Source organism: Chlorobaculum parvum NCIB 8327, from assembly GCF_000020505.1.
Lineage (GTDB): Bacteria > Bacteroidota > Chlorobiia > Chlorobiales > Chlorobiaceae > Chlorobaculum > Chlorobaculum parvum_A.
In genome coordinates this window covers 691,374-749,044 of record NC_011027.1, presented here as the reverse complement: position 1 = coordinate 749,044, position 57,671 = coordinate 691,374, and the positions used below count along the sequence as shown (strand labels likewise).

Here is a 57,671-nt window from a genome sequence, read left to right as displayed (position 1 = left end):
TTCTGATAAGCGGATTGGTGAGCACCTCCCTGAAGTTGAGGCCGATCATGATATTGCGCAGGTAATCGGGGAAATACTCGGGGATCTTGCGCGAAACCGGATAGCTGGAAACCATCGCGGACGAAGGTTCGAGGTTGTTATAACCATACAGGCGTGCGACCTCTTCGATGAGATCGATCTCCTGTTCGATGTCCACCCGGTGCGAGGGCACTGCAAAAGCGATCTGGTCGGCATCGTTCGACACGGCGCCCTGCGAAACCGCCTTGATGCAGATTTTTTCGAGCAGACGCATCATTTCGGAAGCGGTAATCGAGCTGCCGAGCACCGCGTTGGCGCGCTTCGGGCGAAGATTGACGATCTTCTGGGTCGAAGGCATGCTACCCCACGCCTCAGCGGTTTCAACCTTGCCGCCGGCGATTTCAAGAATCATCGCAATGGCGTATTCGGCCACTCGCTTGACGTTGCACGGATCAATACCCCGCTCGTAACGGTATGAGGAGTCGGTAGAGAGCTGGAGGAGCTTGGCGGTCTTCCGGATCGAGGCAGGGTTGAAATAGGCCGCTTCGAGCAGAATATCGGTGGTCTTTTCGGTCACAGCCGAATAAAGGCCGCCCATAACGCCGCCGACGGCCACAGGCTCCCGGGAATCGCAGATAGCCGCCATGCCGGGCTGCAACTTATACTCCTCCTGATTCAGCGCCATGAAGGAGCTTTCAGCATCGCTGCGCACCACGATACGGCTTCCGGCAAGGCGGTGCATATCAAAAGCATGCAGCGGCTGGCCGAACGAGTGGAGAATGTAGTTGGTAATGTCAACAATGTTGTTTTTCGGACGCAGACCAATCTGTTCGAGACGCCGGGCAAGCCAGCGGGGAGAAGGCCCAACGGTCACACCCCGGATAACGGTTGCTGAATAGTAGGGACAGGCGTCCTCGTCCTGCACCTCCACCAGTCCACCGCCACGGGTGAACTCAATCACCGGCGCCTGGGGAAAGACGATCTCGTGGCAATCGGCCAACTCGCGGGCCACACCAAGATGCGACAGAGCATCGGAACGGTTCGGCGTCACGGCTATGTCGAGCACCGTGTCGGTTTCGAGATAGTCGGCAAGCGGCTTACCCACCTCGCACGCCTCGTCAAGCACCATCACGCCGTCGTGGTCGTCCGACAGGCCAAGCTCGTCAGCCGCGCAGATCATGCCGAACGAACGTTCGCCGCGAATCTTTGCCGGTTTGATGGTGAAGCTCTCGTCACCTGATGTCAGCACCGCTCCGATCGTCGCCACCGGAACGACCATTCCCTCTTCGACGTTAGGTGCGCCGCAGACAATCTGCTGAAGCTCGGGCTCTCCGGTATCGACCATGCAGATGCGAAGACGGTCAGCGTTGGGATGCTGCCGCACCTCGGCCACCTTTCCGACAATCACCTTCGGATCGGGCAGCTTCTGCTCGAAAACCTCCTCGACCTCCAGGCCGAGATAGGTCAGTCGATCGACAAGTTCGGAAGTATCGGATGAAAACGAGGGAATGAACTCTTTGAGCCAGTTGACGGAGATTTTCATGGGCCGGTTATTACAGTCAGTGCGTTCATAAACGGGAATCCCTGAACAATCATCGGCAACGGTCTGCGGGCTAAACAGGCGGGACACCAATGATCAGGAATGCCCAAACCTAACAAAAAAAGCTCTGAACCTGCAACAGCACAGAGCTTGGAAACTACGGTATTTGCTGATCGCCCCTCGAACGGTTTGGCTGAATGTTCAGGAACAATATTATGTGACCCCAACGGGATTCGAACCCGTGCTGCCACCTTGAAAGGGTGGTGACCTAACCACTAGTCGATGGGGCCAGAAAAATCTGGCGTTCCGGCAATCCGGAGAAACACTTCGTCAGACTCGGGGTGAATGAGGGGACTCGAACCCCCGACCTCCAGGGCCACAACCTGGCGCTCTAACCAGCTGAGCTACAATCACCATGTACATCTCAAAAAACATCTTCCTCGTATGCCCGACAGGACTCGAACCTGTAACCCTCAGCTTAGAAGGCTGATGCTCTATCCGGTTGAGCTACGGGCACATAGCGCTTTTCAATCAGTCATTGCTCTCCCTGGTCGGGGCACCGAGACTCGAACTCGGGACCTCCTGCTCCCAAAGCAGGCACGCTACCAGCTGCGCCATGCCCCGTCTGAACGGAAGGCTGGTAATATACGACTAATTCCTTCGGATACAAACCTTTTCAATCAGACAAATCTATTTTTTCTCGCTTACGACAAATGGGCTTGTTAGCAACTTACCAATCCTCTCTCCCGCCGCCTTACAACTCTCCAAGCGAGAGCTCTAACTCCAATCTTTTTCTTTCTTTCATTGATCGTTCTCCTCGCCCACCAGGCGGCCGGCGAAACGCTGGAGGCGCTGTTCGAGAATCTTTGCGTCGTAGGCCGCAGAAGCGATGCTTTTTCGGGCGTCGATCAGGTTACGCTGGGCCTCCCTGAAGGTGGTGGTGGTAAGCTGACCGAGCACGAAAAGCTCTTTCGAGCGCCGGAAGTTCAGCTCCGCGCTTTCGAGGTTCTTCTTCTGAAATTCGAGAATATCGAGACTGTTGCGGTACGACTGCCAGGTGTCGGCGACCTGCTTTTCAAGCTCCGCCACCGTTTTCTGTTCGAGCAGCTTTTTGTTCCTCAGTTCGATGCGCGCATTCTGGCTTTTGATGCTCGACTGAAACCCGTTGAAAATATTGTAACTGAGCGTGAGGGCTGCCGCTAAACTTCCTGACGGATCGTTCATTCCTGCGTTGAACCCTTCGAGCGTCTTGCTGTAACCATACGACGCCTCGACTCCAAGCTGCGGGAAAAAGTCTGACCTCGCGATAGCGACGCCATATTCGGCCTGTTTGACCGCTTCGAGCGTGATGAGGTAGGAGGAGTAGGACTTTTTCGCCGCTTCGAGAATCTCATCTTCATTCAGGCTTTTGTCAAACAACACCTCCGTCTCGACATCATATTCGCTCTTGACCGGGCGGTCGAGCAATAAGTTCAGCGAGCGCCGGGCGTTTTCGCGGCCCAGCACCGCCTGCTTCCACGATACGCTGTCGGCGTTGGCATCGACCGAGGCGGAGAGTACTTCGAGTGCGTTGGCCTGGCCGTATTCGGAACGCAGCCGCGCCCGCTTGAGCCGATCATCCGAGATAGCGAGCGACTCTTCGGCAACCGCCACCTGCTCGATGGCGTCGGCCAGATTGTAGTAAGCCTCACTGACCGAGAGGATGATGTTCTCGATCGTGTTCCGCGCCTGAAGCCGCCCTTTCCGCCCCTCGCTCTTGAGCTTTTTGAAGGTATAAATGTTGCCGAAACCATCGAACAGCGTGTAGCTTGCCTGAAGAGAAGCAGCGCTCGACGTGTACTCCGTCAGGCCGTTCTGCGCGGCTTCATCCCTGTCCTGATAGTTCACCGAACCGACAAGATCAACGCGAGGCAGCAGTCCGGCGTTGCCGATGTTGACGTTGTTGCTGCTCTGCCGAGCCTCGCCCCGCGCGATCAGGATGTCCGGATTACGCTCCAGCGCTTCGGAAACCGCCTTGTCGAGGCTCAGCTTTTCCCGACCCCACGACTCGACCGGAACGCCACAAACACCCGTCAGCACAAGCAGGGAAAGCAGAACGACAGCGACTGGATTCCACATTTTTCGCACGTGAGTTTCATTCGTCTTCATTGTCATCGTCTCAAAAATTTGCATTCATCATCATCAAAACGGACGCTCCTCGCGTATCGCCGGTTCCACCGATTCGGGTGACGGTTTCGTGCCGGTGAACAAACCTTGCAGGAACACCTTCGAGCGGTTCAGAAGCACCAGCATTGCGGGCAGCATTACCAGCGTGAGCAGGGTTCCGAACAGCAATCCATAGGCGACCGAAATGGCCATCGGCGTCAGGAACTGCGCCTGGCGGCTCTGCTCGAACATCAGCGGCCCAAGCCCGGCGATGGTGGTGAGCGAGGTCAGCACGATGGGGCGGAAACGGTTGATGCCGACATCGAAGACCGCTTCGGAGAAGGGCGTGCCCTCCTTAAGTTTGCTGTTGAAGGTGTTGACGAACACGAGCGAGTCGTTGATGACGATGCCGATCAGCGCCACGATGCCGAAGAGCGAAAGAATGCTCATGATGTAGCCCTGGATGAAGTGGCCCCAGACCACGCCGACAAGGCTGAACGGAATCATGATGAACACCATCGCTGCTTGCAGGAACGAGCGGAAGGAGAATACGACCACGAGGAACATCAGGCCGAGCAGCATCGGAAAAATCTTTTTCATCGAGCCGGTGGTCTTGCCGCTCTCCCGGCTCTGGCCCTCGAAGTCATAGCTGACGTCGGGATATTGCCCCGTGAGACTGGACAGAACACCCGCTTCGATCCCTTTTAGCAGATCGGGCACCGACTCCTTCGAGTTGGCGATGTCCGCCTCCACCTTCACCACGCGCTGCCCGTCGATGTGGTTGACCGACGAAACGCCGCGCCGGATCGAAATGTCGGCCAGCTCCGTGAGCGGAATGGTCCGTCCGTCGGCGAGCCGGATGCGCATCTGTTCCATATTGCGAATGGACGAGCGGTCGGCCTCGTCGTAGCGAACCCAGATTTTCACCTCGTCGATGCCCCGCAGAATCCGTTGCGCTTCGTAGCCGAAAAAGCCGCTGCGCACCTGGTTCATGACGTCCGAGACGGTGAGGCCGAGGGCCTGCGCTTTCCGGTTGAGCCGGATGCGCACCTCTCGCAGGCCGGGCGGATCATTATCGCTCACGTCCTTCAGTTCTGGCATCTTTTTCAGCTCCTCTTCGAGCGCGGCCTTCGCCCCCCGGAGCTGCTCCAGATTGTCGCTTTTCAGCGCGATGGAGACCGGCATTCCCCACAATCCCAGGCCGCCGACCTGCAACTTTTCGGCGGCGGGAACCTCGCCGATCTTCTCGCGGATGACGTTGGCCACCTTCATACTCGACCATTCGCGCCGCTGGCTCTCGACAAGCGAAACGCGCAGCCCGCCTTCGTAGGCGGTCGGCCCGACGCTCCGCCCGATCGCCTCGATCAGCTCGCCCTCGCCGCCGTGCTGCTTGCGGTACTGTTCGTTCACCTGCCACACTTTCGCCTCCATCCCGGCCAGAATCCCCTCGGTCACGGTCTCGCGCGTACCCGCAGGCATTTCGAGCGTCACCTGCACGTTGTCACGCTCGATGATCGGGAAGAAGGTGGTCTTGACGATGCCTCCCTGCAACGCGCCGATGGTGACGAACATCAGGGCGATGGGCACCACCACCGTAATCACGGGGTTGTCGATGCAGAAACGGAGCACCGGAGCGTAGAGCCGGTCGCGCTGGAAGTGGATGAACGCTTCGGATTTTTTCAGCAGCCAGGTCTTTTTGCCCGGCTCCTCGCGGATGGCGCGCGAATGGGCGATGTGGCCGGGAAGGATGAAAATGCTCTCGATGAGCGAAATCAGCAACGTCGCGATCACCACGAAACCGATGTCCTTGAAGCGCTGCCCGAACGCGCCGTCGAGCGACAGGAAGATCATGAAAAAGACGATAGTGGTCAGCACCGCCGCGAAGACCGACGGCAGAACGGCCATCGTGCCCGTGATGGCGGCGTCTATTGGTTTCGCCCCTTTCTCGTGCTCTTGGTAGATGCTCTCGGCGACCACGATACCGTCATCGACGAGAATACCGACCACGAGAATCATGGCGAGCAGCGAGACGACGTTGATCGTCAGGCCGTACCAGAGACCGAGCAGGAACATGCCCGCGAACGAGAGCGGAATCGAAAGCGCAACCCAGAAGGCCATGCGCGGATTGAGCGAAAAGGAGAGGAAGAGCACCACGAGCACGATGCCGATCACGCCGTTGCCGGTCAGAATTTCCGCGCGTTCACGCACGATGGCCGAGCCGTCGCGCAGCAGACTGATCGAAATATCGTCATGCTTCTCGTCGAACGACTGCATGTACCCGGCGACCGCTTGGGCGATAGTGAACATGTCCTGGTCGGCGGTTTTGGAAATATCGAGAATCACCGAGGGCTTGCCGTTGAAGTAGGTGCGGTTGGGATCCTCCGACCAGCGATCCTTCACTTCGGCCACGTCGCGCAGCCGTACGATTCCGCCGCTCTGGTTGGTGCGCACGACAAGATTTTCGAGGTCGGCGGCGTAGTAGCCCTTGTTGTCGGCGCGGATCAGAAACTCCTCGTCCGCACCCCTAATGGTGCCGCCGGTCACCTTCAGGTTCGCCTTGCTGACCGCCGCAGCCACCTCGGAAAAGGTCAAGCCATAGGAGCGCATGGCGTCCTCGCGCAGACTCACCTCGATCTCTTCTTCGGGAAAACCGCTCAGGGTGATTTTGGAGATGCCGAGCTGGTTGCGCAGATCGCGCTCGATTCGCCGCGCGTAGGTCTTCAGCACGCCGAGATCGACATCGCCGTAAATGGAATAGGCCACCACGAAGTCGGTCATCTCCTGCTTGTAAATCCTCAGCTTTTCAAGCCCGGCGGGAAACGAGCTGATCTGATCGACCGCGTTGGTCACCTCCTGCAAAAGCTCGTTGGCGTCGTAGCCCGGCAGCAGTTCGACGGTGATGAGTGCCGAATTTTCGCTGGAGGTCGAGGTAACACGGTCGATGCCCGTCACCCCCTTCAGCTCGTCCTCGATCTTGAGCGTCACCCCCTCCTCGATCTCTTCGGGCGATGCGCCGGGATAGGCGGCGGCGATAAAAATAGTGTCGGAGGGTACATCGGGGAAAAAGGTGGTCTTCATCCCCTTGAAGGCCAGAAAGCCGAACAGAAAAATCGCGAGGAAAATCGCGTTGCCCAGAACCGGATACCTGACGAAATATCTGATAATTCCTTTCACAGCAGCGCCCTTACTTTCCCGATTCCTGATTGTTCTCACCCGTCACGACGACCTGCGAAGGATCGACCACCATGCCCGCGAACATCCCCTCCACCGGCTCGGCGATGATCTTCGTGCCGTCCTTCAAGCCCCGGAGCACCGCCGTGCGCCCGTCGAGCGCCACGGTTTCGACGGGAACTCCGACGATGACCGAATCGCGCAGAGCGTACAGCTTTTTGTCAGCGCCGAGCAGGTTGCGCGACACCGTGACCGCCTGATCGACCGGAACTTCGAGGTCGCCCGAAAGATACATGCCGTCCTTCAGCCGCGGATCCTCGGCGACGATATAGACCTTGACCGTCTGCGTGCTCTCGTCGATGGCCGTGTTGACCCGCGACACCACGCCCCGCACCGTGCCAGTGAAGTCGTCGGAGTGCAGCTCGATCTGCTCCCCTTTTTTGACGAACGGCGCGTCCTTGACGCCGATGGAGGCTTCGAGTTCGTAGCGACCGCCCGCCGAGAATTCGCCGATCTTCTGCCCCGTCCGCACGAGCATTCCGGGATTGAGATCCGAGACCGTCACCACGCCGTCAAAGGGCGCCGTGATGCGGTATTTGCCGAGCGTCTCCTCCATGCTCCGCACCGAGTAGTAGCGGGTGTAGATGTTGCGGGCGGCGAGATAGTTGCGAATCCGGTCGGTCGCGGGTTTCGGCAGCGGCTTCAACGGCGCGTCGATGCGGAAGTTGCGCACATAGGCTTGCCACGGCGCGACATGGTCGGGAAAATCGATGGTCAGGTCGGGAAGCAGCAGCGTCAGAGCGTTGAGCAAACCGCTGCGTTCAGCCAGCACCGTGCTGCGATAGACTTCGTCATCGATCCTGACGAGCACCTGACCCTTTTTAAAGGCGTTGCCCGCCCTGAACGGATGCGAGGTCTCGACAAAAACCCCTGAAACCTCTGCGTACAATTCGATCTTGCGAACCGCTTCGAGCTTGCCGCTCAGGGCAACCTTCCGGAACACGGTTCCATTTTCGATCACCCGCACCTTGACCGGCCTTGATTCCTTTTTCGCAACCGCCTCTTCCTGGGTATCCTTATGGGTACTGAGCAGCCTGCCAATCAGAAGACCGGCAGCTATGATAAGCACCGCAATGATATAGGGCTGAAATTTTTTTAACTGCATCTGTTACTGTTGTCTCGTCATTAGGGCGCATTAATTTGCTGATAAGAGCCCCTGATTACTACATAATGTCACGAAACATAACAAATAGAGAAGACAGTAGAGCGCCGGGGGCTAAAGCGAAAGGTGGAAAAAGGAAGAAAGGATCTGCGCGAGCTCCTTGTTGCAAACCATGTCGATGGCTTCGGCAGGAGTGACTACGCGGCGTTCGCGAACATGCATCTCCTCCCAGCGTTCGAGTAACGATTCAACTTCGAGTGGATAGACCTTCACCGCAAACATGCCTGACGGGCGTCGGTAGGAATAGGTCCCGATCGGCTCAGGCTCGACCTTGCCGACGATCCCCGCCTCTTCCCAGGCCTCCTTGGCTGCCGACTCGTGGGGCGTCATCCCTTTTTCAACATAGCCCTTGGGAATGATCCAGCGGCCGGAACTACGCGTCGTAATCAGCACGACCATATCGCCGGCAATAGGCAACACACCCGACTGTACTGCGGTTATTTTTCCCGATCCGTTGGCCATGGCGATGCAGAAAAAGAGCTGTTGATTTCGGAAAAACCGGAAAACCAGTCGAACACAGACCGGTCAACCTGTGCAAAAGATAAGCCATTGCAGCTTTTTTCCATGACCAATTCACCATGTTGTCACACGGCAAATCACAACGGAGTCAGACAACCATCATGAGGAGCCCTGAGACACTAAAAAAGCTCCGGAGAAACATGATGTGCGCGGCTTTTCAGCGCACCTGTTCGCGCCTTTGAAACAAGGGTTACCAACGGTCTAAGATTCGACAATTTCAAAAAATTAGAGTACGTTAGAAGCATATATTCTTTAACGCTTCCCTTTCCTTGATATGAAAGCCATCATCCCCGTTGCCGGCATCGGTAGCCGGTTGCGCCCTCATACCTTTTCGCAGCCGAAAGTACTGCTCAATGTGGCTGGCAAACCGATCATCGATCATATCATGGACAAGCTCATCGAGTCAGGCATCGATGAAGCGATTATTATCGTCGGTTATCTCGGCGACAAGATCGAACAGCACCTCAAATCACGTTATTCGATCAAGATGACCTTCGTGGTTCAGTCGAAACAGCTCGGTCTGGCTCATGCCGTCCACCTTTGCAAACCCTATTGCGTCGATGACGAACCGCTGTTCATCATTCTCGGCGATACCATTTTTGATGTCGATCTTGCGCCGGTACTGAAAAGCGACGTATCAACGCTGGGTGTCAAGGAGGTTGAAGACCCCAGACGTTTCGGCGTAGCGATCACCGAAGGCGAACGGATCACCAAACTCGTCGAAAAACCGGAACAGCCAGTCAGCAATCTCGCCCTTGTCGGACTCTATTATCTTCAGAATGCCGGAGCACTGTTCAGCAGCATCGAGCACATCATTGAACACAACATCACGACCAAAAGCGAGTTTCAGCTCACCGATGCTTTGCAGCATCTGATCGACCTTGGCGAGGTTTTTTCGACCTTTCCGGTGCAGGGGTGGTACGATTGCGGAAAACCGGAAACGCTCCTTGAAACCAACGAGGTTTTGCTGAAGAAGAATAACCAGACAAAATCACTACCTGGCTGCATCATCAACCCGCCGGTTTTCATCGCAGAGAGCGCCTCGGTTTCCAACGCCATCATCGGGCCGAACACCACCATCGCCGAGCATGTCGTCGTCAAGGATGCCATCATCATGAACTCGATTATCGGACAGAAATCGCACGTCAGCGACATTATGCTCGACCGTTCGATCATCGGCAATCACGCCATCGTCACGGCCATGGGACACGAGCTGAATATCGGTGATTATTCGGAAATCCGGATGAAATGACCCCGCAGCCGGAAGACACGAACCGGCCGGTCAGCTCATAAAAAGGTAGGGTTTCCAGTCGTCGGAAATCGAGAGGAAATGCTGCCGCATCAGGGCGATGTGGCTCGGTCGGAATGGTTTCTGCAACATGGTCATACCTGCCTCGGTCGGCGTCCGGTTGCCCTTGAGCGTATTGCACGGTTTGCAGGCTGTAATCAGGTTATCCCACCGGTCTTCCCCGCCTCTGGACTTCGGAATGACGTGATCAAGCGTCAACTGAAGGTCATTTCTGCCGCAGTACTGACAGCGGTAGCCGTCCCGCCTGAAGATGTTTTTCCGGCTCAGCACCGCGTGGCGATACTCCACCCGAACGTACACTGTCAGGCGCACGATGCTCGGCAGCGGAAAGCTCTCGCTGACCGTGCGAATACGATGCTCCGGATGGCTTGCCACCACCATGGCCTTGCCGCCAAAAAGCAGCAGCACGGCATTCCTCGCATCGCAGATGCTCAGAGGCTCGTAGCTCGCATTGAGCACCAGGACTTTGGCTTTATGCAGCAACATGATTGCTCATCTCCACCTGATCTTTGCACCGCGCATCGCGGTTGTGGCTATCAGTTTCGGAACTGCTCAGTCAGCGCTTTTGGGCTGACTCGGGGAAAAAACTCTCCATCATCGAGCGTATAACTCCAGCGCTCTTTCAGAACAAAATGGAACGTCGGTGTTCTGCCGGTATCCGGGCGTCCAACGCCTTGCGGATAGGCGGCATCAGACTGCCAGCCACCGTGATCATCGGCGTAGTAGTCGACCGTGACCTTTGGACCGTCAATGGTGACAATATAGTAACCGACCGCAGAAAGCTCCTGCGAAATGGAAATCTCGCGATTTTTCTGACCACGCCATCCGGGATGGGTTGCCGGTTTGGGCGTGTAGAACTTGCTGCTAACCGAAGCTGCGATGAGTTGCTCGACCTGAGATTTGCCGTCGGGACTGTGGATGATCGCGCGCTGGTGGAGATGGTCGTGACCACAGATGAAAAGGCGGATACCATTACTGTGCAGGCTTGAAAAGAAAGCGTTCTGCCAGTCGGGATGCTCGTCGGCACGCCCGCTGAAAAGCGTATCCTGATGGTTCTGGCCGATGAGCGGCTGATGGGAAAAGACAAACGCGTGCGGCGCGCCGCGCTTGCTCCGATCAAGCCGAGCACTGATCCACGGCTGCTGATCGGCGATGGTGTAACCGGATGGGTAATGGGTCGTATTGGGCACGACCCTGCCGGGAACAGGCCAGTTGTCGATGATGACAAAACGCGTCCGTTCCTTGCCTTCGCCGCAGTCGAACGAGTAGCTCAACCCGTCAAGTTCACGGCTCACCTGCACCGGACTGCTGAAGTTCGAGCCGATCACATAGCGCCGCCCGCTTCGCGTCTCGAACGCGCCATCGCGGGTCTGGGGATAACGCTTCCTGAAACCGGGAGCACCGTAACCGTTGTCAGCGCTTCGAGCCTCGTGGTTTCCCCGGAAAGCAAAAAAGCCGATACCGGCATCGATCAGCGGCCGGGCAGCCTCAAGCCGCACCTCTTCGGATACCTCGCGGCCATCATCGCTCAGGTCGCCGACCTGAATGACGAATTTCACCCCAGCTTTCATGAACTGCCGGTTGATCTGCTCGATGATGGAAACCGGAACTGTGGAGGGATTTTCTCCGGCAGGGTCGGCGGTCGTCCACTGCGTATCGCCCATCACGCCGAACTTCCAGGGCTCGGCCCACAGCGTCGCCTGCCCCAGCAGCATGAACAGCACGAACAGTGGCGCAGCTTTTCGGAAGAAACGGGCAAAGGTCATAAGCACAATCACCATTTACTGAACAGAGCCATCACACAAGAAGCTGGCATGCAAAGAGAATACCGGAAAATAGAGCATTGCATCCAACCACTCGGCAACTGTAGTGTTACGTTCATGCTAACACTTTTAAGCTCCGGTTACCAGCTTTTATTATCGCGCCTGTTCTCTTCCTCCTTCTTCTGTCAAAGCTGCAAAACAGCCACAATCTTGTGCCGGGTATCACATTTGGGTTGCATCGCATTTTCTGATTGCGTACATTTTGTGGTTAATTTTTTCGGCATCCCCATTATCTATGGACACGGTGCCAAAAGCTCTTGTGCAGGATTCGTCCCCAGAGCTTGCCGGAAGGCGTCCCGTGTCCAGTCTGTCGTTTCACGACATTCCCCCTCACGAATTCTCCTTTTCGGCAGCCCTGCAGAACGCCTGTTGTTCTTGTCGTTCTCTCAACCATAACCGAAAGGGAAACTATGTCACATTCAAGGTATTTCTTTACCTCAGAATCAGTTTCAGAAGGTCATCCGGACAAGGTATCCGACCAGATCTCCGATGCCGTGCTGGATGAGTTCATCAAACAGGACCCCAACTCTCGCGTTGCCTGCGAAACCTTCGTCACCACCGGTCAGGTGATCGTCGGTGGCGAGGTAACCACCAAAGGTATCGTCGATATCCAGACGATCGCCCGCAAGACCATTACTGAAATCGGCTACACCAAGGGCGAATACATGTTCGATGCCAACTCCTGCGGCGTACTCTCGGCCCTGCACTCGCAGTCGCCCGATATCAACCGCGGCGTTGATCGCAAGGAAGAGATCGAAGACGAGTTCGACCGCGTCGGCGCTGGCGACCAGGGCATGATGTTCGGTTACGCCTGCACTGATACCCCGGAGCTGATGCCTGCGGCCATCCAGTACGCCCAGGAGCTGGTCAGATTGCTTGCCGAAATCCGCAAGGAGGGCAAGATCATGACCTACCTCCGTCCCGACTCCAAGAGCCAGGTGACGCTCGAATACGACGAGAACGACAAGGTGCTCCGCGTTGACGCCGTGGTCGTCTCGACCCAGCACGATCCCGAACCGGCAGGCATGAGCGAGGCCGAGTTCCAGGAGGTCATCAAGAACGACATCATCGAGAACGTCATCCGCAAGGTGATCCCCGCCGAGCTGATCGATGAGAACACCAAGTTCCACATCAACCCGACCGGCCGCTTTGAAATCGGTGGCCCTCACGGTGATACCGGTCTGACCGGCCGCAAGATCATCGTCGACACCTACGGCGGCGCAGCTCCGCACGGCGGCGGCGCATTCAGCGGTAAAGACCCGTCGAAGGTCGACCGCAGCGCAGCCTACGCAGCTCGCCACGTTGCCAAGAACATCGTGGCTGCCGGCCTTGCCGACAAGTGCACCGTGCAGGTCTCTTACGCCATCGGCGTTGCCCGCCCGGTCTCGATCTACATCAACACCCACGGCACCGGCAAGCACGGCTTGAGCGACTCGCAGATCCAGGAGAAAGCCGAGGCGATCTTCGATCTTCGCCCGCTGGCCATCATCCGTCGCTTCAACCTCGACCGTCCGCACGGCTGGTGCTATCGCGACACGGCTGCTTACGGCCACTTCGGTCGCGAACAGTTCCCGTGGGAGAAGACCGAGAAGGTTGCCGAGCTGAAAGCAGCTTTCGGCCTCTGATCCGAAACCCTCTGAAAGCCTCTGTGGATTTGCGTCCCGGAGGCTTTCTTCTATTCCGAAAAAACTGAAAAACACGCTGACATCATGACAACAGAAGCAGCAGTGCTCGACTACAAAGTGGCCGATATTTCGCTTGCCGAATGGGGCCGCAAAGAGATCGAAATCGCTGAAAAAGAGATGCCGGGCCTGATGGCTACGCGCAAGAAATACGAAGGCAAGAAACCGCTCGCAGGTGCTCGCATCGCCGGTTCGCTGCACATGACCATCCAGACCGCCGTCCTGATCGAGACACTCGTCGAACTCGGCGCCGACGTGCGCTGGGCGAGCTGCAACATCTTCTCGACGCAGGACCACGCCGCCGCTGCCATTGCCGCCGCCGGTGTTCCGGTGTTCGCCTGGAAGGGTGAGACCCTCGACGAGTACTGGTGGTGCACCCGCCAGATCCTCGAGTTCGAAGGCGGGCTCGGCCCGAACCTCATCGTCGATGACGGCGGTGACGCCACCCTCATGATCCACCTCGGCTACAAGATCGAGAACGATCCGTCGATGCTCGACAAAACTCCGGGCAACGCCGAAGAGAGGGCGCTCTTCGCCCAGCTCAAAGAGGTCTTCGCAGAAGACAACCAGCGCTGGCACAAGGTCGCCGCAGGTATGAAGGGCGTCTCCGAAGAGACCACCACCGGCGTGCACCGTCTGTACCAGATGATGGAAAAAGGCGAGCTGCTCTTCCCTGCCATCAACGTCAACGACTCGGTCACCAAGTCGAAATTCGACAACCTCTACGGCTGCCGTGAATCGCTGGCCGACGGTATCAAACGCGCCACTGACGTCATGATCGCCGGCAAGGTTGCCGTCGTGCTCGGGTACGGCGACGTCGGCAAAGGTTGCGCCCATTCGATGCGCTCCTACGGCGCCCGCGTGATCGTCACCGAAATCGACCCGATCTGCGCACTGCAGGCCGCCATGGAGGGCTTCCAGGTCACCACGATCGAAGAGGCGCTCGAAGAGGGCAACATCTACGTCACCACCACCGGCAACAAGGATGTGATCACCCTCGAGCACATGAAGAAGATGAAGGACGAAGCGATCGTCTGCAACATCGGCCACTTCGACAACGAAATCCAGGTCGATGCGCTCAACAACTTCAAAGGTGCCACTAGAATCAACATCAAGCCGCAGGTTGACAAGTACGTCTTCGAAGACGGCCGCTGCATCTACCTGCTCGCTGAAGGCCGCCTGGTGAACCTCGGCTGCGCCACCGGCCACCCGTCGTTCGTAATGAGCAACTCCTTCACCAACCAGACCCTCGCCCAGATCGAGCTCTGGAAAAACAACTACGACGTGGACGTCTATCGCCTGCCGAAGCACCTCGACGAAGAGGTCGCCCGCCTGCACCTCGGACAGATCGGCGTCAAGCTGACCACCCTGTCAAAGGAACAGGCCGACTACATCGGCGTACCGGTCGAAGGCCCCTACAAGCCGGAACACTACCGCTACTGATCTGCGGTTTTTCGCCGGATCAACGCAAAAAAGCCGCCCTTTTTCAAGGCGGCTTTTTTTTGTGTTTGAAAAATCAGACAGATCGGTCGGATGCGTCTGATCTGACCGATCTGATTATCTCCCCACCAAGCCTTGGCAGCTTTCGCCAAGCCCGTCGAGCGCCTGCTGCATGACCGTACGCTTCGCCTCACAGAACTCGGCATCATCAATGCCGTCGAGGTTAACCTCGACGTTGGCCCTGGCGCTCAGCATGCCTGCAATCAGCAGGTGGCGACCGACGATCACATCGCTGAGTACGTTGGGATTACCGATCTGTTCAAGGCGATCAGCAAGAGGCCGCAGAGCTTGGCACCGCTTGAAAAGCTCGAACGGCACTTCGGAGCTGGCCTTCAGCGCAGCCTGGATGGCGGCACTGCGAGCCTCGGTCTCTTCGGGCGTCGTTTTCGGCAGCCTGTAAACCTCCATGATCGCGCCGAACACCTCCATGTCTCGGTCGCCGAGAACGAGCATCTGGCGGCGGGCCGTTTCACACGTTTCGAGAATCGATTGAACTTCATCCTCGACGTCGGCGAACCTCTTCTTGCCGAGTGTCAGGTTGCAGACCATCGAGAGCAGAGCGACGCCCTGTGCGGCCGTCACTGCCGCTGCCGCCCCACCACCCGGCGTGGGATCACCGCTGGCGAGCCGACCGAGGTAGGCGGCAATGGTGGTCGATTCAAGCGTACCGTCAGGCTTCATGATGGTAGTTGCGATAGAGTTGCAGGGCGTTGCGCATGCACATGGCCACCGTCATGGGGCCGACCCTCGGAATGTAGAGCCCGGCCGATTCCTTGGCATCCGGCTCGAAATTCTGGATTGAAGAGAAGTTCAGGCAAACTGCGCCCGACTTCAGCTCATCGGCTTTGATCTTGTCGAACACTTTTGAAGGCACGCCGGTAATCACGATGTCCGACTGTCTCAACGCCTCCTCGCGGGTAACTGGCACGCGCTCGTGGCCGGGATCGTTGACATCAACCACGAAGCCGCCGTCGATGTCGAACGAATAGACCCTCGCACCGTCGTTTGAGAGCATGTAGGCGAGCGGCCTGCCGACCACTTCCGAACGGTTGAAAATGGTGATCTGCTGACCGCCGAACGGCAAGCCGTAGGGAATGTAGGCCTCGGTCTCTTCGAGCAGCTTGAGGATGGCCAGCGGTGTGCAGGGCAGAATCGCCTTGAACTTTCGCGCCTCATCGTCGAAACGCTCGTTGGCGTAGAGCTTGCTGATCCAGTGCGGACAGAGCCCCTCGACATCCTTGTGCGGCGAAATCAGGTCACGAAGCTCGGCATCGCGGCTGTCGCCCCAGATCGGATAATAGACGAAAATGCCGTGAACGTCTGAATCCGCATTGGCCGATTCAAGCATGTTCCTGACCGATTCGGGACTGGTTTTGCGCAGATCGAAGCTGATGCCGACATCCTCACACCCCGCCCGAGTGTAGTCTGCGTAGGTTGCCGATGCGGGATCATCGGAGGCCAGAATGCCGACGATATTGATGCTCAGCTTTTCATCGCTGATCTCCCGGCGGACGGCATCACGAAATGCGGCGGCGATTGGGCTCGGGTCAAGTGCTTTCATGAATCAACAAGGCTGTGTGTGACAAATCTGTACGGGCAAAAGAGAGGGATGGTGACTCCGACGGAGCACGCTGCGCTTTGTCCGAAATGCTTCCGAAACGAGGCGAACAGAGCTGCGAGGCAGTACATGGCAGGCGGAATCCAGTCGTTGAACCGGTTTGCCCGCTGCTGAGCGGTGCTTGACCCGGCGCATGAGTTTGCTGGGGCGGCAGGATTCGAACCTGCGAATGTCGGCTCCAAAGGCCGATGCCTTACCACTTGGCGACGCCCCATTATTGACGGAATGCCCCGTCATAAACGGCTTGAATTATAAGGATAAATCGGCGAAAACACAACTCGATCCCGCATGAAACCGGAGCCCCATTTGTGCTCGAACATTGCTGAACCGGAGCGACAGGTTTTTGCAGCGCTTTTTTTACCTTTCGTTTTGACCTTGACCGCTGAACTCCACAGAACGTTTTATGACCAGAATCAAGATTTGCGGTATCACCCGCGCTGAAGACGCCCTAACGGCTGCCCTTGCCGGAGCCGACGCACTCGGCTTCAATTTCAGCAAAAAGAGCCCCCGGCTCGTCAGCCCCGACACAGCCCGGGAGATCATCGCCGCACTTCCGCCGCTGGTCGCCCCGGTCGGCATTTTCGTGGAGCAATCCGCTGAAGAGATTAACGAACTGTGTCGCTACTGCGGCCTGCAGATCGCACAGCTGCATTCGGATGAGTACGGGGCAGAAGCAACGATGAGAATTCATGGAACGAAGGTGATCCGCGTCTTCCGTCCCGGCCCCGGCTTCAGCGTCAATGAGGTCAGAACCTACGCGAAACAGACCGGCTGCCGGGGGTTTCTCTTCGATGCGTTCAGTCCCGAAATGGCTGGCGGCACGGGCAAAACCATCGAATCATCGACCGCTTCGATGCTTTTCGAACAGACGCGCGACATAGGCTGGGCGCTGCTTGCGGGGGGACTGAACCCGGAAAATGTGGCCGACGCGGTTCGCCTCATCAATCCGTGGGGCGTCGATACGGCCAGCGGCGTGGAATCGGCACCAGGCATCAAGGACGCCCGCAAAATCACGAGTTTCATCCAGGCTGTACGGGAGGTCGACCGGATGCTTACCGCTGCTGACTGATGTGCCCGAGAATAATCTCCGAGGCCGTTTCCGGCAGTTCGAGCGTAATGAGGTGACCGCAATCGGGCACGCAGAGGTAAGTGCCAGACTCGGCTATTTCCTGTAACTTCCGGGCGTTCTCGCACCTCATGATACCATCCCCCTCCCCCGCCACGAACAAGACCGGAACCTTGAGCGCGCGCACCTTTTCTGGCAACATCTCGGTGGTTTCAAGCGCCGTGATCTGACGGGTCGTCTGCTCGATGGCTTCTGAAGCGCACAGCCCGAGGCTTTCAAAGCCGACGTTGATGTCGTGCATCATGATCGAATTCTTTGACAGCGCAAGGCGGGCGAACATGTAGGCCGGAAGCCACCAGGTGAGCTTGCGCATCATCTGGTTGAAAATAAAGTTGAGAGTTACAGGTGCAACCTTCGAAATGACTTCGTTGTTCGGCAGATATCCGAAGTTGAAAAAGGTCATCGACTGCACGCTATTCGGATAGCGATGGGCATAGTCGAGCGCCACGAACGGCCCGAATGAAAACGCGGCGACATGGAAGGCTTCCAGACCGATAGCTCTGACCAATCCGTCCAGATCTCTGGCGAAGTCGTCGATCTGGTAACGGTTTTCCGGATCGTTTTCCGACCAGCCGTGCCCCTTCATATCGTACGCAATCGTCCGGTACCCCTCAGCATTAAGCGCGCGGATAATGTGATGCCACCACATCCACCAGCAATCCCATCCATGAATGAGCAGCACCGTGCCGCGCGGCTGTTCCGAACCTGAATCGTGATAGTGGTGCAACAGTCCACCGACTTCGACAAAATGGCTTTTCTCCATCAGATCGAGCTCGTACTCCGCCCGGTTTCGCTCGCCTTTTGTTGAGCTTTCGAGCTGATTGAAAAGCTTCTGCCGGTATGCCCTGAATTTTTCTGAAGAGGGTTCAGAATAACTGCTCATAGTCCCGAAAAGTGAAGTTCACAAGAACTTTGCAAGCACGCTACACCCTCAATGTAGAGAAAAAAGGCTTTTTTCACGCTTTTTTCATCAGCAGTCAAGCGAGAGCAAACGTCAGAACCGGAAGCAAAAACCGCTTACGACCGTGGCTGATCGCTGGCGGGCTTTGGCGGCACAGGTGACTTGCGTCCAGCGGGTTTGCCGTTTTTGCTGGAGGAAGCGGAGGATTCAGCTGTCGGCTCCAGAAACAGCTTGCCGCCCTCACGCCGGATGATCTCCTGCTGCTCGAAGATGGTTTCGGGATCGACTTTGAAATGCCTGAGCAACTCGGAAAACATCTGAATCGAGGTTTCGAAAATCTCGGTCACGACCGCATCGGCTCCGGCTCTGTAGAACTGCGAAGCGGACTGGAACGAGCGTGCACGGACGATGATGAAGGCTTCACTGTTGATGATGCGCACCTGACGGATGCACTGAATAGCCGCCTCGATCTCGGGAATGCAGATCACCACGGAGCGACAGTGGTCGGTACCGACACGAAGCAACGATTTGCGCTCTGTGCAGTCGCCGAAAAAAAGCGGTTCACCTTTGCGGCGCATGGTGCTGACCACCTTGCGGTTGGTGTCGAGCACCGTGTAGAGCAGGTTGGTGGCGTTCATCACGGCGGCCACATTCCGGCCGATCAGACCGTAGCCGATAATGACCGCATGAATTTCACCCTTGCAGGCGATTGAGCTTGTCGTGGTGCGCGTCGGCTGTTTCGGTTTCGGCTCGGGCATCAGCGGCATGAACCTGAACACAGGAGCCATCTGCGCGGCAAATGCCGGAGCCGCCGAGATCAGCGCAGGCGTAACGATCATGGTGACGACGATGATGGTCAGCATCAACTGAAACATGTGCTGGTCGAGCAGCCCCGTATTCTTTGCCGATCCGGCCAGCACGAACGAGAACTCACCAATCTGGGCCAGCACCATGCCCGACATCAGGCTCACCCTCGTTGAAAAGCCGAGAGCCATCGAAATGCCCGTCATGACGATGCCTTTGACGAGTAGCACAACGAGAGCCACACCGATCAGCCACGGAAGCTCGATCATGTTCACATCGAGCAGGAGCCCGACCGACACAAAAAAGATGCTGGTCAGTGCTTCGCGGAAGGGATCGATGGTTCTGCTGATGCGGTGGCTTCCGTCGGTGCTGGCAATCACCATGCCGGCCATGAACGCGCCGAGTGCCAGCGACAGGCCGATGAGCGAAGCAAGCCACGCAGCACCGAAGCAAAGCACCAGCGCACCGAGCACCAGCACCTCCCCGGCATGAAGCTCGGTAATCATCCGCACGATCCTCGGCATCAGAAGCCGGAATCCGCCGAACATACCGATGGCGAACAGCAGCAGCAGCGCCACCTCCTGAAAGGTCGCTTCGGGCGAAATGACCTTACCGGGCGTCAGAAACGTCAAGCCGATCATGAGTGGCACAATGGCCATGTCCTGAAAAATCAGGATGCCGAGCGCAATCTTGCCGTGCTCGAAGCTGAGTTCATCGCGGTCGGAGAGAATCTTCAGGCACAAGGCGGTACTGCTTACCGAAAAGGAAAAACCGAGCACAATCGCCTCTTGGATGCTGATCTTTTTTCCAATCGCCTCCAGCAGCCAGAAAGCCAGCGCGGCTATAATCATCCCGGTCAGCATCACCTGTGCCAGACCTCCCGCAAAAACAATCTTCTGGAGCTTCTTCATGTCGTCGAGCGAAAACTCCAGCCCGATGGTAAAAAGCAGCAGCACCACACCCAGCTCGGCGAGGATCGAAATCAATCCGCTGTCGCTGACCACACCGAACCCCGTAGGGCCGAGCATGATGCCCGTGAAAATCAGACCGATCACCGGAGGAATGCGGATCCTCTGGAACAGCAGAATGGTGGCTATGGCAAGGGTACCGATCAGTACCAGTTGCCCGAGAAAATCATAGTGATGCATGCAGCACCTTGGTCAAAAACCTGGAGAAGGACGAAATAACTCTACGGCAATACCCTCCGAACAGTCTCAACTGATGCCCGGAAACAAGTGGCTGAAGCCAGAGGCGGTGTAGCTGATGATCCTTTGACAAACCACGACGGGATGATACTTGGCTTCATTTTAGCAACGGAAAGGCAAATGAACAAATACCTTGACGAGTTTGTGGTTAAGGGCGTTGATTTTTCCGGCAAAATGATACATTGAAGCACTGTTGACAGTTCCTGCTGGGCTTTGCAGGCTCTGTTGCATCGACATAACGATTACCCTTTCATCCCGGAGCGTCTCGGACTTCCGGGCTTACGGCGTTATAACCGGCGCAACAGAACCGCCTTACAAAAGCCTGGGCAGAGAGCTGCCGTTCCTTCACATGGGAGCCACTAACAAGAGCCATAAGTGACTTGAGAGCAAGGCGGATGGAGCGAAGAAGCTGAAGCGGACTGAGAAGTACGTGAGGATTTCGAGCACCATCCAACGCAGCAATCGAGACGCGCAATAACTTTTTTGCGGTTCCCGCATGTCAATCTCTGCAATGTTCAAACCCAAGCTTATCACTGTTCTTCCAGAGCTGACCAAAGAGCAGCTCGGCCGGGACATCGTTTCCGGAATTCTTGTCGGCATCGTGGCCCTGCCGCTTGCCATCGCGTTCGCCATCGCCTCGGGCGTCTCGCCTGAAAAAGGGCTCATCAGCGCCGTTATCGGCGGATTCCTCATCTCGTTCCTGGGCGGCAGCCGCGTGCAGATCGGTGGGCCGACCGGCGCTTTCATCGTCATCCTGTACGGCATCGTGCAGCAGTACGGCCTGAACGGCCTGATGATCGCAACCTTCATGGCCGGTGTGATTCTCATCATCATGGGGCTGTCGCAGCTCGGCTCGCTCATCAAGTTCATCCCATACCCGGTGGTGGTCGGCTTCACCAGCGGCATTGCGGTCATCATCTTCTCCAGCGAGGTGAAGGATTTTCTCGGCCTGCAGATGGCTTCGGTTCCGGCGCACTTCATCGACAAATGGGCCGCCTACTTTACCGCACTGCCGACCGTCAGCCCCGAAACACTGGCAATCGGCCTGACGGCGCTCTTCATCATCATCTTCTGGCCGAAGGTTTCGACAAAAATCCCCGGCCCACTGATTGCGCTCATCGTCACCACCGTGGCTGTCAGAATGCTGCATCTCGATGTCGATACCATCGAAACGCGCTTCGGCGATATTTCAGCCTCGATTCCTGCCCCGTCCGTACCGTCGCTTGACCTCGGCACGATCCGGCATCTCATCATGCCCGCCACAACCATCGCCATGCTGGGCGCGATCGAAGCGCTGCTTTCGGCCGTTGTAGCCGATGGGATGATTGGTGGAAGGCACAAATCGAACATGGAGCTCGTTGCCCAAGGCGTGGCCAACATCGTCTCACCGCTCTTCGGAGGCATTCCCGTCACCGGAGCCATCGCCCGGACGGCAACCAACATCAAAAACGGCGGCCGCACACCGATTGCAGGCATCGTGCACGCCATCACGCTACTGGCGATCATGCTGGTGTTCGGCTCCTGGGCCAAGCTGATTCCGATGCCAACCTTGGCCGCAATCCTGATTGTGGTGGCGTGGAACATGAGCGAGCAGCACATTTTCCGTCAACTGCTCAAAAGTCCGAAAAGTGACGTGGCCGTGCTGCTGACCACCTTTTTCCTGACGGTGATTTTCGACCTGACCATAGCCATCGAAATCGGCATGCTGCTTTCGGTCATTTTGTTCATGAACCGGATGGCAAACCTCACCAACGTCGGCGTCATCACCGGCGAACTGAAGGATGTCGAGGAGGAGGCTGACCCGAACACCATCATCACCAGAACCATTCCGGACGGCGTCGATGTGTTCGAAATCAGCGGCCCGTTCTTTTTCGGCGCGGCCTCGAAATTCAAGGATGCCATGCACGTCATCGGAAAACCGCCGGCAATCCGCATCATCCGCATGCGCAAGGTGCTGAGCATCGACGCCACCGGCCTGAACATGCTCAAAGAGCTGGTCAACGATTGCCGGAAATCGGACACGAAACTCATCCTCTCCGGCGTTCACGTGCAACCGCTCTTCGCGATGCAGCAGTACGGCCTGGCGGACGAAATTGGCGAGGAGAACATCTTCGGCAACATCGACGACGCTCTTGACCACGCCAGAGCTATCCTCGGCCTACCCGCCGAAGGACGCCCAAAAGAGTTCGTAGCAAGCGTGGAACGGGAAAAGAAAAAATAAGGCTGGAAAGATCATTTCTTACAGGACTTATAGTCTTGGACGACCTATAAGTCCTGTAAGGATTAAAACCTCAGGCTTCCTTGGTGCTGTAGGTTCTGATGCTCGCAATCGAATCGATATTGTAGTAGGTGTTGACCGACGTTTTCGCTGAATCCTCGGTCACGCGAAGGAAAAGATCGCTGATGAACAGCACGGCATTTTCATAGACCGTACCTTCGTTAATCTGCAACTTCACCCCTTTCCTGATTTTCCTCGACATGGTTCCGTGCAGAGGCACCGACGCATATTCGAGCACCTTTTCCCATGTTTCAAATGCACTACCGGCCATAAAACCCCCTTTTTCCTACATTATTGTAAATAATTGACTTATTTTTTTAGGCAAAAAATAAATAATATCTTATTTATTAAACAAATATAACAACTTCTGCGTTAGAATACGCAACTGGAGCAAACAAAAACCGAACCTCTGATAACCATGGAACAAGCCCCGTTACGCCCGCTGGGAGACGTTATGACGCTGATCGAGACTCTCGGCCACGAGGTCACCTACGCTTATGAAGACCTGGTCTTCATCAATCACAACGACTTCCTCTTGCAGTTCGACGCGACTGATCCCAATGCACTCGACCTCTTCTTCAACACCGAGTGCGAAACTGCGGAGGCCGATGAAATTGCGGGACGCATGATTCCCGAGGCTGCTCAAAAGGGTCTGAACATCCGCAGAAAAGGCACCTACACCATGACGGAGGCTGAAGACAACAACCTGCAGATCACCTTCAACCCCTGACGGCAACTACATGCTTCGGAACCATTTGCGGCTGCATGGCATTGTTGCGGGAAAAGGGAGGGAAACATGCAGAGCTGGTATGACGGGCTGGTCAAACCGAAATTCACGCCGCCGAAAAAGGTGTTCTGGCCGGTCTGGTTGACCTTGTACGCGCTGATCGCCGCCGCCCTGATCGTCTATTTTCGCACCCCGACAAAGCCTTGGCTCACCGTGGCGATTCCGCTGCTGGTGGTTCACTTTTTGGCAGGATTTTCGTGGACGTCGATCTTTTTCGGCAAGAAGAAAATCCTTGCCGCCCTCCTCGACCTGCTGTTCATGGATGTGACGCTTGTCCTCATCCTGTTGCTTTTTTTCCTGACCAACCCACTTGCGGGAGCGCTGCTGGTTCCGTATTTCTGCTGGTGCATTCTGGCAACCTACCTGAACTGGAGCCTCTGGCGCCTGAATCCGCCAAATCGAGAGCAGAGCTGAAACTATTGACGGAAGCATCCAAATCGCTATTTTTCAGCAGACTGACGACAACGGGAAAAAAGCCCAAGGAATTAAATTTCTTCAACTTATAGACCATGAAATACTCGGAAGCGACACAAGGACGGGTGTTCGTCATCAGGCTTGAAGATGGCGATATCCTTCACGAAGAGATCGAGCGATTTGCAAAGGCGAAAGCCATCCTTCGCGCCTGGGTGAACGTTGTGGGGGGAGCGGACAAAGGGAGCCAATTGGTCGTTGGCCCGGAAGAGAGCCGAGCATTTCCGGTCAATCCGATGACGCTCGACCTGTACGACACGCATGAAATTGTGGGCACCGGCACCATCTTTCCTGACGAAGCCGACAATCCGGTACTGCACCTCCACATGGCTTGCGGACGGGAGGAAAACACCGTCACGGGCTGCGTTCGCAACGGCGTCAAAACCTGGCATGTGATGGAAGTCATTCTGGTCGAACTGCTCGGCACCGAAGCGAGGAGAGTACCGGACAAGGCCACAGGCTTCAACCTGCTGGTGCCTTGAGAAAACAACGAAACTGATCTACAAAATTTAGCGACGTTACTTGTGGGCATCCCGACAAGTCGGGATGCCCCTACACTTATCGCTATTTCACACAAAAGGATTCTTTCCACACTCGACGCCAAGCGATGCGGCCACGGCAGGCTGCACAATTTTGCCATCCCACACATTCAGCCCACCGGCAAGCCCAGGCATCACCACCATCGCGCTTTCAAGTCCCAGGTCGGCGAGCCTCCTGACGTAAGGCAGCGTCACGCCGGTCAGCGCTTCGGTCGAGGTTGCGGGATAGGCCGCTGGCATGTTGGTGACGCAGTAGTGCACTGCGCCCTCTTCCACAAACACCGGATCGTGATGGGTGGTCGGGCGCGATGTCTCGATGCATCCTCCCTGATCAATGGCAATATCGACCAGCACAGCGCCAGGCTTCATCGCCTGAACCATCTGCCGGGTAACGAGCTTCGGAGCACTGGCTCCGGCAAGCAGCACCGCGCCAATGAGCAGGTCGGTTTCAGGCAGCAGTTCTTCGAGATGCTGCTCGTTCGAGTAGATCGTATGCACCTGGGAGGGCAACACCGATTCAAGCGTGCGCATCCGCTCCTGATCGGCCTCCATGACGGTCACTTCAGCCCCGAGACCAGCTGCTGCGCGGGCGGCGTTCAGCCCGGCAGTTCCCCCGCCAAGCACCAGCACCCTGCCGGGGAGCACGCCGGGCACGCCGCCGAGCAGCTTCCCCATGCCACCGTGATGCTTCGAGAGATAGTAGCCGCCCATCAGCACGCTCATCTTGCCGGCAATCTCGCTCATCGGAGCCAGCAGCGGCAACCGTCCGCCGACCTCGACAGTTTCGTAGCCGATCGCCGTCACGCCCGCAGCAGCAAGCGCTTTGGCCAATCCGGGAACGCCAGCCAGATGCAGGAAAGTGAACAGAATCTGCTCTTTCCTGAAAAACCGGAACTCTTCCTCCAGCGGTTCCTTGACCTTGACGATCAGATCGGCGCTCCAGGCCTCTTCCGGCTGCTGGACAAGCACCGCACCGGCAAGCCGGTACTTGTCGTCGCTGAAGCCGCTCGCCTCGCCAGCACCGCACTCGACCAGCACCCGGTGGCCAGCGCCGACAAGCGAACGAACACCCGCAGGCGTGCAGGCGACCCTCGACTCAAGGGTCTTGATCTCTCGTGGAATTCCTATATTCATGGCTGAAAATGATCAGAGTTTTCCTCTTCGTAACAATGTAGTACTCCGGCTTCCATTTCCGGAATATCACAGAAAAAACGTATGGCAATGGGCTCCGAGACCTGGCACCTCCTGCATGAACCGATCTACTGGCTCCTGACGGCATCAAGCGCAGCCACAGCTGCCACGCCCGCGTTTCTGCGATCGATCAGCAAAGCCAAAGCCGTCACCATCGCCCTGCTCTGGACAACGCTCTGCGGTATCACCATAATCATGTTCGGCCTCACTCCAGGGCTCACCACGGCACTCTTTTCGCTACTCATTGGGCTGCTGCTATTTGTTGCTTCGCTCGTCATGTCGGGCATCAAATCGATGCCGAACCAGCGATTCGAAGATCGCAAACCCTGAAACACCTCAACGCTACTTCATCGCGAACCACGCGGGCACATAACGCCAGGCGTGCTTCATCCGGCGATCATGCTCCGCGCAGTTCGGATCAAACCGCGCCACCGTACTCCAGAACTGCTTCGAATGGTTCATGTGCAGCGTATGGCACAGCTCATGCAGCATGATGTAACGCACCAGCTCAGGCGGCAGGAAAAGCAACTTCAGATTGAGACTGATCCGGCCTTTCGACGAGCAGCTCCCCCACCGGCTCCGCTGCTTCCGGAACGAAACGCCTGAAACGCTAAAACCGTGCTCCGAAACAAGGCTCATGAGCTGCGCCCCCAGATGCTGCTTTGCCTGGCGCTTGAGCCAGGCCTCGATAGCCTCACGACACAGTTGGGAATTTTCCACCGCACCAACCAGCTCCACTTCGAATCCAGCTTTTTCGTAAACCTGAATGCCCGGTTTCTGAAGCGGCTCATGGCGATAGGCAATATTCCACGACTGACCGATACCGGCAAGCGCAATTCTCTCTGGCAGCACGCGGCCGGTCATAGCGGTATCGTCCAAACGATGTGCATCGAAGGTTCGCTGCACCTTCTCGATCCATTTTTTATTGCTTTCGATCAGTGCCGGCACCTGCTTCCTGTCAAAACCGGTAGGAACGACAACAATAAGCCCCTCATACGGCGACAGCCTCAGGCGCGCAGCCTTCGCCCGACGACTAACTCTGATCGTGTAAGGGATTGAAAAACAATGGGATTCGGATGATGATCGCAGCATTGAGACGATTGCGTAAAGCTCGATAAAAGCAACACTTTTCAAGTATAGGCAGTCCCAAGACAGAAAAAAAGCCCAACGACAACTTGAGCGTTTCTGGAAAAGAACCAAGCCCAGTGAAACAATCGTCAGCAATTTTTTTCAAAAAGTCAGCATAAAAAATTTGGAATAAAATTAACGATTGTTAAATTTATCTCAAATCAGTACCCCGATCCCCTTTGCTGACATTAGATTCGACAATCAGAAAATCAGACAGACGAAAAAAAGTTTTTTGATATCGTCGAAAAATAGTAAATATTAACAATTGTTTACTTAACAATCGTTAAGCGCGCAGCAAGAGTATCGACAGAACGCATCCATCAAACTCAAACGCTCTACGACCATGACAGCCAGCAGCACCCCTAACGGAATCCCGATGCCTATCATCAACCTCACCAGGTATCTGCTCCTTGTAGGCATCATTCTCGCTATCGTCCTTCAGCAGCCGCTTATCACTACTGGCCTGTTTTTTCTCATGCTTCCTGCCGTGATCTGGGGCAAAAAGGCCAGTCTGATCTTTTACGTCGGTTCACACCTGTTCAAAAAGTGGAATGCAACCGCCCACACCGAAAGTCCGAAACTGACCCGCTTCAACAATTCGATTGCCGTGATCCTGCTCGGTATGGCTCAGATCGCCTTCTTTTTCCATGCTGACCTGACCGGATACATCCTGTCCGGAATCGTCGCGCTGGCTGCATTCATTGCCATCTGCGGATTCTGCGTCGGCTGCTTCCTCTTCTTCCAGTACAACATGAAGAAGCACAAACTGTTCGGCAGCAAAACCGCTCCTCAGTTCAACACTGCCAGCTAAACCTTGTTTGTCCGTTACTTCCGGCAAGCCGAGCAAGAAAGAAAGCACACCCGCGAGGTTTCTGCTCCTGAATGGAGCGCAGTGCGGCAGGAATCTTGCCAAAGTTCAGGAATGATATGACGTGATAGCCAGAAAGATACCGTTCCTTGCCGGAGTAACCTTTTACGAGTTCCACACCACCGGAGCCGGTCATCCCCTGACTCACGGCTCCATACAACCTCAAGCCAATCGGCAAGAGGTTCCAGGCTTCAGGCTGCCGACAACCCGGCCTGGAGCCTGCATTTTTTTCAGCGAAACCTCCGCTCGCCAGCGCCAAAAATTACAGGCCAAGCACAAGTGGAAAACACGTGACAGAAACGGTGATTCTCGTTACCTTGTCTTTTGGTATGTGATCTACAATTTGATGCGTAACTGTCCGTAACACTCGCTATGCACTTCGAAACCATCGCTATTCATGACGGGCAAAGTCCCGATCCGAAAACAGGCTCGGTGAGCGTACCGATTTTCCAGACCTCGACCTTCGGACGTCCGTCGCTTGAAGAGCGCAACGACTATTTCTATTCACGAATCGGCAACCCGACGCGCACGGCACTCGAATCCACTCTCGCGCTGCTTGAAAACGGCAAACACGGTGTGGCGTTCGCCTCGGGCGTGGCGGCGATGATGGCCGCCGTGCAGGTGCTCAAACCGGGTGACCACGTCGTGTCGGGCATGGATGTCTACGGCGGCAGCTACCGCATTTTCGAGCAGCTTTTGCGGCCGTGGGGCGTTGAAACCACCTACGCGGCGAACGAAGCGGTCGAAAGCTTTGCCGAGTGCATCCGCCCGGAGACACGGCTGATCTGGATCGAGTCGCCCTCCAATCCGCTGCTGCAACTCACCAACATTCGGGCGCTGTCCAATCTGGCACGCGAGCGCGGCATCATCCTCGCCGTGGACAACACCTTCGCAAGTCCGTATTTCCAGCGCCCGCTCGACCTCGGCGCGCACATCGTGGTGCACAGCACCACCAAATATCTCGGCGGCCATAGCGACGTCATCGGTGGCGCAGTAGTCACCTCGGACGACGAGCTGCACGAGACGATTCGCAACTACCAAGGCGCGGCAGGTGCGGTGCCCGGACCGTGGGATTGCTGGCTGGTACTGCGCGGCCTGAAGACGCTCAAAATCCGGATGGAGGAGCACCAGAAAAGCGCCCTGCATCTGGCGCGGGCGCTCGAAGCGCATCCGGCGGTGAGCCGCGTCATCTACCCCGGCCTGCCGTCCCACCCACAGCACGAGCTGGCGAAAAGCCAGATGAGCGGCTTCGGTGGTATGGTAACCATCGCGCTGAAAGGTGGACTTCCGGCAACAAGCAAGCTGCTCAACTCGCTGAAGCTCTTCGTCATCGCCGACAGCCTCGGTGGCGTGGAGTCGCTCGTCGCCTCCCCTGCACGCATGACCTTCGGGCCACTCTCGCAGGAGGAGCGTGACCGCCGCGCCTGTACCGACGACCTCGTGCGGCTGTCGGTCGGCCTCGAAAATGCGGAAGATCTTGAACAGGATCTTCTGCAAGCTCTCGCAACCATCTGATTTTTCACGACTATGGCTATCATCCCGAATATCACCAGCACAATCGGAGGCACACCCCTGGTGCGGCTCAATCGGCTTGCCGAAGGGCTCGAAGCCGACGTGCTGCTCAAGCTCGAATTCTTCAATCCGCTCGGCAGCGTCAAGGACAGGATCGGTAGGGCGATGATCGAGGCCGCCGAAGCGGAAGGCAAAATCGACGCCCGGACGCTCATCGTCGAGCCGACCAGCGGCAACACCGGCATCGCGCTGGCGTTCGTGTGCGCCCAACGCGGCTACAAGCTGCTGCTCACCATGCCCGAAACCATGAGCGTCGAACGGCGCAAACTGCTGCGCTACCTCGGCGCGGAGCTGGTGCTCACCCCTGGCGCACAGGGAATGAAGGGGGCGATTGAAGAGGCAGCGCGGATCGTCGAAACCGAAAAGAACAGCTTCAACCCCGGTCAGTTCCGCAACCCCGCAAACCCGAGAATCCACCAGGCAACCACCGGCCCTGAGCTCTGGAACGCCACCGAAGGCCGGATTGACATGCTCGTGGCGGGCGTCGGCACTGGCGGAACCATCACCGGAACCTCGCGCTTCATCAAACCGCTCAAGCCTGGATTCCGCTCAATCGCCGTCGAACCGACTGGCTCGCCAGTGCTCTCCGGCGGTGCGGCAGGCCCGCACAAAATCCAGGGCATCGGAGCAGGCTTCGTGCCCGAAGTGCTCGACCAGTCACTGATCGACGAGGTGGTAACGGTGACGGACGACGACGCAATCTCGACCGCGCGGTCACTGGCCGCAAGCGAGGGTATCCTCTGCGGCATCTCCTCCGGCGCGGCGGTTCACGCAGCCATCGAGGTAGGCCGACGACCGGAATCACGAGGCAAGACCATCGTCGCCATCATTCCAAGCACCGGCGAACGCTACCTCAGCACGGTGCTTTTCGAGGGCATCGAGGCTTGAAAAAACCGCTCTTGTAATTCAGTCGGGTTTTAACCCGACGGACATTTGAAGCTCTTATATTCACATTACCCCGGCTTTCAAGCCGGGGTTAGTGAGGAGCCCCCTCCCCGATTCCGGAAGAGAAAAACACCCACCATCAACCCTATCCGCCATTTTGAGACCGGCGGGGAACGTGTATCTTTGTGCTCTTGTTTCTTTGATTATCTTTAAGTTTTTCAGGATTTTCTGACCCCCGTTATCTCCATGATCCGCATCACGTTGAACGGCGAAAAGCGCGAATTCCCCTCCGGCTCGTCGGTTGCCGACCTGCTGAAGCTGGAGTGCGCAGCATTGCAAAAGGTGGCTGTCGTGGTCAACGAGAACATCGTCCGCGCGGATGAACGCGCATCGGTCATGTTGCAGGATAACGACCAGGTAGAAATCCTCGTTTTCGCTGGCGGCGGCTGATGGCCGTCCTCAAATCCATCCCATTTGTTTTCAGTCTGATTTCATGAATGCACTTCGTTTAGGCTCATACACCTTCTCATCCCGCCTGATTCTCGGCACCGGCAAGTTCAGCAGCGTTTCGGCGATGATCGAGGCCGTCCGCGCGTCGGGCTCGCAGCTCGTCACGGTCGCCCTGCGGCGCTTCAACCGCGAGCAGGCAGAGGACGATCTGTTCGGCCCGCTCTCGGAAATCGAGGGCCTCACGCTGATGCCCAACACCTCCGGTGCAGCGACGGCGAAAGAAGCCGTCAAGGCGGCGCACATTTCACGCGAACTCTCCGGCAGCCCGTTCATCAAGGTGGAGATTCACCCGAATCCGCACCACCTGATGCCCGATCCGATCGAAACTTACGAGGCATGCAAAATCCTTGCAGCCGAGGAGTTTATCGTCATGCCTTACATCCCCGCCGATCCGGTGCTGGCCAAGCGGCTCGAAGAGGTGGGATGCAGCTCGGTGATGCCGCTCGGCTCGGCCATCGGCAGCGGGCAGGGGCTCTCGACCTCGGCGATGGTGCAGCTCATCATCCGCGAAAGTTCTATTCCGGTGATCGTCGATGCGGGCCTGCGCTCCCCGTCCGAAGCGTGTGCGGCGATGGAGATGGGGTGCGAGGCGGTGCTGGTCAACAGCGCGATTGCCGTCGCCCGCGATCCCGCCGCGATGGCCGGAGCGTTCGCCCGCGCGGTCGAAGCGGGGTATGATGCCCGTAACGCAGGACTGATGCAGCGCTCCGGTTCGGCGGTGGCAACCAGTCCACTCACCTCTTTTCTCGGGGCGGGCTCATGAACGCGTTGCCCGCATGGCTGACCGATAGCCGTCTCTCGGAAGACATCGAACCGTTGTTGCGACAAACGGATGACGAGTCGCTCGAACGGCTCGCCGCCGAAGCGCAGGCGGTGACGCTGCGCCGGTTCGGGCGCATCATTTCGCTCTACGCGCCGCTCTACCTCTCCAACTTTTGTTCGAGCGGCTGCGTCTATTGCGGCTTCGCGTCGGACAGAACCTCGCCGCGCCGCAAGCTCGAATTCGACGAGATCGAACGCGAGCTGCGGGCGATGAAAAAGATCGGCATCGGCGACGTGCTGCTGCTCACCGGCGAGCGCACCAACGCGGCGGGCTTCGACTACCTGCGCCGCTCGGTCGAACTTACAGCCCGCATCATGCCGCGTGTAGCCATCGAAGCGTTCCCGATGAGCGTTGCCGAGTACCGGGCTCTCGCCGAGTGCGGCTGCACCGGCCTGACGATCTATCAGGAGACCTACGATCCGGAGAACTACGCAAAGCTGCACCGCTGGGGGCCAAAGCAGGACTTCCTCGAACGGCTCGAAACCCCGGAACGCGCCATCACCGGCGGCATCCGGAGCGTCGGCATCGGTGCGCTGCTCGGCCTCTCCGAGCCGATCGGCGAAGCGCTCGCCGTCGCGCGTCATGCTCGGCACCTCTGCCGCACCTACTGGAAAGCAGGCGTCTCGGTCTCGTTCCCGCGCATCCGCCCGCAGGAGGGCAGCTTCCAGCCGGCATACGTGGTGAATGACCGCTTTCTGGCGAGGATGATTATGGCCTTCCGCACGGCGATGCCGGACATCGATCTGGTGCTCTCGACGCGCGAAAGTTCGAATTTTCGGGACGGCATGGCTGGCCTCGGCATCACCCGCATGAGCATCGCCAGCCGCACCACCGTTGGTGGCTACGTCGAGGCGGAGACAGCCGGAGCAAGCCAGTTCGAGGTGAGCGACGACCGCAGCGCCGAGGAGTTCTGCGCCGCGCTTCGCGCCAAAAATCTTGAACCGGTGTTCAAAAACTGGGACGCGGCTTACAACAACCCGCTGCCCGAAAAGGAGAGGGCGTGAGCCTCAGCGACGAGCAGCGTCAGCGCTACGCCCGGCACCTCGCCCTGCCGGAAATCGGCGAGGCAGGGCAGGAAAAGCTGCTCGGCTCGAAGGTGCTCGTCATCGGCGCGGGCGGCCTCGGCTCCCCCGCCGCCTTCTACCTCGCGGCGGCAGGCATCGGCACGATTGGAATTATGGACGGCGACACGGTCGATCTGTCCAACCTCCAGCGCCAGATTCTGCACACCACAAACTCGGTCGGCCAACGCAAAACCGACTCGGCACGCGAGAGAATCGCCGCGCTCGATCCCGCCATCACCGTCGAGTGCCACCCTTTCCGGTTGAGCGAAGACAACGCTCCGGAAATCCTCAAAGGCTACGACTTCATCATCGACGCCACCGACTCGTTCAGCTCAAAACACCGCATCTGTCGCGCCTGCCACGCAGCGATGAAACCCTGGTCACACGCAGGAATCTCCGACTTCCACGGCCAAACCATGACCATCATCCCCGGAAAAACCGCCTGCTTCCACTGCCTGTTCGACGAGAATGAAATGACTACCGATGAAGCCCCACGAGGCCCCCTCGGAGCACTCCCCGGCGTCATCGGCTCGATTCAGGCCATCGAAGCAATCAAATGCTTGCTCGGCATCGGTGATTTGCTAACGGATGCGCTGCTGACGTTTGACGCTCTGGCGATGAACTTTCGGAAAGTGACGGTACGGCGAGATGCTGGATGTGGGATTTGCGGGTGAAAAAGGGGAATCGGAAACCTACAAGGAGAGGTTTGTTGACTTTTTTGTAAATTTGTGCGAGATGTGGAAGTATTGGTATATCTATATCAGCGTAGCCTACAATTTCCTTAACACTACCAAAAGGAAAACTTACTACCGATAAATGCCTTATTACATCCTAAGGATCATTGCTTCGACATGCTTTCTTGAGAAAAAACACAAAGCTAATCCCAATTTGAACTCCAGAGATATGAATCTTTTCAATTTCTTATTCATTTCATTTCTATTATAAATGCACATACATCTCCAACGATTCTCTGGTAGCTGCATATAGCTGCTCATGACTATTCCTTACTATGTATTCATTATAAGCCATCACCTGAGCATGGCCTATCGTCCGTCTCTTTTCTTCTACATTATTCTTCTGATCAACCAATAGCAAAGCAATAAATGGAGAAATAGGGTAATAAAATTCCAATCGTTGCGGAGGCTTCTTGGGATCACCCGTACCATATGTGTTAATCACAGGCTGATCACCCGTAACAAATTGCGTCGATGATTGGTTTTCGAGCAATACAAACTGGAGGCTGCTTCTATCGGCGTAAAGACTCCAGCCCATATTAGTCGCATAAATATGGCTTAGGATGTTCCATATCTTTTCAAGATTGATATGTTTTGGAGGATTTACGTTAGCGAGAACACTTTTCTTTATTTTCTTTGTCCTCATGTATTGAACGCAAAGAAAATATATGAAATTCATAAACCCTTCGTCTGTTTCGAGAAATTTTGTATCGCCGGAGAGAATAGATTTCAGATATCCGATAACACTGTCCTCAATTCTATCATGAAAATCCTCTTCAAGGTTATTTACTGCTTCTTCAATTCTTTCACTTATGTCTGGATTAGTAATCCCTTGGTCTTGAACGAAGTTCCTTAACTCAAATATAAAGTTGAATTGCTTGATCAAGTCCTTGTGTAGCTTTTGAAGGAATGCTGGCGAAGGATCAATCGCGATTTTTTCTATGAAATCGATGTCGGCTTGGCTTAGTTCTTTCAGTCTATAGAAGTCTCTCTCATTAGCAATCCCCATTAAGTTCGACTGGAATACATTATTTTCTCTTAGGCAAAATACTTTGTCATCCGTAGCCCAAGGCTTCAAATAATGGCGCCAAACATAATGCTGCTTTCTTTTCTTCATAGCGGATGATGCCTCCCAATGAGCAGGATTTTTGTAGTAAAAAATGTTTAGCTGATCTGACTATCTCAGAAAAAGCAGAAAGACTCTTTTGCATAGATCAACTCTCCAGCTCGATAAGGATGTTTTCCCCCTGCACTGTTGCAGAGCGGGAAAAAGTTATCAGCTTGAGCTGGCATCAGTTATCTCAAAAAAAAGTGATCACCCGCCCGTAAACTCCCCAATCACTTCCAAAAAAGGCTCCGCATACCGCTCCAGCTTCACTTCGCCAATCCCCGATACTGCGAGCATTTCGTCGCGGGTCGTGGGTTTGACAACACTCAGTTCGACGAGAGTCTTATCCGAAAACACCATGTACGGTGGAATATCCTGCTCGTCGGCGAGCTTTTTGCGAAGCGTCCGGAGTTGTTCGAAGAGCTGCTTTTCGGCTTCCGATAGCGCGTCGAGGCCGCCGCGTTTGGCTGCTGCGGATTTGCCCTTTTTCGCCTTGATCCTGACCATCTCGACCTTTTCCTCGCCCTTGAGAATCCTTACTCCGCCTTCGAGCAGGTAGGGTACCGGGTAGAGGCCTTCGGAGCGACCGAGGGCTTTACGAGCCATGAGGTCGTCGATGAGGCGTCGCCAGAACTTCTTGTCGTGGCCTTTGCCGATGCCATAGACCTTGAGGCGATCGTGGCCGAACTCCAGAATTTTCTGGTTCTTGCTGCCGAGCAGAATATCGACCAGGTGCGTCGCGCCGAAGCGCGAGTCGGTGCGGACGATGGTGGAGAGCACCATCTGCGCTTCGACCGTGCAGTCGGTCACTTCGTGCAAGCCCTGACAGACGTCGCACGAACCGCAGTTGTCGCCCGGCAGCTCTTCGTCGAAGTGTTCGAGCAGCATCCGGCGGCGGCACACCGTGGAGGAGGCGAACGCCACCACCTTCGAGAGCGCGTCGAGCGCCCGGCGACGTTCGTCTTCGTCGAGCATCGCGTCGATGAAAAAGCGCACTTTCGGAATGTCGGCGTGCGAAAAGAGCATGATGCAGCGGGAATTTTCGCCGTCGCGCCCAGCGCGTCCGGTCTCCTGATAGTAACTCTCGATGCTTTTCGGCAGGTCGGCGTGGATGACAAAGCGCACATTCGATTTGTCGATGCCCATGCCGAAGGCCACCGTGGCCACGATGACGTCAACTTCGTCGCGAATGAACGCCTCCTGGTTGTCGTGCCGCTCGCGGTCGGCGAGGCCCGCGTGGTACGGCAGGGCGCGAATGCCACGCTTTTGCAACATGGCCGCCGTGTCGTTGACGCTCTTGCGGCTGGTGCGGTAGATGATGCCCGACTGGCCTGAAAACTCATTCAGGAGCGACACGAGCTGGCTCTCGCCCGCCTCCTTGAAGCGCACTTCGTAGGTGAGGTTCGGGCGGTCGAACGAGGCGCGCAGCACGAACGGATCGCGCAGTCCGAGCTTGCTGACAATGTCACGCTGCACCTTCTGCGTGGCGGTGGCTGTGAAGGCCGCGACCGGTACGTCGGGCAGCAGCTCGACCAGCGAGGAGAGCGAAAGGTAGTCGGGCCGAAAATCGTGGCCCCATTCGGAGATGCAGTGTGCCTCGTCGATCACCGCGATGCTGATGCAGCAACCCGCGAGCAGCTCGCGGAACTGGTCGAGCGCGAAGCGTTCCGGCGCGACGTAGAGCAGGTCGAGATCACCGGACTGGAGCGAGCGGAGCACGGCGGACTGATCCGTGAAATCGAGCGAGCTGTTCAGGAACGCTGCCTTAATGCCGTTCAAGCGGGCTGCATCGACCTGATCTTTCATGAGTGAGATCAGCGGGCTGACGACCAGCGCGGTGCCGGGCATCAGCACTGCGGGAAGCTGGTAGCAAAGCGACTTGCCACCGCCAGTCGGCATGACGGCGAACACGTCCCGCCCACCCATCAGCGCGCGGACAATCTCTTCCTGGTTTGGACGAAACGAGTGAAAACCGAAAATCCGGTGCAAGGCATCGTTAAGTGGAGACGTTTGTAAGGATGGAGTATGGCTTTCCATAAAGAAGAGGATCAAAGACACATCAGATTTTTGGGAACAGAATCGGATACACACCAAAAAGCATTTTTTCCACACCCTTGCTGCTCATAACAGCTTTACAGCAATTGCTTTTACAATGTTCGTCAGCCGAAAAACCGAACTGATTACGGAATGCAAAAACAGGGGCTGAAAATTCTAATTGGCTAATGTTCAAAACCTTCATAACTCATCTCCGCTATCGAGCGACCCCTCTCCGTGTCAATAACCTTGGAAAACCAGCGGCGCCCGGAATGAAATCAAACATAGGGTGCACCTTACCGGGTGGCGTATCCTACAGACATAACGACTCCGGATAAAAGCCTACCTGACAAGGGGTTAAACGAGAAAAAGAGGTATGTATACGGTACCAGGGAGAGACAATTCGCCTGTACAAGCGAACTAAATTGTGAGCTGAAAAACATAAGCGGTAAATCGCAAGCGCAAACGGAATACAAAAAGCAAAATTGCTCAATCAGGAGAATCAGAATCGGCTGACTTCGTTTACTGAAAAGAGTTTTTGATGCGATACTCGGCAAGAATGGGAAGATCGGCTTCAGGAAAATCGTAATCCGCGACCTCCTCGATACCAATCCAGCGCAACTCCTCATGAGCCCCAGCCTGCGGCGTGCCACTCGTCAAGCGACAACGGAAAGCGATCAACCGCAGCGAAAGCTCCGGATAGCGATGCTCCACAGGGGTCAGTTGCTCGATAATCGTTACCGACACGTCGAGCTCCTCTCGAAGCTCCCGCGCCAAGGCGGCAGTCGCCGACTCCCCCGGCTCAACTTTCCCGCCCGGAAACTCCCACTTCCGCGCCAGATGCCTTCCGTCGTCCGGCCGCCGAGCTATGAGAAACTTTCCATCGCGCTCAATGATGGCGCAAACCACATCACCTATGTGCATAAAAATCAGGCAACAACGATAAACTTAAAAACCACGACATAAACCAAACCCATCACTGCTTCACAGCCCGGTAGTTGACCGTTTTGGCGATCACATTGTTTTCCGCATTGCAATCTTCGCCCGCCTTGAAAGAGGACATATCGCGCTTGATAACACGAAGGGTGAACAGGCGCCTGGCGTTGCCTTTCATACCTGCCGGAGCCCAACTGACGAAATCCGGTATCTGGTATCTGGCATTGATGTCTATGGAAGCTCCAGCCTTGAGCATGCCGAACGGTTTGGTGACGAGCACCTCGGATACCCCTGTCATAGCGTAAGAGTATTGCGGAGCATAGCTGAGATTCATGATCACTTCCGCAACCGAATCAACCATATAGTCCTGCTTGCCCACATTGGTCACCGTTCCGACAAGAGTGACCATGCCGTTCTTCCCCTGCGTCAGGGTAAGGTCGGCTTTAACATCAGGGCACGCCTTTACAAGCGGATACTTGAATATCTTGACTGGTGTTTTGCTCGCGGCAGGATCAACCTCAAGCCGGGCAGTCGCCACATTAGCCAGCAGCATGGACATACCGCAGAGAACTGAAATAGCGAGAAGTTTGAAGGGTCTCATAGTGTTTCTCCGATACTGAATAAAAGGGTTTCCTTTTCAAAGTATCCATTTTTACGATGACAGGCCATGCCCAATCTGAAAAAGAACAAACAAAAAAAGGCAAGCCCTCATACTGACGAACTTGCCTGAATTGTCTTTGTGGAGATGGCGGGACTTGAACCCGCGTCCAAAACACTGCTCGATGCAGTCACCACACTCATCTCTGGTGATTGGGTTTTCGTGGGCCGATTACACCGCCAGCAGCGTTCGTCCCCTTATCCCGAGAAATTACCCGCACAGCCCCTCGGGCATGAATGTACGGAGCTTACTTGCGCGAACCCGTAGGCTCAAGCGCGGGTTATGCCATCCGGCGGCTTCAGAGTAAGCGCATTCACCGCAGGACGATGGCGTCTGAGTTAACTTGTGCTAATCAGGCAGCCATTGCATACGAATAATCGTCTGCATCTAATGGTACATAGACTTGTTTAACGAGTCCGTCCATGCTGAAACTCGGAGTGCAACGACATCTCACACGTATCCTGTCGAAAGCCTGTCATCCCCAGTAAGTCAAAGAACCATGCTTGCGCATGCTGAGAGTAGATAACATTTTCTACTCGCATTATCAACAATGGTTCATGCAGAAGAGTTCCGAATGGTAAACAAATCTGAAGCGCTTGCCTGAAAACAGAGAGGGCAGTCCCAACTTGCTGGAACTGCCCTTTCAGAATCTGTGGATACACCCCTGATGCGTTTTTTCAATCAGTTCATACCCGGCAGCTCGGGAGAATTGGCAACAAGGCAGTAATCACCGCCTTTGGATCGGACGGTTCGGCTCCACATGCGCTCGTACTCGTCGGTGAAAACCTGCTCGTTCGACGCATCGGCAGTGTACCATGAACCCTCTTCGAACTCATCCTTGAGCTGACCTGCGCTCCAGCCGGCGTAACCGAGAAAGAAGCGCACTTCGGACGGCCTGATGACGCCAGTGTTGATCAGGTAGCTGAGTTGCTCCTTGTCGCCGCCCCAGAACAGTCCGGGCAGAACTTCCTGAGCATCGTCAATCACATCGCCACGGGTGTGCAGAAAGTGTACCGTATCGACCTGCACCGGGCCACCCATGTGCAACGGCTCATCGATCTCGTCGAAGCCGCTGATGGCCTCGCAGACCTTGAACTCCATCGGTTTGTTCAGAATGAAACCGATAGAGCCCTCGTCATTGTGCTCGCACATAAGCAGAACGGTCCGCTTGAAATTGGATTCAAGCAGATTAGCCGAAGCAATCAGCAACTTGCCCGCTTTGAGCATTTCAAATTCGTTATCCATGTATCACGCTTTTTGCTGCAACCACTCAAGCACTTCCGCTGCATGTATTTCCGGTTTGACCTTCGGCCACACCTTTTCGATAACGCCCTGTTCATCAATCAGATAGGTCACACGATTGGTGCCCATGTACTCTTTGCCCATGAACTTTTTCAATCCCCAAACGCCGTATGCCTCGACAATTTTTTTATCCTCATCGACCACAAGGGTGAAGGGTAACTCGAATTTATCGGCGAACTTACGATGGGCTTTCTGTCCATCGACGCTCACCCCGAGCACTTCGGCATCTATCTTTTTAAAGTTAGGCAAATTGTCTCGAAAAGCACAAGCCTCCTTGGTACAGCCCGGGGTATTGTCTTTGGGGTAGAAATAGAGAATGACCTTGCGACCGCGGTAATCTTTAAGGGATACCGGATTGCCGTCCTGATCGATTGTCTTGAATTCCGGAGCCTTCTGGCCTGCTTGCAGTAATTCCATAGCTTTGATATTCTTTTCAATTACACGATTGAGTGCCGCTTTTCTTGGGAGAATCCGATATGCCGGCAAAAAGTTTCGGGGTGTTTGCAAAGGCCCAGCAGCAAGAATGATACCTTCGAAATTATTTGCAGTCCCATCCCGTTTTCTGGTGAAACGGTGACGACAACAACACAGACCAGCCAGTTAAAACTTAGGAACCGATACGAACGATTACAATATGAAGCCATTTGTTTACTGCCCGCACTGCGCGACCCCTCTGAATAAAGCACGCCTCGAAGGACGCGAGCGCATGACCTGTCCGCAATGCGGATGGATTCACTATATCAACCCCACTCCGGTGACCGTAGCGTTTACGCTCAACCGAAATAATGAGTTACTGCTCATCCGCAGAGCGCACGAGCCGGCGCTCAATGAATGGGCTCTGCCCGGCGGCTTTCTCGAAGCGGGCGAACGCCCGGAAGATGGCTGCTTGCGGGAACTGTATGAGGAAACGTCACTTGAAGGTTCGATCGAAGAGCTGATCGGTGTGTGGCACCGCGAGTCGGAAATGTACGGTTCGCTGATGGTGGTGGCCTATCGGGTGCAGGCGGCACACGAGAACATCCGCATCAACCACGAGGTGTTCGAGGCTGGATTTTACAGCCCCGACAACCTGCCGAATGTGCGCATTCCATTACACGCGCACATCATCGAGGCGAGCCGGTGGCCGGAACGCGACCTGTCGCTTACTCTTTGACGGCTGACGGCGGAACCACCGCGCCTTCGAGCTGATAAGCTCTCAGCTCGAAGAACGGCAGCACGGCGAAAATATGATCCATGATGTCGGCCTGAATCGCCTCATAGGCCGCCCAGTCTTTCGTTCTGGTGAAGCAATAGACCTCGCACGGCAAGCCGAACGCATCCGGCTGGAGGTACCGGATCATAATCATCATATCGGAATTGATCTTGGTCATGCTGCGCACATAGGCCTCCAGATAGGCCCTGAACGTGCCAAGATTGGTCATCCGGCGGCCATTGACCGGTGAGTTTTCGTCAACCATGACCGCCCGGTTATAGTTCTCGATCTCCTGACGCCGCTCTTGCAGGTAAGACTTCAAAAGCTGGACGTTCTCGATCTTTTTGGCAAGGTCATCGTCGAGAAACCTGATGCTCTGCATATCGATGTTGAAGGAACGCTTGATGCGTCGTCCGTCCGACTCCTGCATTCCCCGCCAGTTTTTAAATCCTTCGGAGATGAGCGTATAGGCCGGCAGCACCACAATGGTCTTGTCGAAGTTCTGCACCGACACAGTCACCAGCGAAATATCGATCACGTCACCATCCGCGCCGTATTTCGGCATCGTGATCCAGTCGCCGATGCGCACCAGATCGTTGGTCGAAAGCTGCACACCCGCCACCAGACCGAGGATGGAATCCTTGAAAATCAGCAGCAGCACCGCCGTAAACGCGCCGATACCGCTGAAAAACACAACCGGCGACTGGCCCATCAGCCGGGAGATGACGATGATCAGGCCAACAAACACGCCGATGGTCTTGAAGACCTGCACGATGCTTTTTATCGGTAGCTTCTTGCCGATCGGATGACTCCCGAAGAACTCGTACACCACATCGAGCGCCGAGAGCAGCAGCATAATGACGACGAACGCGAACAGAATAACCAGCACATCATGCACCAGCGGCACAGCATCGGGGTAGAATTGCAAAACGGGCTTGGCCATGCGATAAGCGAGCACCGGCGGCACCATGCGGGCTACCCAGACAAAGACGTTGTGCTTGACAAGCAGATCATCGAAACGGGTCGCCGTTTTGGACGCAAACCGGTGGATGAAACGCAAAAGCACATTTTTCAGAATGACCTCAACAATCCAGATCAGTAAAAATGAGACCAGGATTGCAATCAGGGTGGCAAGCGGCTTGGCAACGGACGGGTCGATTTTGAAGGACTCGATAAAAAGCAAGAGAGAGTCAAGCATGACAACAACAATTCGTATTCAAAGGGTCAAGCGACAGCAAATCTGACGAAAGCTGTTCGGTGCTTATTAATACAAAAAATCCGGAACTAACCGAAGCCTGGCCGCAGGAGGGAAACCGGGATGATCAGGTGCTCGAAGCAGCTTCCTTTCCGGCAATCGGGAAGGTCACCGTAAAAGTAGAACCGCTGTTGGTTTTTGAGCGCACCTCGACATTCCCTTTGTGCGCGAGCAGAATGTGCTTGACGATCGACAGTCCGAGACCAGTGCCGGCAAGCTCCCGCGAGCGGGCCTTGTCAACGCGGTAGAAGCGCTCGAAAATCCGCTTCAGATCGGCCTGCGGAATACCGATGCCGTTATCGGAAACCTCGATAGCGACGTTCTGATCGGCCTTGCAGGCGCTGACCCTGACACGCCCGCGGTTCGCATCGACGTATTTAACCGCATTGTCGATGAGGTTGCGCATCACGATATCGAAATAGTTCCGGTCGGCCAGCACCGGCGGCAACCCATCGGGCACGTTCAGCTCGATGCGCACCCCTTTGCGGGACGCGGCAGGCTCGAACAGCGCCATCGTTTTTTCGAGCGCCGGCTTCACATCGACCGGCTCAAAATTATAGATGATCTTGCCCGATTCGATGCGCGACAGGTCGAGCACGTCGTTGATGAGCGCGGTGAGTTGCTCGCTCTCCTGCTGGATGATGCGCAGAAATGCAGTGGCATGCTCCGGATCGTTGACCGCGCCTTCGAGCAGGGTTTCGGTATAGCCCTTGATGCTCGCCAACGGCGTACGCAACTCGTGCGACACGCTGGAAACGAAGTCGCGGCGGGTGCGTTCCAGGTTGCGCAGGCGGGTGATGTCGTTGATGACCAGCACCGTGCCGTCGAATTGCTCGCCCTTCACGACCGGCACGGCGGTGACCTTGAACACCCGCTCGCCCCGGGCAGTCATAACGCTCAGCTCTTCGTTGTAGATTCCGCTCTGGCGGGCATGCACACGCACGAACAGCTCCCGCATCTCCGGAAGTTCGATGTGATCGACTGGAATCGACCGTTTCCGCGCCCCCTCGATCATGAACAGGCGCGACGCCGCCGGATTGGCCAGCACGATTTCGCCCGAAGCGTTGGTCACGATAATCGACTCGCGAATACTTGAAAGCACTTCGCGAAGCCACTCCTCCTTGCGCGTCAGCCTGACGATCTCTTCGGAGAGGTAGTTGAAGGCTCGCGCAAGGCGTCCGATCTCATCGTCATGCTTTACGGGAATCTGCACCTCGGTTTCGCCATGCAGGAACCGGTCGGCCGCATCGGCAATACGCCCCAGCGGGCGCGACAGGAAAAACGCCGAAAGCCCTCCGGCAGTAAGCGCAAGCAGAAGCGCCCAGAACAGGCCGCCCTCGATGCCACGGTCGATCTGCGCTTCCACCTGGCCGATGTCGTGCAGAGGTTTCGCCAGCCGGAGGACGGCCCAGGTGTCGGGCTTGCCGACCGGCATGGCCATGTAGAGCATGTTCTCGCGGATGGTCTCGCTGAAACGCTTCGATTCGCCCAGCCCGCTGGAGAGCGCCGATTTGATTTCAACCCGATCCCGATGATTCGGAATGGAAGGAATTTTTTCCGTGGGAATGTAGGAGTCACCAATCACCCGGCCATCGAGGTCGATGAGCGTCACGCGAAGGTCGAGCGCCTTGCCGACCTTGTCCGCCCAGCGGTCGGAGAGCGCGATGTCCGGCCAGCCGTCGGGGCGCTGATCGAGCATCCCGGCATTGAGCTTGAGGTCGTGCAACAGGCCGGCGCGAACCGTCTTGAACACCACCTCGCGAAGATGTCGCCCCTGATACACGTAGCTCAGGGCGAGCGAGAAAAAGACGATCAGACCGAAAACCAGGCCGAGTCTGAATGAGACCTTAGCCTTCACCGGACTCCTCTTCGCCTTCGTCGAACTTGTAGCCGAGCCCGCGCACGGTTTTGATGAGCTTTCCGGCATCGCCGAGCTTTTCGCGGAGGCGGGTGACGTGGGTGTCGATGGTGCGGGTGTTGATGCTCTTGTCCACATCCCACACGTCGCTCAGGAGCACTTCGCGCGTCTGCGCCTGCCCTCTGCGTTTGAGCAAAAGGGCGAGCAGCTTGAACTCCATGAGGGTAAGCGCCAGCGGCTGGCCGTCGAGCTTGGCGATATGCTTGCCGATGTCGATTTCGATGCCATCGGCGCGAAGCACCTCCTGCACGTTGCTGCGGTTGCGCCGGTCGCGCTTCAGGATGGCGCGAATTCTGAGGTTCAGTTCGCGAGGACTGAAGGGCTTGACGACGTAATCGTCGATGCCAAGCTCGAAGCCGAACACCTTGTCGATCTCCTCGCCCTTGGCGGTCAGCATCACGATGGGCAGGTCGCTCCACTGCACATCCTGCCGGATCCGGCGGCACACTTCAAAGCCGTCGATGCCGGGCAGCATGATGTCGAGCAGCACCATATTGACCGCATGCTGCCGAAGCTGTTCGAGCGCCTCCTCTCCAGTGGCGGCGTGCAGGCAGCTGTAGCCCGCTTTTTCGAGGTTGTACTTCAGGAGCCCGGCAAGGTTCCGGTCATCTTCGACGATCAAAATGGTAGTGTCAGACATGCTGCTTTGATAGCTTTCGTTGCGTTCAGGCGATTTTCCAGCAGGCCGCCTGATGGCCCTGTTCATATTCGACGAGTGGCGGTTGCGCCTGTCGGCAGTGCGCGTCGGCCAGCGGACAGCGTCCGGCGAACCGGCACCCTTCCGGCAAGCGCGTGGCGCTCGGCACGTTGCCCTCGATCACGTTCAGCCGCTCCTTTTTCGCACCAAGGCGCGGAATCGACTTGAGCAGCCCCTGCGTGTAAGGATGGAGCGGATTCTCGAAAATGTGCCGCACCGTACCAGTTTCGACAATGCGCGAAGCGTACATGACGACGACCTCTTCGCACAGCTCGGCCACGACTCCGAAGTCGTGCGTGATGAGCATCACGCTCATCCCCCGCTCCTCGCGCAGCTTGCCGATCAGCTCCAGAATCTGCGCCTGCACGGTCACATCAAGCGCCGTCGTCGGTTCGTCGGCAATCAAAAGCTCCGGGCCGCACGAAAGCGCCATCGCAATCATCACCCGCTGGCGCATACCGCCCGACATCTCGTGCGGGTAGGAGTCGATGCGCTCCGAAGGATTCGGGATACCGACCAGGTTCAGCAGCTCGACCGCCTGCCGCCGCGCCTCGGACTTGCTCACGTCTCGATGGTTCAGAATCTGCTCCATGATCTGGTCGCCGCAGTTGTAGACCGGGTTCAGCGAGCTCATCGGCTCCTGAAAAATCATGGCAATCTCGTTGCCACGAATCTTGCGCATCTCTTCCTCGGAAGCCTTGACGAGACTGCGGTTTTTCCAGAGAATATCCCCGCCCGCGAAGTAGCCCGGCGGCATCGGTACCAGCCGCATGATCGAAAGCGCCGTCACCGATTTGCCCGATCCCGACTCCCCGATAATGCCGAGAATCCGGTTCTTGGCGAGGGAAAAAGAGACGCCATCAACAGCTTTGGCGATGCCGTTATCGGTACGATACCAGGTTTTGAGATCCTTGAGTTCGAGAAGATGCTCCATAAATAATAACCATGCGCCCGCGCCCATTGGCGAAAAGCGCAGCTTTGATGAAGGTGAATGTACGACAGAGAACTTTGACAATTGCGGCCGCAACAGGTCGCAACAGTGCAATTTGCACAATTTTCACAAAGTATAGGGGAGAAAGTTGAGGGGGGATTGGTGATGTGTGCGCGTCTGCCTCTAGGCCTGTCATCGCGAAAAGCACAATAACTTGGTAATCAAGACAATTACGACTTGCTCAGGAATCCAGCTGCAGCCAATAGTTTAAATGTATATCGATTTTTCAGGTGCGCTTAAATCTTGGGGTTAGGGTTGAGGTTTGCTGTGAAACAGAGCGGTTACTGAAAACCATTGCTATGCGATTTTTCTCATCTTTCATTGAGTAAACCTGCTATTTCTTCGGCAATTTCATCAACGGTATGTGTCGCAGTGCTTCTTGCGACTTTATCGGCCAAAGACGGGCTGAAATCGACAACCTGCTGCTTAGTAATGTTGTGCCAAATGGGAAGAAGTATCTGCTCACCCGAAACGGCACGAGTAACAATTCCATCAAGTTCGTAATTAGTCCACCCTTTGTTTATAAAAGCTGGTGACAGCACAACAAGTCCAATGCGACTTGTTGCCAATCCTCTATCAATTTTCTGACGCAAGCTATCGCCAATGCGGAGTGAAAACTCATCATACCACACATTCAGTCCTTGTGATACGAGCGCATTTGCTAATGACCTAACGACTTCGTCTTTATCCTCTGATGCATGGGATATAAAAACATCATGAGTTCGACCTCCTGATTCGACCGGTGGTGGAACGTCCCTTTGGACAAGACTTGGCACATCTGTAAGCGGAGCTTGCCTTATTTCCGGTAACGACCCTGGAAGTACCCTCACTGAGGCCCTTGTAATACCACGAAGGCCTTGCATATCAACCGCGACATGCCAATGACCTGTACTTGGAATTGCAAGACGGATTGGAGATTGACGAGCCAAACCCCCGTGATATGAATGCCTACGACCATTTTTATAACTAGAGAAATTCGAGCTATCCATCAGGCGAACATTGGCTCCACTCGTGAGAGTGATTTCAACAACTTCTCCTCTTTGCCTATAACCCAGGTCCGTATGTATGAATTGCATATTTATCTCTTTTGAGAGCTAACACTGTTTACACTGATCTGCATAATCCGGAAAAAGCAGAAGCGTCTTTCTGAATCAGACAGCCTAATTAAAAAGTAAATCTAACGAGATTCATCAATTATACTAATCATCTCGGCTTCACCATTATCCTGTAGGGGCAGGCCTCGCGCCTGCCCTCTCCCCTCCCTTGCAAAACACACCTCGCTCTTTCAACGCCCTTTAGTATATTCCCATATTATTATAACCGCCTCCGGCGCAGGGCGCTTTGCCAAGCCCCGGAAGTGCGGCTCTCACAGTCTGCGAATTACTTTCGCGGGCTGAATTTCTGTTTGTCTGAAAATCAGTATCGACGCCCGTCTCATGAAACGCTCCGCTGATTCCGCATCGCACTCTGCCAGCATCGTCAAAAAACCGCTGTCATTCATCCTCGAAACGCTTCGGGCTTCCGAGCCTTACCAGTCAGTGCATGCGGCGCTGGCGATGGTCTCGCCGGAAAGCGGACGCGGAGCGGTGCACATCAGCGGCGTCCGTGGCTCGCTCGCCCCGGCGATTGCCGCCACGCTGTCCGGCGATTTCGATGGCCCGGTGCTGCTCTTGTGCAGCCCGGAGGCCGAGGAGGTGTACGACAACGACCTGCCGCTTTTGCTGGAAAACAGGCCGCTGCACAACACCGTCGATGAACTGTCGCCCGCGCTCGGTAAGCTGTCGCGCAACGAACCGGTGGTGGTGCTCGCCAGCTTCGACGACCTCGGCACGGCGGTGTGCGATGCCGAGGCCTCTGCCGGGCGCATCTTTTCGCTCGCAACAAATGAGGATGCCGGGTACGACGCGCTGATGGAGTTCCTGAAAGAGAACGGCTTCGACAAGCGCGATTTCGTCGAGAACGAGGGCGAGTTCTCCGTGCGCGGATCTATTGTGGATGTGTTCTGCTACGGCGGACGCGAGCCGGTGCGAATCGAGTTTTTCGGCGACACGGTCAGTTCGCTCCGAACCTTCGACACCGACAGCCAGCTCTCCTCGAACACCATCGAGTCGGTCGATCTGTTCGGCACGTTCAGCCAGAAGGAGGCGGACAACGCGGCGAAGCAGTCGGGCATTCTGGACTACCTGCCGGAGTCGGCGCTCGTCATCATCGACGACGTCACCGCCATGAACGGCTCGGATCATCTCGCCATGCTCGAAGCTGCGCTGCCCCGCTTCCGGCATGTGCTGCTGCATCGCGTTGACAAGCAGGGCATCGACTTCAAATCCAGCGAGCAGCAGAAGCTGCAAGGCAACTTCCGGATGCTCGCCGGACGGTTGCAGCAGGAGGTATCGGATGGACTGAAGCCTCTGTTCGCCTGCGCGTCAAAGCGCGAAATCGAGGAGCTTGCCGAGTTCCTCACCGAAGAGCAGGCCGAATCAATCGACGCCATCGAGTGGATTCCGGCAAACCTGTATGCCGGGTTCGGTTTCGCTGGGCTCGACCTGTTCACCGAATCGGACATCTTCGGTAAGTTCCACACGCGCAATCCGCACCGCAAACGCAAGGTTCGGGGCATTTCGCTCAAGGAGTTGCAGCGGCTCAAGGTGGGCGATTACGTCGTGCATGAAGATTACGGCGTCGGCGTGTTCCGCTCGCTGGAGACGATTCAGGTGGGCGATTCGGAGCAGGAGTGCGTGCTGGTCGAATACGAGGGCGGCGACCAGCTCTACGTCAACGTGCAGAACATCAACCTCCTCTCGAAGTACACCGCCTCGGAAGGGTCGCTGCCTAATCTCTCGAAACTTGGCAGTTCGAAGTGGAGCGCCAAGAAGGAGAAGGTGCGCAAGAAGTTGCGCGACATCGCGGCCAAGCTGATCCGCATCTACGCCGAGCGCAAGATGACGCCGGGCTTCGCCTTCGGGCCGGACTCGATCTTCCAGCGCGAGTTCGAGGCGTCGTTCATGTTCGAGGAGACCCCCGACCAGCTCAAAGCGATCCAGGAGGTGAAAAAGGACATGCAATCGCCCTCGCCGATGGATCGGCTCATCTGCGGCGACGCGGGATTCGGCAAGACCGAAATCGCCATGCGCGCAGCCTTCAAGGCGGTCGAGGGGAAAAAGCAGGTGGCGATTCTGACGCCGACCACCATTCTGACCCACCAGCACGCCGAGTCATTCGCGCGCCGCTTCGCCAACTTCCCGGTGAACATCGCCGTTTTGAGCCGCTTCGTACCGCGAAAAGAGCAGAAGGAGACGATCGAGCGCATCGCTTCGGGCGCGGTCGATATTGTCATCGGCACGCACCGACTGGTCTCGAAAGATGTGGTGTTCAAGGATCTGGGACTGCTCGTGATCGACGAGGAGCAGCACTTCGGCGTCGACACCAAAGAGAAGCTCCGCCAGCAGTTCCCTGGCGTCGATACGCTCACCATGTCTGCCACGCCGATTCCGCGCACCATGCAATTCTCGATGCTCGGCGCGCGCGACATCTCGATTGTTTCGACGCCACCGAAGAACCGCCAGCCGGTCGAGACGATCATCAGCGAGTTCGACGCGGGCGTCGTGCAGGGGGCGATCAAGCGTGAAATCCAGCGCGAAGGTCAGGTCTTTTTCCTGAACAATCGCATCGCCAGCCTCGACGAGGTCGAACGCACCATCCGGGAACTCGTGCCTTACGCCCGCATCGCCTCGGCGCACGGCCAGATGCCCGCCCGCGAGCTTGAGAACATCATGATGGACTTCATGAATCAGGAGCTTGACGTGCTCATCGCGACCTCCATCATCGGCTCGGGGCTGGACATCTCCAACGCCAACACGATCATCATCAACCGCGCCGACATGTTCGGCCTGTCAGACCTGTACCAGCTGCGAGGCCGCGTCGGGCGAAGCGAGCGCAAGGCTTACTGCTACCTGGTCACGCCGCCGCTGCACACGCTCAAGCGCGAAGCCGTGCAGCGCATCGCGGTGATCGAGACCTTCACCGAACTCGGCTCCGGCATCAACGTCGCCCTGCGCGACCTCGACATCCGCGGCGCGGGCAACCTGCTCGGCGCGGAGCAGTCGGGCTTCATCCACGAAATCGGCTTCGACCTCTACCAGAAGATGATCGAAGAGACAGTGGCCGAGCTCAAACTCACCGAGTTCAACCACATCTTCAGCGACAGCGAAAAGGCTGCCCTCAAGCCCGCCAAGCCGTGCGACATGATCTTCTTCTTCGACGCGCTGATTCCGGACCACTACCTCACAGCCACGCAGGAGCGCTTCTCGTGCTACGACAGGATTTCAAAAGCTGCGAATGAATCGGTAATCGACAAGCTCGAAGCCGAACTCGAAGACCGCTTCGGCCCGATGCCGGAGGAGGTGAAAAACCTCCTGGCTCTCGCCCGCCTGAAAAATCTCGGTTCATCGCTGGGGCTGGAAAAAATCGACATCCAGCCCGCGACAACGACCCTCTTTCTGCCGTCTGACGAGGACAAGGAATTCTACGACGGTGATTTCTTCCGTAACCTGATCGTCGCCTTGCAGGACGGCTCGATCAGGGAGTACCACCCGCAATTCGACCACGGCAAAAAGATGAAACTCGTCTTCCGCCACCCCGCAAACACCGACAACTCCCCGCTTGCGCTGATCGCCCGCTACAAGGAGCTGCTGAAGGAGATTGCGGAGAAAGAATTGGCATTGGAGAATTAACCGTGGACAATGTAGGGGCAGTCCCTTGCGGCTGCCCTGATTGAGGCGAAGACAAATTCGGAATAGCTCACCGCACGCCGAGCCCCCACAAACAGCCACCCGACCCAAGCGTCAAAAACCACCAAATTCTGTCCGATTTTAACGATTGTAGAAACTATTTCCCGAAACGGAAGAGTTAGTATTTATGTGGCAAAAATCACCACATAAACATAAAATCATAGAGTCATGAACATCGTCATAAATGATAGAGAATGCCAGGCCCAAACCGGGGATAGATTGCTTGATGTGGCGCGAGCCAATCACAGCCATATTGGATATTTCTGCGGCGGCAACGCCATCTGCCAGACCTGTTATGTGAAGATACTTGAAGGTGCCGAACTGCTCTCACCGATGAGCGACGCTGAAAAAGCGATGCTGTCCGACACGCTCGTCAAGGAGGGCACAAGAATGGCCTGCCAGGCAACCATAGAGAAACCGGGCAAGATCACCCTGCTGACGACCGTCGAAGAAGCCAAGCGGATGACCCTGACCAATCCGACCCAGCTTCCGGCGTACATGGGTAAAATGGGTTGGGAGTCTGCGGTCAAGTTCCGTGACACCATCGCCTTTCAGGCGCAGCGAGAAACAACCGGGCACCCGATCGAGCCTGTCGAGCTGCTCATCGATGTGGTCAAAGGAATCGGTGATGCCATTCAGCTGGTGATCGACGCAGTACAATCTGCTTTTGGCCTGGCCCGTCCGGAAGCAAAGCCGGAAGCCGCAAAGACAAACGGCGAGGCCCGTTGCGACGTCACGGCTGTGGATGGTACAGTAGCATGCGTCAACGCTCACGGCAAACTTGCGACCCCCGAAGCACTCAAAGTGCACGAACACAGCGGCGCGGCCTGCAACTGATCAACCGCCGGGCAAAGCCAATCCAGTAGGCTTTGCCCGGTTTTGCTTTTAATCAGAACGGCCTGCCCCTTTGAAACCCATCGAACCGGAAGTATATTTCTTTATACATCAGCTGAAGAATTTCGAGTCAAACTGATTGTTCCTGATCGATCACCAATGTTTAAATCAGACGGCCATGACTATCTACATCAACGACAAACCGTGTGAAGCGCAGGTCGGTGATCTGCTGCTCAATACCGCCAAGAACAACAAGGCCCATATCGGCTACATCTGCGGCGGCAACGCGATCTGCCAAAGCTGCTTCGTTTATGTGCTCGAAGGAGCCGATTGCCTTTCCCAGCCAGGCGAAGACGAAAAAGCCTTCATTTCCGACAAGCTTTTCGCTGAGGGTGGACGACTCGCCTGCCGCACCACCATCATCAAAGAGGGCACTGTGAGGGTGCTCACCAGAGCTGAAAAATTCAGAAGAACAGTACTCGGCTTGAACGTACCGGGCTTCATCACCTACGCGCAGACCATCGGCTACAACGTAACAACGATGCTTCCGTCGGGCGTCTCGAGCATCGTGTCGAGAGTGCAGTCCGGACGACTCAACCCGGTTGATTCTCTCGGCAAGATCGCCGCCGGACTCGGCCCGGCTTCGCTGCTGGCGATGAACAATTTCGTCGAGACGTTCCCGTTCATGCAGATGCCGCTCGATTTGGCCGGCAACGCTGCCAAAGGTGCACTCAACGCGGCTTCAGGTGTGCTCTGCACGGTCAGCGGCGGACGCTTCCACCTGCCCGGCTCGACCTGCCCGTCCCATGGGCCGCAGGAAACCATCGAACGGGTGCCGATCAAATCGAAGTAAGACCTCTGCCTGACAGAATTCGGGAGCTGCCGACGGGTTGCTCCCGATCCTCACCAAAGCGGTGACTGATTTATGTAATGCAATCCACACCTAAGACCGATGGGCTATTCATCCGACCTGGGAACGCTCGAATTTGAACTCGGAGTAAAAACGCTCGAACGCTGGCTGATCAAGCCGGAAAAAACGATGAGCATCGCCATCGCCATTCCACGAGAGCGAGCACAGGATGAACGGAGGGTTGCGCTTTCACCGGCAGGTGCACAGATTCTGACCGAACAGGGCATCAGGGTCATCATCGAAAGCAAGGCGGGCATTTTCTGCAACTTTCATGACCACGACTACGCCGAAGCCGGAGCAGTGATCGCCTCGTCGCCTGAAGAGTTGTACGAAGAAGCGAACGTCATCGTCAAGGTTTCGCCGCCGCAGCCGGAGGAGATGGCGCTGTTCCAGCCAGGACAGATTCTGATTTCGGCAGTGCATCTTGGTACGGTCACTCACCAGATGCTCAAGACGCTGAGCGACAAGAACATCACGGCGATCGGCTTCGAGTTCATCGAAACGCGGGACGGCGAACTGCCCATCGTGCGGACGCTGAGCGAAATCGCAGGCTCCCTCGCCATCCAAACCGCGGCAAAATATCTCGAAACCGGCTATGGCGGCAGCGGCATTCTGCTTGGCGGCATCGCGGGCGTCCCCCCCGCTCACGTCACCATCATCGGAGCCGGAACGGTCGGCCTGTTCGCTGCGCAGGACGCGCTTGGTCTCGGTGCGCAGGTGACGGTTATCGACAAGGAGATCAACCGGTTACGCCGGTTCGAAGCGTTTTTCAACCGGCATCTGGTGACGGCTATTGCCAACGACCACTACATCGCCGAGCTTGCCCGCATTTCGGATGTAATGATCGGTGCACTCAGTCCGAAGCAGAAACTGAGCAAACCGCTGGTGAGTGAACAGGTGGTCAAAACCATGAAGCCCGGGTCGGTCATCATCGACGTCTCCATCGACCAGAGCCCCTGCTTCGGCACCAGCAGACATACGACGCACACCAACCCGATTTACGTCAAGCACGGCGTCACCCACTACTGCGTGCCGAACATCCCGTCAGCCGTTGCCAAAACCGCAACCTACGCCCTGACCAACACGCTGCTTCCATTCCTCCAGAAACTAAAAGAGCACCAGACCATCGCCGAAATCCTCTGGAAAAGTCATAGCCTCAGAAAAGGCGCCTACCTTTACAAAGGCTACGTCACAAAAAAAGTCCTCGCTGAACTGACCGGTTTTCCCTTCCGAGAAATCGACATGTTGCTCGCCTCCGCCTCGGAGTAATCACTGTCAATGATTCTCACAAATAGTCAAGCGGCTTGCCAAATTGCCGTGCGATGTAGGAGGCACACGAAACGCCCGAATAGGTCACGGCGATAACTCCCTGTCCGGGAAAAGTGCTGTCGCCGGCGGAGAAAAGATTCTTCACCGGCGTACGATTCTGTGGCTTGAGCAGCACGTTCTGACCCGGCTTGAGCAGCGGGCCGTACGAACCGTCACGACGATTGAGATACCGGACGTGGGTCTGCGGCGTGGCAGTCACCATCAGCTCCACGCCCTTCTGCAATCCGGGCAGAATGCTCTCGGCGCGAGCGATGACCGAGCGAGCAAACTCCTCTTTGGCATTCCGATACTCCGGGCTCTGACGCTCGTACTGCTCCCACTGCGAGGTCTCGGCGGTAACGAACAGATGCAGCGCATGTTTGCCCTCAGGAGCAAGCGACGGATCGAGCACCGACGGAGCCGAAAAGTAGATCGTGCCGCCGAGCTTGTCGTACTTCGCCCAGTCGTCCACAATGATGTGGTGCATGTGGAAGTCATTCGGAACAATGGAACCATCGACGCCCAACCAGATCTGAAACCAGCTCGGAGCCTTGATGAAGCGATCTTCCGGCACCCGGAGCCTGGAATCATCCACCAGACGATTGAAGGTATCCCACACCGTTGCGTTGCTGACGACCGCTCGCGCCCGCACCTCGCTGCCATCCGCCAGCCGCACGCCGACAGCCGCGCCGTTCTCGACAATCACGCTCTTGACCTCGGAGCGATACCTCACCGAACCACCGTACTTTTCATAGCCTTTGACCAGCGCATCGGGAATGGCTCCCGAACCGCCGATGGGATAGTTGATGCCACCGTGATGGCGGTCGGCCAGGCAGATGCCCGCATTGACCAGCGGTGTTGAAGAGGCGTCCTGCACCGCCCAGGAGTAGGATTCGAGATCGATGAAGCGAAGCAGTTCGGGATCACTGATAAAACGACGCGCCGTTCCCCCCATCGAGTATAAAGTTTTGACTCCAAGCGCCATCGTTTTAAGAGGATGCTTCGCTCCGACACCAGCAAGGTGCATCACATCCTCCAGCGATCCCGCCGGAAGTGAACTCAGAATATCGTACACCGACTCAAGCGCATCGTAAAATTTGACAATTCCCTCCTTTTCGTGCGGAAAGCGCCGGATCAGCACGTCGAGAAAACGGCGTCGGTCATACCATGCGGGAACTTCGAAACCCGCCGGCATGTGATAGTGAATCTGCACCGGATCGGGAACCGTTTCAAGCGAAACACCCAGCTTGCGAAAAATGCGTGCGTGAAGGTTCAGCGTTCCCACCGAATCATCCTCATTAAACCCGTAAAAAACGGAAGCTCCAGCGTCAAAGGTATATCCCCCTTTTCTGAACGCCGAGCAGCTCCCGCCGGGAAACGCGTTCTTCTCGAACACAATCGTCTTGAACCCCCGTTCCTGAAGCAATGCGGCAGACGTCAAGCCGCCGATTCCCGCTCCGATGACAATAACATCTAACGTTTCCGACATACCTCTGATTTGATTATGCAAAAGCGTCGCATAAGACCTGTACAACTTTTGCTGCTTGTAGCTAAATTCTCTAAAGATATATTTTTATATTATTTGTACTCAATGCAGACCCCCTTGCTTTGTTCAGGCAACTCTGATCAATTCATCCGCCAGCGCAGAAAGTCATGAAAGAGAATAAACCAGTGCTCTCCGCAAAGGAACAGCTCAAGCAGAAGGAATTCCAGGAGGAAGCTGTTACCCATATCAACTCACTGTACAACTACGCGCTGCACCTGACGATGAACCCCAGCGACGCACAGGATCTGGTGCAGGAAACCTACCTGAAAGCTTATAAATTTTTTGATTCGTTTGAGCGGGGAACAAACTGCAAAGCGTGGTTGTTCAAGATCCTGAAAAACAACTACATTAACAAATTTCGTAAGAACGCCAGGGAGCCCGGTAAAGTCGATTACGACCTGATCAAGGATTTTTACCATACGATCAAGGACGTGCAGCGCGACACCACTGAAACCGACTCGGATTTTTTCCACTCCCTGCTGCATGAAGAGGTTTATCAGGCGTTGCAGTCATTGCCGGAAGAGTTCAGGGAAGTCATACAGTTGTGCGATATTGAGGGATTCACCTATGAAGAGATCGCTAATATGGTCGAGAGCCCGATTGGAACGGTACGATCTCGTTTGTACAGAGGAAGAAAGCTGTTACGCGCCAAATTAGAAGATTATGCAAGAAACCACGGCTACAACACCGATTCTGGCGAGTAAAAAGCTATTAGTACCATCAAATCAGTTGACTGTCATGAATTGCAACAAAGCAAAGGTGCTCATGAGCGCTGCTATAGACGAAGAACTCACCTCCAAAGAAGAGGCTGAACTCAACCAGCACCTTGCCATGTGTCCTGAATGTCGCGCCTATTTTCAGGATGCAAAAAAGACCAAGATCATCATCAAGGAAAGAATCGTACGTGTGAAAGCGCCACAAAACCTTGTTGAGTCGATCGTGAGAATGACAAACATCACCTCTACCTGACCTGCCTTCCTGCCGAAACTTCTATTTACCGCAAAATCCTGACCTTGACCGCAAAGAGTGCGGAAGTGGCCCTTTTTTTGATTTGATTTGTATGATTAAATAACTATATATTTCAATAAACAAATCATCTGGGTCGCAAGCTGATCATAGCGAGAGGCACCAACAAAGTGTTGTCATGAGTAAAAAGATTACCTTAACCGAAGAAGAAGTAAAAAAATGGCATTTCAATATGCCGGACGAGATGCTTGAGGCTGTATCAAACCGGTTCAAGCTTCTGTCTGAACCGATGCGCCTGAAAATTCTCAGAACCCTCTGTGATAGAGAACGCACCGTTCAGGAGATTGTCAAGGAGGTCGGTGCAAGCCAGGCTAATATCTCGAAGCATCTGGCGCTCATGCACGACAATGGCGTTGTCAACCGCAGAAAAGAGGGCCTGAAATGTTATTACAGGATTTCAGATGACAGCATTGTCTACGCCTGTTTCCTCATTTCGAAAAGTGTTGTTGAAAACCTTCAGGACAGGCTGAGCTGGATTCAGAAAGTGAACTCCAACCTGACCTCTTCCTGATACATTCCATCTTTACGGCGGCAGCAACTCTGACTGCCGCTTTCCCTTTCTCGACCTCGCCATTCTTTTCCAACTTCCCGAGTAGCTACTCATTGTGCACAAGGCTCAGTGATGGCTCGTTCTTATGCTTAACTCCACTCCAAGCTCCTCCTCATCGAACACGCGACCACATCTTACGCACAAACACGCTCCCCTTTTTGCTCGTACCTCTTGAAATGTCATGACACCTTTACAGTAATATTGTCAGACACCGCAACAAAAACCGCGCATTTGTCACACTAAAAATCTCCTGAACAGCGAGAAACAACTTTGGCACAGAAGTTGATGCATAAGTAGTAGAGGCGGACTGAGGTCCGTCGAACAAACAGAAAAGAATCAAGAAGCAATACAAAGAAAGGAGACAACCATGTTGATGAAAATAGCCAAAGACCCGATGAGGCTTTTTGACGATATCTGGAGCGGCAACCAGATGGCTGCCACCCCCTCATTCAAGGTCGATATTTCTGAAGACGAACATGCATTTCATCTTGATGCGGAACTGCCCGGCATTGCAAAAGAGAATATCGCGCTCAACATCGAGGACGACGTGCTGACCATCAAGGCAGAACGCACCCAGCAGGAGGAGCAGAAGAAAAAGGATTACCACAGAATCGAAAGGACCTATGGCTCCTTCTCACGCAGTTTCAATATCGGCGAGCTGATCGATCAGGACAACATCGGCGCAAACTTTGACAACGGCGTGCTGCATGTCACCCTGCCGAAAACCCAGCCGGTCAGCAAGACAAAAGAAATCTCAATCAGTTAACCCGCACACTCACCACCGGCTTCCTCATAAAGAGGAGGCCGGCATGAGATGAGCACCACACAAACAAAAGGAACGTAACATCATGGGAAAAATTATCGGAATCGACCTCGGCACCACAAACTCCTGCGTAGCGGTCATGCAGGGTACCCAGCCGACGGTCATAGAAAACTCTGAGGGCTACCGGACGACTCCGTCCATGGTCGCCTTCACCAAAACGGGCGAAAGGCTCATCGGCCAGGCTGCAAAACGCCAGGCTGTAACCAACCCGAAAAACACCATCTTTTCTATCAAGCGCTTCATGGGCCGCAAGTATGATGAAGTACCAAACGAAAAAAAGTTCGCCTCATATGACGTGGTCAACGAAGGCGGTGACGCTCGCGTGAAAATCGGCGAAAAGAGCTACTCTCCCCAGGAAATCTC

At 55.8% G+C, this 57,671-nt stretch carries 54 protein-coding genes, 5 tRNA genes and 1 other RNA gene (2 of these 60 cut by a window edge); 27 read left to right on the top strand and 33 right to left on the bottom strand.

All coding sequences use genetic code 11. The features are described from left to right. The 9 genes from pheT to CPAR_RS03540 all read right to left on the bottom strand — a co-directional run. Positions 1–1,561 carry the 5' portion of a phenylalanine--tRNA ligase subunit beta gene (gene pheT, locus CPAR_RS03580; RefSeq protein ID WP_012501950.1) on the bottom strand. 872 nt of this gene lie to the left of the window's left edge, so the window shows 1,561 of its 2,433 coding nt (coding positions 1–1,561); the start codon lies at positions 1,559–1,561; its stop codon lies off the left edge, out of view. 215 nt (positions 1,562–1,776) lie between these two features. Then, positions 1,777–1,848, bottom strand: a tRNA-Glu gene (locus CPAR_RS03575). Positions 1,849–1,897: 49 nt separating this feature from the next. Further along, positions 1,898–1,973: transfer RNA gene (locus CPAR_RS03570), tRNA-His, on the bottom strand. Positions 1,974–2,001: 28 nt separating this feature from the next. Beyond that, positions 2,002–2,075: transfer RNA gene (locus tag CPAR_RS03565), tRNA-Arg, on the bottom strand. A 31-nt stretch (positions 2,076–2,106) separates the two neighbouring features. After that, positions 2,107–2,182 (bottom strand) — tRNA-Pro (locus tag CPAR_RS03560). 177 nt (positions 2,183–2,359) lie between these two features. Further along, positions 2,360–3,706: a TolC family protein gene (locus CPAR_RS03555; protein ID WP_041466120.1), complete on the bottom strand. Its 1,347-nt coding sequence runs from the start codon at positions 3,704–3,706 to the stop codon at positions 2,360–2,362. A gap of 33 nt (positions 3,707–3,739) precedes the next feature. Next, complete coding sequence (locus CPAR_RS03550; protein WP_012501948.1) at positions 3,740–6,877, bottom strand: efflux RND transporter permease subunit; 3,138 nt, start codon at positions 6,875–6,877, stop codon at positions 3,740–3,742. A 10-nt stretch (positions 6,878–6,887) separates the two neighbouring features. After that, positions 6,888–8,039, bottom strand: coding sequence for an efflux RND transporter periplasmic adaptor subunit (locus CPAR_RS03545; RefSeq protein ID WP_012501947.1), 1,152 nt, complete (start codon positions 8,037–8,039; stop codon positions 6,888–6,890). Between the two features lie 111 nt (positions 8,040–8,150). Then, complete coding sequence (locus CPAR_RS03540) at positions 8,151–8,558, bottom strand: NUDIX hydrolase (protein ID WP_012501946.1); 408 nt, start codon at positions 8,556–8,558, stop codon at positions 8,151–8,153. A gap of 331 nt (positions 8,559–8,889) precedes the next feature. Here CPAR_RS03540 and CPAR_RS03535 point away from each other — a divergent pair, with 331 nt between their 5' ends. Continuing rightward, positions 8,890–9,867, top strand: a complete 978-nt coding sequence (locus tag CPAR_RS03535; RefSeq protein ID WP_012501945.1) for a sugar phosphate nucleotidyltransferase — start codon at positions 8,890–8,892, stop codon at positions 9,865–9,867. A gap of 30 nt (positions 9,868–9,897) precedes the next feature. Here the strand turns inward: CPAR_RS03535 and CPAR_RS03530 are convergent, their stop codons facing one another. Continuing rightward, positions 9,898–10,410: an HNH endonuclease gene (locus CPAR_RS03530; RefSeq protein WP_012501944.1), complete on the bottom strand. Its 513-nt coding sequence runs from the start codon at positions 10,408–10,410 to the stop codon at positions 9,898–9,900. Between the two features lie 50 nt (positions 10,411–10,460). Beyond that, positions 10,461–11,690, bottom strand: coding sequence for a metallophosphoesterase family protein (locus CPAR_RS03525; protein WP_156773466.1), 1,230 nt, complete (start codon positions 11,688–11,690; stop codon positions 10,461–10,463). Positions 11,691–12,157: 467 nt separating this feature from the next. On the opposite strand from CPAR_RS03525, the gene metK reads away from it, so the two are divergent. Then, complete coding sequence (gene metK, locus CPAR_RS03520) at positions 12,158–13,372, top strand: methionine adenosyltransferase (RefSeq protein WP_012501942.1); 1,215 nt, start codon at positions 12,158–12,160, stop codon at positions 13,370–13,372. A gap of 84 nt (positions 13,373–13,456) precedes the next feature. Next, complete coding sequence (gene ahcY, locus CPAR_RS03515) at positions 13,457–14,872, top strand: adenosylhomocysteinase (RefSeq protein ID WP_012501941.1); 1,416 nt, start codon at positions 13,457–13,459, stop codon at positions 14,870–14,872. 114 nt (positions 14,873–14,986) lie between these two features. On the opposite strand, the gene CPAR_RS03510 is transcribed toward ahcY, so the two are convergent. From CPAR_RS03510 to CPAR_RS03500, 3 genes are all read right to left on the bottom strand, one after another. Next, positions 14,987–15,610: a cyclodeaminase/cyclohydrolase family protein gene (locus tag CPAR_RS03510; RefSeq protein ID WP_012501940.1), complete on the bottom strand. Its 624-nt coding sequence runs from the start codon at positions 15,608–15,610 to the stop codon at positions 14,987–14,989. After that, positions 15,600–16,490: a bifunctional methylenetetrahydrofolate dehydrogenase/methenyltetrahydrofolate cyclohydrolase gene (locus tag CPAR_RS03505; protein ID WP_012501939.1), complete on the bottom strand. Its 891-nt coding sequence runs from the start codon at positions 16,488–16,490 to the stop codon at positions 15,600–15,602. Before CPAR_RS03505 ends, CPAR_RS03510 begins: the two co-directional genes overlap by 11 nt. Before the next feature lie 199 nt (positions 16,491–16,689). Continuing rightward, positions 16,690–16,761: transfer RNA gene (locus CPAR_RS03500), tRNA-Gln, on the bottom strand. A 189-nt stretch (positions 16,762–16,950) separates the two neighbouring features. On the opposite strand from CPAR_RS03500, the gene CPAR_RS03495 reads away from it, so the two are divergent. Beyond that, the gene (locus tag CPAR_RS03495; protein ID WP_012501938.1) at positions 16,951–17,616 is read left to right on the top strand and encodes a phosphoribosylanthranilate isomerase; all 666 of its coding nucleotides are present in this window, start codon (positions 16,951–16,953) and stop codon (positions 17,614–17,616) included. Here the strand turns inward: CPAR_RS03495 and CPAR_RS03490 are convergent. Beyond that, complete coding sequence (locus tag CPAR_RS03490; protein WP_012501937.1) at positions 17,600–18,556, bottom strand: alpha/beta fold hydrolase; 957 nt, start codon at positions 18,554–18,556, stop codon at positions 17,600–17,602. The two genes, CPAR_RS03495 and CPAR_RS03490, sit on opposite strands and share 17 nt — an antisense overlap. Positions 18,557–18,690: 134 nt before the next feature. After that, complete coding sequence (locus CPAR_RS03485; protein ID WP_012501936.1) at positions 18,691–20,526, bottom strand: cation:proton antiporter; 1,836 nt, start codon at positions 20,524–20,526, stop codon at positions 18,691–18,693. Between the two features lie 87 nt (positions 20,527–20,613). Between CPAR_RS03485 and CPAR_RS10960 the strand changes: the two genes are divergently transcribed. Both CPAR_RS10960 and CPAR_RS03480 read left to right on the top strand, forming a co-directional pair. Then, positions 20,614–20,769 (top strand): hypothetical protein, encoded by a 156-nt coding sequence (locus CPAR_RS10960; RefSeq protein ID WP_156773363.1) that lies wholly within the window; start codon positions 20,614–20,616, stop codon positions 20,767–20,769. 325 nt (positions 20,770–21,094) lie between these two features. Next, complete coding sequence (locus CPAR_RS03480; RefSeq protein ID WP_012501935.1) at positions 21,095–22,804, top strand: SulP family inorganic anion transporter; 1,710 nt, start codon at positions 21,095–21,097, stop codon at positions 22,802–22,804. Between the two features lie 70 nt (positions 22,805–22,874). Here CPAR_RS03480 and CPAR_RS03475 read toward each other — a convergent pair whose 3' ends face one another. Then, positions 22,875–23,132: a hypothetical protein gene (locus CPAR_RS03475; protein ID WP_012501934.1), complete on the bottom strand. Its 258-nt coding sequence runs from the start codon at positions 23,130–23,132 to the stop codon at positions 22,875–22,877. 147 nt (positions 23,133–23,279) lie between these two features. On the opposite strand from CPAR_RS03475, the gene CPAR_RS03470 reads away from it, so the two are divergent. The 3 genes from CPAR_RS03470 to CPAR_RS03460 all read left to right on the top strand — a co-directional run bounded on the left by CPAR_RS03470 (position 23,280) and on the right by CPAR_RS03460 (position 24,601). Continuing rightward, entirely contained in the window at positions 23,280–23,591 is a 312-nt protein-coding gene (locus CPAR_RS03470; protein ID WP_012501933.1) for a hypothetical protein, read from the top strand. Positions 23,592–23,657: 66 nt separating this feature from the next. Next, positions 23,658–24,062, top strand: a complete 405-nt coding sequence (locus CPAR_RS03465; protein ID WP_012501932.1) for a TspO/MBR family protein — start codon at positions 23,658–23,660, stop codon at positions 24,060–24,062. Positions 24,063–24,157: 95 nt separating this feature from the next. Continuing rightward, a complete protein-coding gene (locus CPAR_RS03460) occupies positions 24,158–24,601 on the top strand; it encodes a PPC domain-containing DNA-binding protein (RefSeq protein WP_012501931.1) in 444 nt (147 codons plus the stop codon). Between the two features lie 87 nt (positions 24,602–24,688). Here the strand turns inward: CPAR_RS03460 and ald are convergent, their stop codons facing one another. Next, complete coding sequence (gene ald / locus CPAR_RS03455) at positions 24,689–25,792, bottom strand: alanine dehydrogenase (RefSeq protein WP_012501930.1); 1,104 nt, start codon at positions 25,790–25,792, stop codon at positions 24,689–24,691. Between the two features lie 81 nt (positions 25,793–25,873). Between ald and CPAR_RS03450 the strand changes: the two genes are divergently transcribed. After that, positions 25,874–26,179: a hypothetical protein gene (locus tag CPAR_RS03450; protein ID WP_012501929.1), complete on the top strand. Its 306-nt coding sequence runs from the start codon at positions 25,874–25,876 to the stop codon at positions 26,177–26,179. A 12-nt stretch (positions 26,180–26,191) separates the two neighbouring features. On the opposite strand, the gene CPAR_RS03445 is transcribed toward CPAR_RS03450, so the two are convergent. Continuing rightward, the gene (locus tag CPAR_RS03445) at positions 26,192–26,941 is read right to left on the bottom strand and encodes a M48 family metallopeptidase (RefSeq protein WP_012501928.1); all 750 of its coding nucleotides are present in this window, start codon (positions 26,939–26,941) and stop codon (positions 26,192–26,194) included. A 379-nt stretch (positions 26,942–27,320) separates the two neighbouring features. Between CPAR_RS03445 and CPAR_RS03440 the strand changes: the two genes are divergently transcribed. From CPAR_RS03440 to CPAR_RS03410, 7 genes are all read left to right on the top strand, one after another. Continuing rightward, positions 27,321–27,788 carry a DUF4395 domain-containing protein gene (locus tag CPAR_RS03440; protein WP_012501927.1) on the top strand — a complete coding sequence of 156 codons (468 nt, stop codon included), beginning with the start codon at positions 27,321–27,323 and terminating at the stop codon, positions 27,786–27,788. Between the two features lie 429 nt (positions 27,789–28,217). After that, the gene (locus tag CPAR_RS03435) at positions 28,218–29,360 is read left to right on the top strand and encodes a trans-sulfuration enzyme family protein (protein WP_012501926.1); all 1,143 of its coding nucleotides are present in this window, start codon (positions 28,218–28,220) and stop codon (positions 29,358–29,360) included. Between the two features lie 12 nt (positions 29,361–29,372). Then, entirely contained in the window at positions 29,373–30,305 is a 933-nt protein-coding gene (gene cysK / locus CPAR_RS03430; protein ID WP_012501925.1) for a cysteine synthase A, read from the top strand. A 243-nt stretch (positions 30,306–30,548) separates the two neighbouring features. Next, positions 30,549–30,752, top strand: a complete 204-nt coding sequence (thiS, locus tag CPAR_RS03425; RefSeq protein WP_012501924.1) for a sulfur carrier protein ThiS — start codon at positions 30,549–30,551, stop codon at positions 30,750–30,752. Positions 30,753–30,795: 43 nt separating this feature from the next. After that, a complete protein-coding gene (locus CPAR_RS03420) occupies positions 30,796–31,575 on the top strand; it encodes a thiazole synthase (RefSeq protein WP_012501923.1) in 780 nt (259 codons plus the stop codon). Then, positions 31,572–32,639, top strand: a complete 1,068-nt coding sequence (gene thiH, locus CPAR_RS03415) for a 2-iminoacetate synthase ThiH (RefSeq protein WP_012501922.1) — start codon at positions 31,572–31,574, stop codon at positions 32,637–32,639. Before CPAR_RS03420 ends, thiH begins: the two co-directional genes overlap by 4 nt. After that, entirely contained in the window at positions 32,636–33,373 is a 738-nt protein-coding gene (locus CPAR_RS03410) for a HesA/MoeB/ThiF family protein (protein ID WP_012501921.1), read from the top strand. Before thiH ends, CPAR_RS03410 begins: the two co-directional genes overlap by 4 nt. A 265-nt stretch (positions 33,374–33,638) precedes the next feature. Here CPAR_RS03410 and CPAR_RS03405 read toward each other — a convergent pair whose 3' ends face one another. From CPAR_RS03405 to bcp, 8 genes are all read right to left on the bottom strand, one after another. Further along, the gene (locus tag CPAR_RS03405; protein WP_012501919.1) at positions 33,639–34,550 is read right to left on the bottom strand and encodes a DUF4238 domain-containing protein; all 912 of its coding nucleotides are present in this window, start codon (positions 34,548–34,550) and stop codon (positions 33,639–33,641) included. 198 nt (positions 34,551–34,748) lie between these two features. After that, complete coding sequence (gene recQ / locus CPAR_RS03400; protein WP_012501918.1) at positions 34,749–36,578, bottom strand: DNA helicase RecQ; 1,830 nt, start codon at positions 36,576–36,578, stop codon at positions 34,749–34,751. A gap of 22 nt (positions 36,579–36,600) precedes the next feature. After that, positions 36,601–36,780 (bottom strand): hypothetical protein, encoded by a 180-nt coding sequence (locus CPAR_RS10955; protein ID WP_156773361.1) that lies wholly within the window; start codon positions 36,778–36,780, stop codon positions 36,601–36,603. Positions 36,781–37,097: 317 nt separating this feature from the next. Next, positions 37,098–37,499, bottom strand: coding sequence for a (deoxy)nucleoside triphosphate pyrophosphohydrolase (locus tag CPAR_RS03395; RefSeq protein WP_012501917.1), 402 nt, complete (start codon positions 37,497–37,499; stop codon positions 37,098–37,100). Between the two features lie 52 nt (positions 37,500–37,551). Continuing rightward, positions 37,552–38,112, bottom strand: a complete 561-nt coding sequence (locus CPAR_RS03390; protein ID WP_012501916.1) for a hypothetical protein — start codon at positions 38,110–38,112, stop codon at positions 37,552–37,554. A gap of 136 nt (positions 38,113–38,248) precedes the next feature. After that, positions 38,249–38,652: a transfer-messenger RNA gene (gene ssrA, locus CPAR_RS10745) on the bottom strand. Between the two features lie 198 nt (positions 38,653–38,850). Further along, positions 38,851–39,414, bottom strand: coding sequence for a YqgE/AlgH family protein (locus CPAR_RS03380; RefSeq protein ID WP_012501915.1), 564 nt, complete (start codon positions 39,412–39,414; stop codon positions 38,851–38,853). A gap of 3 nt (positions 39,415–39,417) precedes the next feature. Further along, positions 39,418–39,888 (bottom strand): thioredoxin-dependent thiol peroxidase, encoded by a 471-nt coding sequence (bcp, locus tag CPAR_RS03375; protein WP_012501914.1) that lies wholly within the window; start codon positions 39,886–39,888, stop codon positions 39,418–39,420. Positions 39,889–40,105: 217 nt separating this feature from the next. Here bcp and CPAR_RS03370 point away from each other — a divergent pair, with 217 nt between their 5' ends. Further along, positions 40,106–40,624, top strand: coding sequence for an NUDIX hydrolase (locus tag CPAR_RS03370; protein ID WP_012501913.1), 519 nt, complete (start codon positions 40,106–40,108; stop codon positions 40,622–40,624). Here CPAR_RS03370 and CPAR_RS03365 read toward each other — a convergent pair. The 5 genes from CPAR_RS03365 to CPAR_RS03345 form a co-directional block, all read right to left on the bottom strand. Further along, positions 40,614–41,861 carry a mechanosensitive ion channel family protein gene (locus tag CPAR_RS03365; RefSeq protein ID WP_012501912.1) on the bottom strand — a complete coding sequence of 416 codons (1,248 nt, stop codon included), beginning with the start codon at positions 41,859–41,861 and terminating at the stop codon, positions 40,614–40,616. The genes CPAR_RS03370 and CPAR_RS03365 overlap by 11 nt on opposite strands. Before the next feature lie 124 nt (positions 41,862–41,985). Beyond that, positions 41,986–43,776, bottom strand: coding sequence for an ATP-binding protein (locus CPAR_RS03360; RefSeq protein ID WP_012501911.1), 1,791 nt, complete (start codon positions 43,774–43,776; stop codon positions 41,986–41,988). After that, entirely contained in the window at positions 43,766–44,476 is a 711-nt protein-coding gene (locus CPAR_RS03355) for a response regulator transcription factor (protein WP_012501910.1), read from the bottom strand. The genes CPAR_RS03360 and CPAR_RS03355 overlap by 11 nt, the downstream gene beginning before the upstream one ends. A gap of 25 nt (positions 44,477–44,501) precedes the next feature. Continuing rightward, positions 44,502–45,467, bottom strand: coding sequence for an ABC transporter ATP-binding protein (locus CPAR_RS03350; protein ID WP_041466118.1), 966 nt, complete (start codon positions 45,465–45,467; stop codon positions 44,502–44,504). Positions 45,468–45,835: 368 nt separating this feature from the next. Then, a complete protein-coding gene (locus CPAR_RS03345) occupies positions 45,836–46,600 on the bottom strand; it encodes a DUF1883 domain-containing protein (RefSeq protein WP_012501908.1) in 765 nt (254 codons plus the stop codon). Between the two features lie 360 nt (positions 46,601–46,960). On the opposite strand from CPAR_RS03345, the gene mfd reads away from it, so the two are divergent. The 4 genes from mfd (at position 46,961) to CPAR_RS03325 (ending at position 53,324) form a co-directional block, all read left to right on the top strand. Further along, on the top strand, positions 46,961–50,254 hold the full coding sequence (gene mfd / locus CPAR_RS03340) for a transcription-repair coupling factor (protein ID WP_012501907.1): 3,294 nt from the start codon (positions 46,961–46,963) through the stop codon (positions 50,252–50,254). 225 nt (positions 50,255–50,479) lie between these two features. Continuing rightward, positions 50,480–51,148 carry a 2Fe-2S iron-sulfur cluster-binding protein gene (locus tag CPAR_RS03335; RefSeq protein ID WP_012501906.1) on the top strand — a complete coding sequence of 223 codons (669 nt, stop codon included), beginning with the start codon at positions 50,480–50,482 and terminating at the stop codon, positions 51,146–51,148. Positions 51,149–51,323: 175 nt separating this feature from the next. Further along, positions 51,324–51,998, top strand: coding sequence for a 2Fe-2S iron-sulfur cluster-binding protein (locus CPAR_RS03330; RefSeq protein WP_012501905.1), 675 nt, complete (start codon positions 51,324–51,326; stop codon positions 51,996–51,998). Between the two features lie 99 nt (positions 51,999–52,097). Beyond that, on the top strand, positions 52,098–53,324 hold the full coding sequence (locus CPAR_RS03325) for an alanine dehydrogenase (RefSeq protein WP_012501904.1): 1,227 nt from the start codon (positions 52,098–52,100) through the stop codon (positions 53,322–53,324). 16 nt (positions 53,325–53,340) lie between these two features. Here the strand turns inward: CPAR_RS03325 and CPAR_RS03320 are convergent, their stop codons facing one another. Continuing rightward, a complete protein-coding gene (locus CPAR_RS03320) occupies positions 53,341–54,852 on the bottom strand; it encodes an FAD-dependent oxidoreductase (RefSeq protein WP_012501903.1) in 1,512 nt (503 codons plus the stop codon). A 164-nt stretch (positions 54,853–55,016) separates the two neighbouring features. On the opposite strand from CPAR_RS03320, the gene CPAR_RS03315 reads away from it, so the two are divergent. The 5 genes from CPAR_RS03315 to dnaK form a co-directional block, all read left to right on the top strand. Beyond that, positions 55,017–55,613 (top strand): sigma-70 family RNA polymerase sigma factor, encoded by a 597-nt coding sequence (locus tag CPAR_RS03315; RefSeq protein ID WP_012501902.1) that lies wholly within the window; start codon positions 55,017–55,019, stop codon positions 55,611–55,613. Beyond that, complete coding sequence (locus CPAR_RS03310) at positions 55,573–55,878, top strand: anti-sigma factor family protein (RefSeq protein WP_332130375.1); 306 nt, start codon at positions 55,573–55,575, stop codon at positions 55,876–55,878. Before CPAR_RS03315 ends, CPAR_RS03310 begins: the two co-directional genes overlap by 41 nt. Before the next feature lie 175 nt (positions 55,879–56,053). Then, positions 56,054–56,446, top strand: coding sequence for an ArsR/SmtB family transcription factor (locus CPAR_RS03305; protein ID WP_012501900.1), 393 nt, complete (start codon positions 56,054–56,056; stop codon positions 56,444–56,446). A gap of 406 nt (positions 56,447–56,852) precedes the next feature. Then, positions 56,853–57,251, top strand: a complete 399-nt coding sequence (locus CPAR_RS03300; protein WP_012501899.1) for an Hsp20/alpha crystallin family protein — start codon at positions 56,853–56,855, stop codon at positions 57,249–57,251. 82 nt (positions 57,252–57,333) lie between these two features. Further along, on the top strand, positions 57,334–57,671 hold the 5' end (the start) of the coding sequence (gene dnaK / locus CPAR_RS03295; RefSeq protein WP_012501898.1) for a molecular chaperone DnaK. The gene runs 1,579 nt beyond the window's last position; 338 of the gene's 1,917 nt are visible here — the first part of the coding sequence; it begins with the start codon at positions 57,334–57,336; the stop codon falls past the right edge of the window.

Coding starts and splice junctions, on each gene's coding strand:
- CPAR_RS03540 (WP_012501946.1), bottom strand. CDS start 8,558: ATGGCCAACGGATCGGGAAAAATAACCGCAGTACAGTCGGGTGTGTTG.
- CPAR_RS03530 (WP_012501944.1), bottom strand. CDS start 10,410: ATGTTGCTGCATAAAGCCAAAGTCCTGGTGCTCAATGCGAGCTACGAG.
- thiH (WP_012501922.1), top strand. CDS start 31,572: ATGAACGCGTTGCCCGCATGGCTGACCGATAGCCGTCTCTCGGAAGAC.
- CPAR_RS03470 (WP_012501933.1), top strand. CDS start 23,280: ATGGAACAAGCCCCGTTACGCCCGCTGGGAGACGTTATGACGCTGATC.
- CPAR_RS03325 (WP_012501904.1), top strand. CDS start 52,098: ATGGGCTATTCATCCGACCTGGGAACGCTCGAATTTGAACTCGGAGTA.
- thiS (WP_012501924.1), top strand. CDS start 30,549: ATGATCCGCATCACGTTGAACGGCGAAAAGCGCGAATTCCCCTCCGGC.
- CPAR_RS03390 (WP_012501916.1), bottom strand. CDS start 38,112: ATGAGACCCTTCAAACTTCTCGCTATTTCAGTTCTCTGCGGTATGTCC.
- CPAR_RS03300 (WP_012501899.1), top strand. CDS start 56,853: ATGTTGATGAAAATAGCCAAAGACCCGATGAGGCTTTTTGACGATATC.
- CPAR_RS03370 (WP_012501913.1), top strand. CDS start 40,106: ATGAAGCCATTTGTTTACTGCCCGCACTGCGCGACCCCTCTGAATAAA.
- CPAR_RS03450 (WP_012501929.1), top strand. CDS start 25,874: ATGGCAATGGGCTCCGAGACCTGGCACCTCCTGCATGAACCGATCTAC.
- CPAR_RS03445 (WP_012501928.1), bottom strand. CDS start 26,941: ATGCTGCGATCATCATCCGAATCCCATTGTTTTTCAATCCCTTACACG.
- mfd (WP_012501907.1), top strand. CDS start 46,961: ATGAAACGCTCCGCTGATTCCGCATCGCACTCTGCCAGCATCGTCAAA.
- CPAR_RS03380 (WP_012501915.1), bottom strand. CDS start 39,414: ATGGATAACGAATTTGAAATGCTCAAAGCGGGCAAGTTGCTGATTGCT.
- CPAR_RS03435 (WP_012501926.1), top strand. CDS start 28,218: ATGCACTTCGAAACCATCGCTATTCATGACGGGCAAAGTCCCGATCCG.
- CPAR_RS03480 (WP_012501935.1), top strand. CDS start 21,095: ATGTTCAAACCCAAGCTTATCACTGTTCTTCCAGAGCTGACCAAAGAG.
- CPAR_RS03510 (WP_012501940.1), bottom strand. CDS start 15,610: ATGAAGCCTGACGGTACGCTTGAATCGACCACCATTGCCGCCTACCTC.
- bcp (WP_012501914.1), bottom strand. CDS start 39,888: ATGGAATTACTGCAAGCAGGCCAGAAGGCTCCGGAATTCAAGACAATC.
- CPAR_RS03465 (WP_012501932.1), top strand. CDS start 23,658: ATGCAGAGCTGGTATGACGGGCTGGTCAAACCGAAATTCACGCCGCCG.
- CPAR_RS03525 (WP_156773466.1), bottom strand. CDS start 11,690: ATGACCTTTGCCCGTTTCTTCCGAAAAGCTGCGCCACTGTTCGTGCTG.
- CPAR_RS03405 (WP_012501919.1), bottom strand. CDS start 34,550: ATGAAGAAAAGAAAGCAGCATTATGTTTGGCGCCATTATTTGAAGCCT.
- CPAR_RS03345 (WP_012501908.1), bottom strand. CDS start 46,600: ATGCAATTCATACATACGGACCTGGGTTATAGGCAAAGAGGAGAAGTT.
- recQ (WP_012501918.1), bottom strand. CDS start 36,578: ATGGAAAGCCATACTCCATCCTTACAAACGTCTCCACTTAACGATGCC.
- CPAR_RS03535 (WP_012501945.1), top strand. CDS start 8,890: ATGAAAGCCATCATCCCCGTTGCCGGCATCGGTAGCCGGTTGCGCCCT.
- CPAR_RS03395 (WP_012501917.1), bottom strand. CDS start 37,499: ATGCACATAGGTGATGTGGTTTGCGCCATCATTGAGCGCGATGGAAAG.
- CPAR_RS03490 (WP_012501937.1), bottom strand. CDS start 18,556: ATGAGCAGTTATTCTGAACCCTCTTCAGAAAAATTCAGGGCATACCGG.
- CPAR_RS03555 (WP_041466120.1), bottom strand. CDS start 3,706: ATGAAGACGAATGAAACTCACGTGCGAAAAATGTGGAATCCAGTCGCT.
- metK (WP_012501942.1), top strand. CDS start 12,158: ATGTCACATTCAAGGTATTTCTTTACCTCAGAATCAGTTTCAGAAGGT.
- CPAR_RS03420 (WP_012501923.1), top strand. CDS start 30,796: ATGAATGCACTTCGTTTAGGCTCATACACCTTCTCATCCCGCCTGATT.
- CPAR_RS03310 (WP_332130375.1), top strand. CDS start 55,573: ATGCAAGAAACCACGGCTACAACACCGATTCTGGCGAGTAAAAAGCTA.
- CPAR_RS03460 (WP_012501931.1), top strand. CDS start 24,158: ATGAAATACTCGGAAGCGACACAAGGACGGGTGTTCGTCATCAGGCTT.
- ald (WP_012501930.1), bottom strand. CDS start 25,792: ATGAATATAGGAATTCCACGAGAGATCAAGACCCTTGAGTCGAGGGTC.
- CPAR_RS03495 (WP_012501938.1), top strand. CDS start 16,951: ATGACCAGAATCAAGATTTGCGGTATCACCCGCGCTGAAGACGCCCTA.
- CPAR_RS03350 (WP_041466118.1), bottom strand. CDS start 45,467: ATGGAGCATCTTCTCGAACTCAAGGATCTCAAAACCTGGTATCGTACC.
- CPAR_RS03320 (WP_012501903.1), bottom strand. CDS start 54,852: ATGTCGGAAACGTTAGATGTTATTGTCATCGGAGCGGGAATCGGCGGC.
- CPAR_RS03485 (WP_012501936.1), bottom strand. CDS start 20,526: ATGCATCACTATGATTTTCTCGGGCAACTGGTACTGATCGGTACCCTT.
- CPAR_RS03315 (WP_012501902.1), top strand. CDS start 55,017: ATGAAAGAGAATAAACCAGTGCTCTCCGCAAAGGAACAGCTCAAGCAG.
- CPAR_RS03440 (WP_012501927.1), top strand. CDS start 27,321: ATGACAGCCAGCAGCACCCCTAACGGAATCCCGATGCCTATCATCAAC.
- CPAR_RS03355 (WP_012501910.1), bottom strand. CDS start 44,476: ATGTCTGACACTACCATTTTGATCGTCGAAGATGACCGGAACCTTGCC.
- ahcY (WP_012501941.1), top strand. CDS start 13,457: ATGACAACAGAAGCAGCAGTGCTCGACTACAAAGTGGCCGATATTTCG.
- CPAR_RS03545 (WP_012501947.1), bottom strand. CDS start 8,039: ATGCAGTTAAAAAAATTTCAGCCCTATATCATTGCGGTGCTTATCATA.
- CPAR_RS03365 (WP_012501912.1), bottom strand. CDS start 41,861: ATGCTTGACTCTCTCTTGCTTTTTATCGAGTCCTTCAAAATCGACCCG.
- cysK (WP_012501925.1), top strand. CDS start 29,373: ATGGCTATCATCCCGAATATCACCAGCACAATCGGAGGCACACCCCTG.
- CPAR_RS03330 (WP_012501905.1), top strand. CDS start 51,324: ATGACTATCTACATCAACGACAAACCGTGTGAAGCGCAGGTCGGTGAT.
- CPAR_RS03505 (WP_012501939.1), bottom strand. CDS start 16,490: ATGAAAGCACTTGACCCGAGCCCAATCGCCGCCGCATTTCGTGATGCC.
- CPAR_RS03335 (WP_012501906.1), top strand. CDS start 50,480: ATGAACATCGTCATAAATGATAGAGAATGCCAGGCCCAAACCGGGGAT.
- CPAR_RS10955 (WP_156773361.1), bottom strand. CDS start 36,780: ATGAAGGTTTTGAACATTAGCCAATTAGAATTTTCAGCCCCTGTTTTT.
- CPAR_RS03305 (WP_012501900.1), top strand. CDS start 56,054: ATGAGTAAAAAGATTACCTTAACCGAAGAAGAAGTAAAAAAATGGCAT.
- CPAR_RS03475 (WP_012501934.1), bottom strand. CDS start 23,132: ATGGCCGGTAGTGCATTTGAAACATGGGAAAAGGTGCTCGAATATGCG.